Annotated in this window: 53 protein-coding genes (1 of these 53 cut by a window edge); 37 read left to right on the forward strand and 16 right to left on the reverse strand. The window is 49.3% G+C overall.

Translation table 11 applies throughout. From position 1 onward, the window contains the following. Nucleotides 1-70: the beginning of an SDR family NAD(P)-dependent oxidoreductase gene (locus RGU75_RS18780; protein WP_322240659.1), read on the reverse strand. 626 nt of this gene lie to the left of the window's left edge; only the first 70 of its 696 coding nucleotides appear in the window; it begins with the start codon at nucleotides 68-70; its stop codon lies off the left edge, out of view. A 577-nt stretch (nucleotides 71-647) separates the two neighbouring features. Continuing rightward, entirely contained in the window at nucleotides 648-1,319 is a 672-nt protein-coding gene (locus RGU75_RS18785) for a DotU family type IV/VI secretion system protein (protein WP_322238580.1), read from the reverse strand. 581 nt (nucleotides 1,320-1,900) lie between these two features. On the opposite strand from RGU75_RS18785, the gene RGU75_RS18790 reads away from it, so the two are divergent. From RGU75_RS18790 to RGU75_RS18805, 4 genes are all read left to right on the forward strand, one after another. Continuing rightward, nucleotides 1,901-2,632, forward strand: coding sequence for a FadR/GntR family transcriptional regulator (locus tag RGU75_RS18790; RefSeq protein WP_322238581.1), 732 nt, complete (start codon nucleotides 1,901-1,903; stop codon nucleotides 2,630-2,632). 137 nt (nucleotides 2,633-2,769) lie between these two features. Next, nucleotides 2,770-3,525, forward strand: a complete 756-nt coding sequence (locus RGU75_RS18795) for an SDR family oxidoreductase (RefSeq protein WP_322238582.1) — start codon at nucleotides 2,770-2,772, stop codon at nucleotides 3,523-3,525. A gap of 78 nt (nucleotides 3,526-3,603) precedes the next feature. After that, nucleotides 3,604-4,464, forward strand: a complete 861-nt coding sequence (locus RGU75_RS18800; RefSeq protein WP_322238583.1) for a fumarylacetoacetate hydrolase family protein — start codon at nucleotides 3,604-3,606, stop codon at nucleotides 4,462-4,464. 318 nt (nucleotides 4,465-4,782) lie between these two features. Continuing rightward, complete coding sequence (locus tag RGU75_RS18805; protein WP_322238584.1) at nucleotides 4,783-6,102, forward strand: MFS transporter; 1,320 nt, start codon at nucleotides 4,783-4,785, stop codon at nucleotides 6,100-6,102. Between the two features lie 34 nt (nucleotides 6,103-6,136). On the opposite strand, the gene RGU75_RS18810 is transcribed toward RGU75_RS18805, so the two are convergent. The 4 genes from RGU75_RS18810 to RGU75_RS18825 all read right to left on the reverse strand — a co-directional run bounded on the left by RGU75_RS18810 (nucleotide 6,137) and on the right by RGU75_RS18825 (nucleotide 10,442). After that, nucleotides 6,137-6,439, reverse strand: a complete 303-nt coding sequence (locus RGU75_RS18810; protein WP_322238585.1) for a hypothetical protein — start codon at nucleotides 6,437-6,439, stop codon at nucleotides 6,137-6,139. A 215-nt stretch (nucleotides 6,440-6,654) separates the two neighbouring features. Continuing rightward, complete coding sequence (locus RGU75_RS18815; protein ID WP_322238586.1) at nucleotides 6,655-8,154, reverse strand: DegQ family serine endoprotease; 1,500 nt, start codon at nucleotides 8,152-8,154, stop codon at nucleotides 6,655-6,657. A gap of 282 nt (nucleotides 8,155-8,436) precedes the next feature. After that, nucleotides 8,437-9,741 carry an ATP-binding protein gene (locus RGU75_RS18820; protein WP_322238587.1) on the reverse strand — a complete coding sequence of 435 codons (1,305 nt, stop codon included), beginning with the start codon at nucleotides 9,739-9,741 and terminating at the stop codon, nucleotides 8,437-8,439. Further along, a complete protein-coding gene (locus tag RGU75_RS18825; protein ID WP_322238588.1) occupies nucleotides 9,738-10,442 on the reverse strand; it encodes a response regulator transcription factor in 705 nt (234 codons plus the stop codon). The genes RGU75_RS18820 and RGU75_RS18825 overlap by 4 nt, the downstream gene beginning before the upstream one ends. Nucleotides 10,443-10,800: 358 nt before the next feature. On the opposite strand from RGU75_RS18825, the gene RGU75_RS18830 reads away from it, so the two are divergent. Continuing rightward, on the forward strand, nucleotides 10,801-13,035 hold the full coding sequence (locus RGU75_RS18830) for an NADP-dependent isocitrate dehydrogenase (protein ID WP_322238589.1): 2,235 nt from the start codon (nucleotides 10,801-10,803) through the stop codon (nucleotides 13,033-13,035). A gap of 279 nt (nucleotides 13,036-13,314) precedes the next feature. Here RGU75_RS18830 and RGU75_RS18835 read toward each other — a convergent pair whose 3' ends face one another. Continuing rightward, nucleotides 13,315-13,836 carry a cytochrome b gene (locus RGU75_RS18835; RefSeq protein ID WP_322238590.1) on the reverse strand — a complete coding sequence of 174 codons (522 nt, stop codon included), beginning with the start codon at nucleotides 13,834-13,836 and terminating at the stop codon, nucleotides 13,315-13,317. 327 nt (nucleotides 13,837-14,163) lie between these two features. Further along, nucleotides 14,164-15,057: a helix-turn-helix domain-containing protein gene (locus RGU75_RS18840; RefSeq protein WP_322238591.1), complete on the reverse strand. Its 894-nt coding sequence runs from the start codon at nucleotides 15,055-15,057 to the stop codon at nucleotides 14,164-14,166. Between the two features lie 128 nt (nucleotides 15,058-15,185). On the opposite strand from RGU75_RS18840, the gene RGU75_RS18845 reads away from it, so the two are divergent. Then, nucleotides 15,186-16,358 (forward strand): 4-hydroxybenzoate 3-monooxygenase, encoded by a 1,173-nt coding sequence (locus RGU75_RS18845; protein ID WP_322238592.1) that lies wholly within the window; start codon nucleotides 15,186-15,188, stop codon nucleotides 16,356-16,358. Nucleotides 16,359-16,574: 216 nt separating this feature from the next. Then, complete coding sequence (locus tag RGU75_RS18850) at nucleotides 16,575-18,005, forward strand: MFS transporter (protein WP_322238593.1); 1,431 nt, start codon at nucleotides 16,575-16,577, stop codon at nucleotides 18,003-18,005. A gap of 246 nt (nucleotides 18,006-18,251) precedes the next feature. On the opposite strand, the gene RGU75_RS18855 is transcribed toward RGU75_RS18850, so the two are convergent. Beyond that, on the reverse strand, nucleotides 18,252-19,043 hold the full coding sequence (locus RGU75_RS18855) for an IclR family transcriptional regulator (protein WP_322238594.1): 792 nt from the start codon (nucleotides 19,041-19,043) through the stop codon (nucleotides 18,252-18,254). A 391-nt stretch (nucleotides 19,044-19,434) separates the two neighbouring features. Between RGU75_RS18855 and RGU75_RS18860 the strand changes: the two genes are divergently transcribed. The 4 genes from RGU75_RS18860 (at nucleotide 19,435) to RGU75_RS18875 (ending at nucleotide 23,911) form a co-directional block, all read left to right on the forward strand. Next, nucleotides 19,435-21,123, forward strand: a complete 1,689-nt coding sequence (locus tag RGU75_RS18860; RefSeq protein WP_322238595.1) for a choline dehydrogenase — start codon at nucleotides 19,435-19,437, stop codon at nucleotides 21,121-21,123. A 115-nt stretch (nucleotides 21,124-21,238) separates the two neighbouring features. Continuing rightward, nucleotides 21,239-22,633: an MFS transporter gene (locus RGU75_RS18865; protein WP_322238596.1), complete on the forward strand. Its 1,395-nt coding sequence runs from the start codon at nucleotides 21,239-21,241 to the stop codon at nucleotides 22,631-22,633. A 35-nt stretch (nucleotides 22,634-22,668) separates the two neighbouring features. Continuing rightward, nucleotides 22,669-23,199, forward strand: coding sequence for a thiamine pyrophosphate-binding protein (locus RGU75_RS18870; protein ID WP_322238597.1), 531 nt, complete (start codon nucleotides 22,669-22,671; stop codon nucleotides 23,197-23,199). 106 nt (nucleotides 23,200-23,305) lie between these two features. Further along, on the forward strand, nucleotides 23,306-23,911 hold the full coding sequence (locus RGU75_RS18875; RefSeq protein WP_322238598.1) for a thiamine pyrophosphate-dependent enzyme: 606 nt from the start codon (nucleotides 23,306-23,308) through the stop codon (nucleotides 23,909-23,911). A 110-nt stretch (nucleotides 23,912-24,021) separates the two neighbouring features. Here the strand turns inward: RGU75_RS18875 and RGU75_RS18880 are convergent, their stop codons facing one another. The 3 genes from RGU75_RS18880 to RGU75_RS18890 all read right to left on the reverse strand — a co-directional run bounded on the left by RGU75_RS18880 (nucleotide 24,022) and on the right by RGU75_RS18890 (nucleotide 27,286). Further along, nucleotides 24,022-25,305: an MFS transporter gene (locus RGU75_RS18880; RefSeq protein ID WP_322240661.1), complete on the reverse strand. Its 1,284-nt coding sequence runs from the start codon at nucleotides 25,303-25,305 to the stop codon at nucleotides 24,022-24,024. A gap of 161 nt (nucleotides 25,306-25,466) precedes the next feature. After that, on the reverse strand, nucleotides 25,467-26,399 hold the full coding sequence (locus RGU75_RS18885; RefSeq protein ID WP_322238599.1) for a 3-keto-5-aminohexanoate cleavage protein: 933 nt from the start codon (nucleotides 26,397-26,399) through the stop codon (nucleotides 25,467-25,469). Nucleotides 26,400-26,491: 92 nt separating this feature from the next. Next, nucleotides 26,492-27,286 carry an SDR family oxidoreductase gene (locus tag RGU75_RS18890; protein ID WP_322238600.1) on the reverse strand — a complete coding sequence of 265 codons (795 nt, stop codon included), beginning with the start codon at nucleotides 27,284-27,286 and terminating at the stop codon, nucleotides 26,492-26,494. Between the two features lie 230 nt (nucleotides 27,287-27,516). On the opposite strand from RGU75_RS18890, the gene RGU75_RS18895 reads away from it, so the two are divergent. The 5 genes from RGU75_RS18895 to RGU75_RS18915 all read left to right on the forward strand — a co-directional run bounded on the left by RGU75_RS18895 (nucleotide 27,517) and on the right by RGU75_RS18915 (nucleotide 32,478). Beyond that, on the forward strand, nucleotides 27,517-28,221 hold the full coding sequence (locus RGU75_RS18895) for a GntR family transcriptional regulator (protein ID WP_322238601.1): 705 nt from the start codon (nucleotides 27,517-27,519) through the stop codon (nucleotides 28,219-28,221). Nucleotides 28,222-28,806: 585 nt separating this feature from the next. Beyond that, nucleotides 28,807-29,790, forward strand: a complete 984-nt coding sequence (locus RGU75_RS18900; protein ID WP_322238602.1) for a cache domain-containing protein — start codon at nucleotides 28,807-28,809, stop codon at nucleotides 29,788-29,790. Beyond that, nucleotides 29,763-30,233, forward strand: a complete 471-nt coding sequence (locus RGU75_RS18905; RefSeq protein WP_322238603.1) for a GGDEF domain-containing protein — start codon at nucleotides 29,763-29,765, stop codon at nucleotides 30,231-30,233. Before RGU75_RS18900 ends, RGU75_RS18905 begins: the two co-directional genes overlap by 28 nt. Before the next feature lie 68 nt (nucleotides 30,234-30,301). Further along, nucleotides 30,302-31,888 carry a sensor domain-containing diguanylate cyclase gene (locus RGU75_RS18910; protein WP_322238604.1) on the forward strand — a complete coding sequence of 529 codons (1,587 nt, stop codon included), beginning with the start codon at nucleotides 30,302-30,304 and terminating at the stop codon, nucleotides 31,886-31,888. Between the two features lie 263 nt (nucleotides 31,889-32,151). Further along, nucleotides 32,152-32,478 carry a hypothetical protein gene (locus tag RGU75_RS18915; RefSeq protein ID WP_322238605.1) on the forward strand — a complete coding sequence of 109 codons (327 nt, stop codon included), beginning with the start codon at nucleotides 32,152-32,154 and terminating at the stop codon, nucleotides 32,476-32,478. Nucleotides 32,479-32,634: 156 nt separating this feature from the next. Here the strand turns inward: RGU75_RS18915 and RGU75_RS18920 are convergent, their stop codons facing one another. Next, entirely contained in the window at nucleotides 32,635-33,117 is a 483-nt protein-coding gene (locus tag RGU75_RS18920; protein ID WP_322238606.1) for an Lrp/AsnC family transcriptional regulator, read from the reverse strand. A 75-nt stretch (nucleotides 33,118-33,192) separates the two neighbouring features. Between RGU75_RS18920 and ilvB the strand changes: the two genes are divergently transcribed. From ilvB to RGU75_RS18940, 4 genes are all read left to right on the forward strand, one after another. After that, a complete protein-coding gene (gene ilvB / locus RGU75_RS18925) occupies nucleotides 33,193-35,025 on the forward strand; it encodes a biosynthetic-type acetolactate synthase large subunit (RefSeq protein WP_322238607.1) in 1,833 nt (610 codons plus the stop codon). 1,107 nt (nucleotides 35,026-36,132) lie between these two features. After that, the gene (locus tag RGU75_RS18930) at nucleotides 36,133-36,687 is read left to right on the forward strand and encodes a YbhB/YbcL family Raf kinase inhibitor-like protein (RefSeq protein WP_322238608.1); all 555 of its coding nucleotides are present in this window, start codon (nucleotides 36,133-36,135) and stop codon (nucleotides 36,685-36,687) included. Between the two features lie 168 nt (nucleotides 36,688-36,855). After that, nucleotides 36,856-37,551, forward strand: coding sequence for a hypothetical protein (locus RGU75_RS18935; RefSeq protein ID WP_322238609.1), 696 nt, complete (start codon nucleotides 36,856-36,858; stop codon nucleotides 37,549-37,551). After that, on the forward strand, nucleotides 37,548-38,195 hold the full coding sequence (locus RGU75_RS18940; RefSeq protein ID WP_322238610.1) for an RES family NAD+ phosphorylase: 648 nt from the start codon (nucleotides 37,548-37,550) through the stop codon (nucleotides 38,193-38,195). The genes RGU75_RS18935 and RGU75_RS18940 overlap by 4 nt, the downstream gene beginning before the upstream one ends. Here RGU75_RS18940 and RGU75_RS18945 read toward each other — a convergent pair. Next, nucleotides 38,169-39,212: a diguanylate cyclase gene (locus RGU75_RS18945; RefSeq protein WP_322238611.1), complete on the reverse strand. Its 1,044-nt coding sequence runs from the start codon at nucleotides 39,210-39,212 to the stop codon at nucleotides 38,169-38,171. The two genes, RGU75_RS18940 and RGU75_RS18945, sit on opposite strands and share 27 nt — an antisense overlap. Before the next feature lie 285 nt (nucleotides 39,213-39,497). Between RGU75_RS18945 and RGU75_RS18950 the strand changes: the two genes are divergently transcribed. Then, nucleotides 39,498-40,292 (forward strand): enoyl-CoA hydratase, encoded by a 795-nt coding sequence (locus RGU75_RS18950; RefSeq protein ID WP_322238612.1) that lies wholly within the window; start codon nucleotides 39,498-39,500, stop codon nucleotides 40,290-40,292. 271 nt (nucleotides 40,293-40,563) lie between these two features. Then, a complete protein-coding gene (locus RGU75_RS18955) occupies nucleotides 40,564-41,292 on the forward strand; it encodes a Bro-N domain-containing protein (RefSeq protein ID WP_322238613.1) in 729 nt (242 codons plus the stop codon). Between the two features lie 114 nt (nucleotides 41,293-41,406). On the opposite strand, the gene RGU75_RS18960 is transcribed toward RGU75_RS18955, so the two are convergent. Then, on the reverse strand, nucleotides 41,407-41,727 hold the full coding sequence (locus RGU75_RS18960; RefSeq protein WP_322238615.1) for a hypothetical protein: 321 nt from the start codon (nucleotides 41,725-41,727) through the stop codon (nucleotides 41,407-41,409). 32 nt (nucleotides 41,728-41,759) lie between these two features. On the opposite strand from RGU75_RS18960, the gene RGU75_RS18965 reads away from it, so the two are divergent. The 3 genes from RGU75_RS18965 (at nucleotide 41,760) to RGU75_RS18975 (ending at nucleotide 44,524) form a co-directional block, all read left to right on the forward strand. Then, entirely contained in the window at nucleotides 41,760-42,047 is a 288-nt protein-coding gene (locus RGU75_RS18965; RefSeq protein WP_322238617.1) for a LysR substrate-binding domain-containing protein, read from the forward strand. Between the two features lie 193 nt (nucleotides 42,048-42,240). Beyond that, on the forward strand, nucleotides 42,241-42,414 hold the full coding sequence (locus RGU75_RS18970) for a hypothetical protein (RefSeq protein ID WP_322238618.1): 174 nt from the start codon (nucleotides 42,241-42,243) through the stop codon (nucleotides 42,412-42,414). A gap of 70 nt (nucleotides 42,415-42,484) precedes the next feature. Further along, nucleotides 42,485-44,524: a TonB-dependent receptor family protein gene (locus tag RGU75_RS18975; protein ID WP_322240663.1), complete on the forward strand. Its 2,040-nt coding sequence runs from the start codon at nucleotides 42,485-42,487 to the stop codon at nucleotides 44,522-44,524. 193 nt (nucleotides 44,525-44,717) lie between these two features. Here RGU75_RS18975 and ovoA read toward each other — a convergent pair whose 3' ends face one another. Next, nucleotides 44,718-46,853 (reverse strand): 5-histidylcysteine sulfoxide synthase, encoded by a 2,136-nt coding sequence (gene ovoA / locus RGU75_RS18980; protein WP_322238619.1) that lies wholly within the window; start codon nucleotides 46,851-46,853, stop codon nucleotides 44,718-44,720. A gap of 674 nt (nucleotides 46,854-47,527) precedes the next feature. Between ovoA and RGU75_RS18985 the strand changes: the two genes are divergently transcribed. From RGU75_RS18985 to gspM, 12 genes are all read left to right on the forward strand, one after another. After that, nucleotides 47,528-47,857: a hypothetical protein gene (locus RGU75_RS18985; RefSeq protein WP_322238620.1), complete on the forward strand. Its 330-nt coding sequence runs from the start codon at nucleotides 47,528-47,530 to the stop codon at nucleotides 47,855-47,857. A 632-nt stretch (nucleotides 47,858-48,489) separates the two neighbouring features. Then, nucleotides 48,490-49,980, forward strand: coding sequence for a DUF4331 domain-containing protein (locus RGU75_RS18990; RefSeq protein WP_322238622.1), 1,491 nt, complete (start codon nucleotides 48,490-48,492; stop codon nucleotides 49,978-49,980). A 9-nt stretch (nucleotides 49,981-49,989) separates the two neighbouring features. Then, nucleotides 49,990-50,256, forward strand: a complete 267-nt coding sequence (locus tag RGU75_RS18995; protein WP_322238623.1) for a hypothetical protein — start codon at nucleotides 49,990-49,992, stop codon at nucleotides 50,254-50,256. 159 nt (nucleotides 50,257-50,415) lie between these two features. Continuing rightward, entirely contained in the window at nucleotides 50,416-51,594 is a 1,179-nt protein-coding gene (locus tag RGU75_RS19000) for a hypothetical protein (protein ID WP_322238625.1), read from the forward strand. 1 nt (nucleotide 51,595) lies between these two features. Next, nucleotides 51,596-52,735, forward strand: a complete 1,140-nt coding sequence (locus RGU75_RS19005; protein WP_322238626.1) for a HupE/UreJ family protein — start codon at nucleotides 51,596-51,598, stop codon at nucleotides 52,733-52,735. A gap of 21 nt (nucleotides 52,736-52,756) precedes the next feature. Further along, the gene (gspG, locus tag RGU75_RS19010) at nucleotides 52,757-53,224 is read left to right on the forward strand and encodes a type II secretion system major pseudopilin GspG (RefSeq protein WP_322238627.1); all 468 of its coding nucleotides are present in this window, start codon (nucleotides 52,757-52,759) and stop codon (nucleotides 53,222-53,224) included. After that, on the forward strand, nucleotides 53,196-53,702 hold the full coding sequence (locus tag RGU75_RS19015) for a GspH/FimT family protein (protein WP_322238628.1): 507 nt from the start codon (nucleotides 53,196-53,198) through the stop codon (nucleotides 53,700-53,702). Before gspG ends, RGU75_RS19015 begins: the two co-directional genes overlap by 29 nt. Next, nucleotides 53,703-54,089, forward strand: a complete 387-nt coding sequence (gene gspI, locus RGU75_RS19020) for a type II secretion system minor pseudopilin GspI (protein ID WP_322238629.1) — start codon at nucleotides 53,703-53,705, stop codon at nucleotides 54,087-54,089. After that, nucleotides 54,079-54,780: a PulJ/GspJ family protein gene (locus RGU75_RS19025; RefSeq protein ID WP_322238630.1), complete on the forward strand. Its 702-nt coding sequence runs from the start codon at nucleotides 54,079-54,081 to the stop codon at nucleotides 54,778-54,780. The genes gspI and RGU75_RS19025 overlap by 11 nt, the downstream gene beginning before the upstream one ends. Then, nucleotides 54,777-55,772 carry a type II secretion system minor pseudopilin GspK gene (gene gspK / locus RGU75_RS19030; protein ID WP_322238631.1) on the forward strand — a complete coding sequence of 332 codons (996 nt, stop codon included), beginning with the start codon at nucleotides 54,777-54,779 and terminating at the stop codon, nucleotides 55,770-55,772. Before RGU75_RS19025 ends, gspK begins: the two co-directional genes overlap by 4 nt. Nucleotides 55,773-55,785: 13 nt before the next feature. Continuing rightward, complete coding sequence (gene gspL, locus RGU75_RS19035; RefSeq protein ID WP_322238632.1) at nucleotides 55,786-57,060, forward strand: type II secretion system protein GspL; 1,275 nt, start codon at nucleotides 55,786-55,788, stop codon at nucleotides 57,058-57,060. After that, on the forward strand, nucleotides 57,057-57,611 hold the full coding sequence (gspM, locus tag RGU75_RS19040; RefSeq protein ID WP_322238633.1) for a type II secretion system protein GspM: 555 nt from the start codon (nucleotides 57,057-57,059) through the stop codon (nucleotides 57,609-57,611). Before gspL ends, gspM begins: the two co-directional genes overlap by 4 nt. Nucleotides 57,612-57,671 lie beyond the last annotated feature (60 nt).

The raw sequence follows: 57,671 nt of genomic DNA on the forward strand, positions 1-57,671 counted from the left end.
CAAAAGCAGAACCAAGTGCGCCTGACGCGCCGATTACCAACGCTTTGAAATGATGGGGAAATGATTGCATTTTCATCCTGACTCCTGGTTTGAACGAGACGTATTTTTAAAATACCTGAAACGATACATCGAAAAATACCGATGAAAATACAGGTTGCGATCCGTGTGTGATAGTGCCACGGTGCCACGATGACAAAGTCAGTTTATGGCTGGACCCATAGCCTGATAAATATTCTTATTTACCAAAATAAACAGCGATATCCCTACAACTTAGGAGTCTGTCGCAATTTATTGCTATGTATTTAAAGCTATGTATGAGACTGCTTATATTAATGCCATAAGTCTAAGAGCATAAGTCGCATTCGTGATCACATTGCGCTCAAACTAAAAATAGTTGAATCAAAATGGTGTTATCTGTCGCTGTTGCAACATGTAGCACAACAGCATGGGTATAGATATTTGTAAGAGGAGTGATCAGGATCTTCCAAAAGAGCCCAATTCAAAATGCGCTGCGCAAGTAGAGCCGAGAAGTGTGGATTATTGTTTGCTGATTGTTCGTTAGCTGTTCTATTGCAAGTTTGCTGACTGAGCGAACACTGCTCGGTAGTCAGGTCTCATGCCGAATGTTGAGTCCCAGACATATCGGACTATTTTTGTTCTAACCAATGAGTCAATAGATGGTCTAGCGTCGCCCCCATCAGAAGGTAGAGTAGCAACGTCGCCACAATGGTGAGCCCAGCCAATACCCATGGAGAAACCTGATAGAAGCATTCGAAGCGCCTTCGGCCTGATGGATCGAGGATCAGCGGATGGTTCTGCGTGGAACGAAGTGTGTCAATTTGCTTATTTAGCGCCGTTATCAAGGCGATGCGTTCTTTATCGTTGATATTCATGTAGCGTCCTTTGAACCCCAAGTTGAGGATAATGCTATAGCATTCGAGCATATCGAGATCGGGAGGCGTTTCACTCATGCGTGCCTTCAGGGATTCGACGATGCGCTCACCTGCATCACGATACTGAAATAGTGCGAAATGCAAAGGCGAGTCAAACCATTTTAATTTTGTATTTTCGGATAGATGACACGTCACCGTTTCATCAATCAACGCGCATTGTGCATAAACAGCCTCGTGCCTGATGTCGTCCGCAACCCCGCGATGCTCTAAGGCGCGATCAAATTCGGCGACCAATTTCAAACATTCCGCACCTAGAAGTTCGATAGAATCGGGCATGGCATGCTGCGCGAGCAAAGAAACTTTCAATGTAGTTGCACGTAGCAACGCACGCATTGATAAGGTTAGATGGGACGAAACTAGTGTCATGCGCTCTTTCTTCTGGAAATGCTGAGGCGCTCGTATACTGTTCTTTTGTTGGATTGTTTTCTCTTTGCTTTCAACTAGACAGGGCTGCATTTTTTTCTAAATTTAATCAATCAACCTTTTCCAATATCAACTGAGGATGAATTCTTTCAGTGAATTATTTTCAGTAATTCAATCCATTAACCGGCAGAACCTCGTTTGACGTTTGATTATGGCTATTTTTTGTCTATGTAGAAGTCGGACAGGCCATAACGAAACCCACAGTAAGATCGACGACGATATTGCAAATAGTCCAAATCGCAGGCATTACCAAATCTATTACTAATTTTATACAAAAGATTAATTTTGGGTTGAAAAAAATTTGCTATTTTGCAATGGTTCACATTTGAGCATTGACGCTACGTAAGGACCAATCACGGCCTTTTCCATCATTTTTTTGTCTGAGCGTCCATTTTTTAGTACTTTCGTCTCCTTTCGAATTTCTCTCAAAAATACGCATCGGAGTTGACAGGCTGAAATTTCAGGCATAGTCTTCGTTTATTGGTCTTACCATTGAATTGGTAAGCGGAACCTTATTTATAAATATGTCATTCGATCCTATTATTCAGACCTCCGTTTCCGAGCAGGTAGCGCAGCGACTTTTGCAGATGATACGTACCGGTCAGCTCAAGCCAACGCAGCAATTGCCACCAGAGCGTGAGTTGGCGACTATGTTGGGAGTTGGTCGTCCAGCTGTGCGAGAGGCAATCCGCGGTTTGTCATTATTAGGCTTATTGCGCATTAGGCAGGGCGAAGGGACCTTCGTTGGTTCTCTGCATCCGCGTGAATTGCTTGAACCGTTAGAAATGATTATCGACCTTAACGCTGGCAGTCTCGATGCACTATTCGATTCGCGCATCATTATTGAAAGCGGCGTAGCCGCTTTGGCAGCAACGCATATTAGTGAAGAGCAATTGGCTTTCCTGGCAGCTACGGTAGAGGATGAAGTCGCCTTGTTGAGTGATGCGGCCACTTTTGCGGCCGCCGACGTCGCATTCCATGAGGTCATTATTGAAGCCTGCAATAATCCTTTCCTGCAAAGTATTGCCGGAAGTTTGTATGTATTGGGCAAAAAAAGTCGCTCTATTACATCCCGTATTCCAGCCGTTTTGGAGCGCAGTCTTCAAGATCACCGCGATATTCTGGCAGCGCTGCAAGCGCGCGATCCAGAGCGCGCCGCACTGTCTATGCGCAATCATTTATTGCGCGTACGTGAGGGCTACCAAAATGCCACCCACAGCGCCGATGCCGCGGCATCACATCTGCCACTCACCTAAACACTCCTTTATCGCCGCCTTCAAATCGTTAGCACGGGCTGTTGGTAACTTTATAACGACCATCGCCCGGGCGACTTGCCTCAGCATTTACGTCAAAAATACGTCTTTGTATTTATCTCATTTTTAAGGAGTCCTTCATGACCAATCGTTTAGCGGGTAAAACCGCATTGATTACCGCCGCTGCACAAGGTATAGGCCGCGCTACCGTTGAGGCATTCCTGCGCGAAGGCGCGCACGTGATCGCCACTGACATCAATGAAACACTATTAGCCGAACTGTCAACGCTGCCAAATTGTGTCGTGCGTAAACTTGACGTGACCAATAACGAAGAAGTCAAAGCCATAGCAGCAGAATTTGGCACCATCGACGTCCTGTTTAATTGCGCCGGATTTGTTCACCACGGCACTATTTTGGAATGCGATGAAGATGTGTGGAATTTCTCCTACAATCTCAACGTCGGGTCCATGTATCGGACTATTCGCGCCTTCCTGCCCGGCATGCTGGCTAACGGTGGTGGCTCGATTATCAATATGTCATCTGCCGCTTCCAGCATCAAGGGTGTGCCGGTCAGGTTTGCTTACGGCGCAACCAAAGCCGCGGTGATCGGATTGACGAAATCCGTTGCTGCCGATTTCGTTTCAAAGGGCATTCGTTGTAACGCCATCTGTCCCGGCACCGTAGAATCGCCGTCGTTGCGCGGACGTATCGCTGAACAGTCTCACACCAGCGGTCAAAGTGATGAGCAAGTGCGTCAAGGCTTTGTCGCACGCCAGCCAATCGGACGTCTGGGCAAAGCCGAAGAAATCGCCGCGCTGGCCTTGTATCTGGCCTCGGATGAATCTTCCTTCACGACCGGGACCAGCCAAATTATTGACGGTGGCTGGTCAAACTAATCGTCATTCAGGTAACCGTAATAGTGGCCGGTCAAATCGATTGAGCATCCATAAACGCATTAGAAACAGGAGCATATTTTGAAATTATTACGTCACGGCCCCAAAGGTCAGGAAAAACCAGCAGCGATGGACACTAACGGGAAAATTCGCGATCTGTCATCGATCATTAGCGATATCAGTCCAGAAGTATTATCCCCGGCTGGCCTGAAAAAATTGCAGGCAATCGATTTGTCAACGCTGCCGGAAGTGCCTGCACCGCAGCGCTTTGGTGCGCCATTTACAGGCCTGGGTAAATTCATCTGTGTAGGACTGAATTACAGTGACCATGCGGCCGAATCTGGCTTGCCGGTACCATCTGAACCAGTATTGTTCAATAAATGGTCGAGCTGCTTTGGCGGCCCTAACGATCCGATCGTCATGCCGAAAAATTCGGTCAAGACCGACTGGGAAGTGGAGTTGGGCGTGATTATCGGCAGCAAAGCGCGCTATGTCACGGTGGAAAATGCACTTAGCTATGTCGCTGGATACGCGGTGATAAATGACGTATCCGAGCGTGAATACCAGATTGAGCGCAGCGGCACCTGGGATAAGGGCAAAGGCTGCGACACGTTTGGGCCGGTGGGTCCTTGGCTGGTTACCGCCGACGAAGTTGGCGATCCACAAAACCTTTCCATGTGGTTGGACGTCAATGGCACACGCTACCAGAACGGTAATACCAAAACGATGGTTTTTAATGTCGCATTCCTAGTGCATTACATCAGCCAGTTCACAACACTTTATCCTGGCGACATTATCTCAACGGGCACGCCACCAGGCGTTGGCATGGGACAGAAACCGCAGGTTTTCTTAAAAAATGGTGACGTCGTCAAACTCGGAATCGAGAAACTGGGCGAGCAACAGCAAACTGTGCATACATGGAACGAAGCCTTGCTTGACTAAGAAGATTGCCAACTTCAAAGAGGGGTGTGCGGCAACGTAAAGCATGGCCTGATTTGTAGCGCACAGGTTTGTCCAAACAGGCAATTTAATCCTTCGTACATTTACGTTGGAGCGCGGTCAATTGACTCCTGCTCCGGCCTCGTTGCGTCTATTTAATCAAAAATAGCCGCAACACTTATAAAAATAAAAGGCCAGTCAACACTGCATCGCTTTCAACAGAAGCGCAAGCGGGTTGCACGGCAGATTCCAGTTCAGCGCGAGCATAGACGAATGCGAACTGGTCCATCAATGGATCTCGTATCCTAACAGGAGCAAAGCATGTCCGTAGCCAGTAGTTTTGTCACGTCCAGTACCACAGCATTTGAAGAGGCAGCCTATCGCAAGATAACCTGGCGCATTATTCCATTTTTGATAGTGTGTTTTATCTTCGCCTATTTTGATCGCGTCAACATCAGCTTTGCCAAGTTGCAAATGCAAAGCGATCTCGGATTAAGCGACGCCGCTTACGGTTTTGGTGCAAGTATTTTTTTTGTAGGTTATTTTATTTTTGAAATCCCCAGCAATATCATCATGCATCGCGTCGGCGCCAAGCTCTGGATTGCACGCATTATGATTTCTTGGGGTATCGCTTCGTCCTTACTGATGCTGGTACATAACGAGACCTGGTTCTATGTATTGCGCTTTATTATTGGCGCGACTGAAGCTGGTTTTCTTCCTGGAATTATTCTGTATTTCACGTATTGGTTTCCAGCTAAAAGACGGGCCCGTATCAACGCCATTTTCATGACATCTATCGCCGCCGCAGGCGTCATTGGTGGGCCAGTCGCGGGTTTTATCATGACTCGCTTCGCGGGTGTCTATGGCTTGGCGGGCTGGCAATGGCTGTTTCTGCTCGAAGGATTGCCAACCATCGGTCTCGGTTTTCTGGTGTTGCTCTGGTTGGACGATAACATCGGCAACGCAAAGTGGTTATCCAATGCGGAAAAGAAGGTATTACAAGACAACATTGATAATGAAAACACAGACATCGTGGTGCACAGTTTTCTTGATGCGATCCGCCAGCCAGCGACCATTTTTTTGTCTATTGTTTACCTCTTCATGCTGATGGGATTATATGGCCTCACTTTTTGGCTACCGCAATTAATCAAGAACACCGGCATCGCCAGTCCGATGACAATCGGTTTGCTAAGCACAATACCGTACGCTGCGGCTGGTGTCGTGATGGTGCTGATTGCACGTAGTTCTGACCGCCATGGTGAGCGGCGCTGGCATCTTGGTCTTTGCATATTCGCCGGTGGGATAGGTTATGTATTAAGCGGATTGTTTGGAGATAACACGGCGATTGCATTGGCGGCACTCACTTTAGCGGCGGTTGGGGTGATTGGCTGTCTACCGGTTTTTTGGACCTTGCCACCGAAATTTTTGACCGGCACCGCGGCCGCTGGCGGGATCGCTTTGATTAACTCAATCGGCAATCTGGGCGGCATTATTAGTCCTTACATGGTGGGTAAGGTAAAAGACGTCACGGGCAGTACAGCGGGAGGGTTATACGCCATTGCGGCTGTCACCATTATTGCCGCGCTATTGGTAATGTTTGCTTTGCCACGGAGTATTTCCGGCAAAGATGGCGTCAATTGAAGTTTGGCTCGGCTCGGCCTGTATCGGCGAGTCGTCATGCAATCACGACCGCCATGAATACGGTGGATAGACTTAACAAAGTCAATCCAATGATGAACGCACCGTCAGCATAGTTTTCGAGTCGGGTACTTCCGGCCGAACGCATGGCAGCATAAGAAAGCACGCCGCTGGTCAAAAATACGAGGCTGTTCACTGCAAGCAAATGGCCTAGCCAAAAAGCCAGGCCATTAAATCGGGCAAGTTTGATAATGGAAAGGGCGGTGATGCACACACCAATCATTGTGGCCGATGATGGCAAGATGTGTTGCGACAGGTTATTTGAGTCGTTTGAGCGCATTTTTGACACCGAAATTCCTTCATAACCACTAATTAATTGATCGTGCAGCCGGTACTATCTGTTCTGATTTAGGCATGCATTTTGCTAGACAGTATTTTGTATTAAGGTTCGGTGAAGCGCAAAAATACGAACTGACCGCTTGAAAAAAATCAAGCGGTCAGTAATGTAATGTCTCATTTACTCCCTTATTTAAAGCATAAATAGACAGACTCAGCTTAACCTAACGCCAGTGGGACAAAGATTTTCTGTCCATCACGCTGCACTAACAAGGCAATATTCTTACCCGCCTTGTTCGACAGCTGCCGTAGTTGCTCTACACTATTAACCGGCGTGCCGTTAATAGACAGGATCACATCGCCAGCCTGAATACCCGCTAAAGCCGAAGGGCCGGTTACTTCCCCAACGATGAGTCCACCTGTAACACCGGCTTGTTGTCGTTCGTCCTGATTAAGTGGCCGCACAGCCAAACCAAGTCGACCTTGCGCGCCGCCAGCGTTATCATTAGACGCGAGCTTGCCCGCATCCATTTCGCCTACTTTGATGGACAGCGATTTAGCCTTACCATGGCGAACGACGTCAATATTTGCGGTACTTCCCGGCTTTGAATCAGCGACAAACTCTGGCAAATCTGCAGAGCGGTCAATTTGCTGTCCGTTAAAACGCAAAATTACGTCGCCAGTTTCCAAACCACCTTTTTCAGCCGGACTACCTTTGTCGACCGATCCGACTAATGCGCCTTCGGCTTTAGGTAATCCAAACGAGCTTGCTAATGCCTGATTAACCTCTTGAACGCTGACGCCGAGATGACCACGGGTTACCTTTCCGTGTTGTACAAGTTGCTGCTCAACATTCATCGCGACATTGATCGGAATGGCAAACGAAAGCCCTTGATAGCCACCCGTCTGACTATAAATCTGTGAGTTAATACCGATAACCTGGCCCTTTATATTAAACAATGGGCCGCCCGAGTTACCGGGATTAACCGCAACGTCTGTTTGAATAAATGGAACGTAATTGTCATCCGGTAAGGATCGTGATTTTGCACTGACAATACCCGCGGTAGCGGTATTTTCAAAGCCGTAAGGGGATCCGATGGCTAATACCGGTTCGCCTACTCTGGTTAGTGCCGGATTACCAATCTGTACGGTCGGCAGGTCTTTTGCCGCAATGCGGATCACTGCAATATCGCTCTGCTTGTCGGAGCCCAATACTTTGGCCTTGAACTCCCTGCGATCCGTTAATTTAACCGTCACCTCTTGCGCGCCATCAACCACATGCGCGTTGGTCAAAATTAAACCGTCGGAACTAATGATGAAGCCAGAACCCAGTCCCCGCATGATTTGCGGCGCATGTGGTACCTGTAATTGAGGGCCAAAGCGCTTGAAAAACTGTGAGAGCGGATCATTGGGGTCAAGTTGTCCTGAACTGCCCTCAGTAGCTGAAACATCGCTGGCCTTGGCGCTGCCGGTAACACTAATATTCACCACCGCAGGACCAGAGCGCTCAACAATCGTTGAAAAATCGGTTGCCACCGCTATCGGACCACCAGAGCTCGGCGGCGAAGCCGCAGTGGAGGGCAGCGGCGCAGTGATAACGTTTGCCGCATTAGCATTGGTAATGCCGGTACCAATCCCGTTGGAGTGGATGTAAAAACCCGCAACGACAACCAACACAGCGCTGGCAATAGCACTACGAGCAAATGTCTGACGATTCATGTGGTACTCCCTTGAAGTGGATGGGCCATGTCGTTTCGGCTTCTTTCATCACCATTTACACTGAGCACTAAATTGCACAGTGCCACGTCTAATATTTGATGACTTAAGCGGAAACGACCACCCTTGGGATACAGCATAAATTCGAAGAATTAAGCCAGACTTAAAAAGCAGTGTTAAAAAGAAAAATATGTATTTTATTTAAATACTTGTAACGACAACTTTGGTTATTTCAACGTTTGTCTTTCAAAGATTTTTGCAAAGGCTCCTTCAAAATTTATTACCTCATACAGCAAACCGTACGCTCGCAGACAAGCCATTTTTGTCATTGCGAAGGCTAACTGTCGCGTGATGCGCATCAGCAATTTGCTTGACGATTGCCAAGCCCAAGCCGCTGCCGTGAAATTGTCTCTGAGCGCTGGACGCCCGATAGAAACGATCGAATACACGAGGAAGATCCGCTTCAGGTATTCCCGGCCCGCTGTCACGCACCGTTACGATTACCTCACCAACGCCAGTGGTGATAGATACGTCGATAACGCCATGTTCCGGCGTGTGACATAACGCGTTATCGATCAGATTGTTGAAAAGTACGCGCAAGGCATCGACGTTGCCGACAATATTCGCCTGTGTCGCAGTGGTAATTCCCAGATCAATATTGCGGGCAACTGCCGAGGTAGAGAAGTCACCCACCACCGACTGCATCAATGCCGTCAGATCACTTTCGATCACCGCTTGCTGAAAAGCGCCCGGTTCCTGACGTGCCAGGGTCAGCAACTGATTCAATAAATGCGTAGCCCGTTCCAAACCGCGTTTGAGGTCAGAAAAAGACGCTTGCCGATCATCATCGGTGGTCGCACGCTCGGCAAGTTGCACCTGTAATCGTAATGCGGTAAGTGGCGTACGCAATTCATGCGCCGCGTCAGCCACAAACGCACGTTGCGCGTTGATTGCTCCGCCCAATCGTGCCAGCAAATCATTGAGCGCCTGCGTCAATGGTTGAATCTCTTGTGGCAAGCCACCATCCTCAATCGCCGCCAGCGAATGAAAATCTCGTGTCTGGACTTCAGCTGCGGCGCGCTTAATCGGTGCCAGACCACGCCCAATCACCAACCAGATCAATAGTCCCATCAATGGAATAAGTAGCAGCAAAGGAGACACGGTCTTGATTGCCATTTGCGCTGCGATTATCTGTCGCGCCCTCTGCGGCTGCGCCACTTGCACGACGGTATTGCCAATTTGGGCGCTATAAACACGCCAGATAGCATTATTTTGCAGAATATCGGCAAAGCCAAGTTCTGCTTGTAACGGCAATCTGGAGCGCGTATGCGAGTGATAGATGACAACGCCCGTGTTGTCCCAAATCTGAATCATGATATCGTCGCTCAGATCCGGCACGGTGTCATGGTCGGAGTCAATCGGCGAAAAAGCCTGGCGCGGCAACGACGCCACGATCTGCTTCATTTGATAGTCGAATAACTCATTGGCTTCGCTACGCGCCTGGAAATACAACCCAACTCCGGCCAGCAAAATAGCTGCCGTCAATCCGACCGCTAACCATAAAAGCAGATTACTGCGAATGGACCTCATTTGGGCACCCCATCGGGCACCGCATCGGGTACCACTTTTGCCACCGTTTTGGCCACCATATAGCCGACGCCACGCACGTTCTTGATAAAATCACTGCCTAACTTTTTACGCAAGGCGTGGATATACACTTCTACCGCGTTGCTTTCGATGCTGTCATCCCAGCCATACAGCTTTTCCTCTAGTTGCGCGCGTGACAGCACTGCGCCGGGTCGATCCAAAAACGCCCGTAACAGTGCAAATTCACGCGCGGACAAATTGATTTCGCAACCTTCTAGTCGTACTTCATGGGTGGCCGGATTTAACGTTAATTGCCCAACCTCAATCACCGGGTCGGCACGTCCCGATTGTCTTCGTAACAAGGCGCGTATGCGTGCCGCCAGTTCTTCAAGGTCGAATGGCTTAATTAAATAATCGTCTGCACCAGCATCCAGGCCAGCAACCCGATCAGCTATCGCATCGCGGGCAGTGAGGATGAGCACGGGAATCTGGCTCCCGCGCGCGCGTAACGATTTCAGTACGTCCAGACCATTTTTTTTCGGCAAGCCAAGATCAAGGAGTAATAATTCATAGTCTTCCTGGGCGACCGCGACTTCGGCTGCTTTGCCGTCCTGCACCCAGTCCACAGCAAAACCGTCCAGCCGTAACCCCTTGCGCACGGCCTCGCCGACCATTAGATCATCTTCGACCAATAACAGACGCATGGGATATATCCTTTTCTATATTAAGCGGTACTCATCAACGTAACAAGTAGACCTAAAAATCAATGTTTCCGACAGTTTAACGGCAAATAATTAAGTCCCCCTTAAGGTATTTTTTTGCCTTAAGTGTAAAAAAATACTGCAAAGTAGCTATTTGGGGCTTTTTTGTTAAGCGCTAAAACCGAAGTGCGAGTAAACTTCGTCTATTGCGATGATATGGGATTTCACTATATGAAACGCTGCTTCCAATAAATTAAACTCCACATTAGTTTAGCGCCCTAAGGATCGGTAACAGGAAGCACCAATCCGAAAAGGCAGCACACCAATACATCAACAAACATACAACGACAAGAGGATCACCGTGACTGCAGGTAAATCGACCATCATCTACACGCTAACTGACGAAGCGCCGCGCCTGGCAACTTGTTCCTTCCTGCCAATCATCAGAACGTTTACTGCACCAGCCGATATCACCATCGTCAAGAGCGATGTGTCGGTTTCAGCGCGGATTCTTGCTGAGTTCTCTGACTGCCTGGCTGAAGGCCAACAAGTACCCGACAATCTGGCTGAATTAGGCCGCCTGACCCAAGAACCCGATACTAATATCATCAAGCTACCAAATATCAGTGCTTCGGTTCCCCAGCTTATTGCTGCTATTCGTGAATTGCAGACACGTGGATTTGCCATTCCGGATTTCCCTGAAGACCCGAAGACCGATGTAGAGAAAGCAATTTTGAAGCGTTATTCCAAGGCCTTGGGCAGCGCGGTCAATCCAGTATTGCGCGAAGGGAACTCTGACCGTCGTGCTCCTGCAGCGGTCAAGCGCTATGCACGTAAGAACCCGCATTCCATGTCTAAATGGAGTCCGGCATCGCGCACGCATGTTTCCCACATGCATGGTGGCGATTTCTACGCTAGCGAAAAATGTCTGACGCTGGACAAAGCTTGCGACGTCAAGATGGAACTAGTCACGAAAGATGGCAAAGTCATTGTATTGAAGAATAAGGTGTCGCTACTCAACGGCGAGATTATCGACAGTATGTTCATGAGCAAGAAGGCGCTTTGCAAGTTTTACGAAGAACAAATGGAAGACGCCCGCGTAACTGGCGTGATGCTCTCGTTGCACGTCAAGGCAACGATGATGAAAGTGTCGCATCCGATTGTTTTTGGCCATGCAGTAAAGATCTTCTACAAAGACGCTTTTGCCAAGCACGGTAAGTTATTTGAAGAACTCGGCGTCAATGCCAACAATGGTCTGAGCAGCGTCTATGACAAGATCGCGACCTTGCCAGAATCCAAGCGCGATGAAGTTATTCATGATTTGCACGCTTGTCATGAACACCGTCCAGAACTGGCGATGGTCGATTCAGCCAAGGGTATCTCCAATCTGCATGCACCGAACGACGTGATCGTAGATGCCTCAATGCCTGCCATGATCCGTCTCGGCGGCAAAATGTGGGGCGCGGATGGCCGCCCTAAAGATACCAAAGCAGTGATTCCGGAAAGTACGTTCGCCCGTATCTATCAGGAAATGATTAACTTCTGCAAAACCAACGGTGCCTTCGATCCAACTACGATGGGAACTGTGCCAAACGTCGGCCTGATGGCGCAAAAGGCCGAAGAGTACGGGTCGCATGACAAAACTTTTGAAGTGCCCGGCGATGGCGTGGCGCGTATTGTCGACTTTGACGGTAACGTATTGTTAGAGCAAAACGTGGAAGAGGGCGATATCTGGCGTATGTGTCAGGTCAAGGATGAGCCGATCCGCGACTGGGTAAAGCTGGCCGTCAATCGTGCTCGTTTATCCGGCATGCCAGCGGTTTTCTGGCTTGATGAATACCGTCCGCACGAAGCAGAATTGATCAAAAAGGTCAAAACTTACCTCAAAGAATACAATCTGTCGGGTCTCGATATCCAGATCATGTCGCAAGTTCGGGCAATGCGTTACACCTTGGAGCGCGTGATCCGCGGCAAAGATACCATCTCGGTGACCGGTAATATTTTGCGTGATTATCTGACTGATTTGTTTCCTATTATGGAACTGGGGACCAGTGCCAAAATGCTATCGATCGTGCCATTGATGGCCGGCGGCGGCATGTTTGAAACCGGTGCGGGCGGCTCGGCTCCAAAGCACGTCAAGCAATTGGTCGAAGAAAACCATCTGCGTTGGGACTCATTAGGCGAGTTCCTGGCGTTGGCTGTGTCATTGGAAGATGTCGGCATCAAAACGGGCAACAACAAGGCAAAGATTCTGGCTAAAACGCTCGATGACGCCACCGGCAAACTTCTCGACAACAACAAATCACCATCACCACGTACCGGTGAACTGGACAACCGCGGCAGTCAATTCTATTTGGCCATGTACTGGGCACAAGCATTGGCTGAGCAGACCGAAGATGCGCAGTTGCAAGCGCACTTTGCGCCTTTGGCTAAAACTCTGGCCGATAACCAAGAAAAGATCTCCGCAGAGTTCAAGGCGGTACAAGGTAAACCGGTCGATATCGGCGGTTACTTTCTGGTTGATCTGGAGAAGGTCAAGGCGATCATGCGGCCTAGTGCGACTTTCAATGCCGCTTTGAAGAACGCGCAAATCTGAAAGTAAAGTGAAGTAAATTAAAATAAAGGCAGATCTGCACCTTGACGGGTGTGGATCTGCCTTTATTTACGTACGGTGACGTAACAGCAAAAAAGTGGACTATGTCGATCCATAACTGATTACGACCACGTTTACTCTTCAATTTGAAGAGCGTCTGAAATTTTTATGTGCAGCAAAGCAGACACAGAATTATTTACACCCGCACATCTTGCGCTCCGTCCTGGCAAAATCTCCCAATCGTCAAGGCCTGGAAAGTATGGCGTTAATAGTCACTCATTTTCACTTCAACATTCTACTCATCACGTCATCTTTCAATACAAAGCGATGAAACAATGCTGCCGAAACGTGAAGAATAATCAGCGCAAAAAGAACCCACGCCATCACGCCATGGACATCGCCCATATCATGTCCGAAAGATGATCCTTTGGCGGTTAGTGCAGGTAATGGAATAATATTGAAAACCCGCACAACCCAACCACGGGATGATGCATTTGCCCAGCCCAAAAGCGGTGTGACGATCAACGCGGCGTACAAAAGAAAATGCGTTGCGCTTGCTACGCGGCGGAGCCAGAGCGACGATCTATCTGGTGGTGGTGAATGTGTTACCCGCCATACAACCCGAATAAAAATAGTTAATATCAGAGCGCCACCAACAAAGAGATGCCACCAGATACCGCCTTCAACCTTAGTATCTCGACCTACATCGTCCATCAACCATCCAATGACAAATTGTACCGAGATCAAAAATACCGTTAGCCAATGCAACGTGCGGGCAACGCCATCATATGATGACCTCTTCATTAATGGTTTTTGAATCACAATGACCTCCTAAATGGTGTTACGTCGATTTTATTAAATGTGCGTCAATAAATTCAGCAATGTATATGCGGAAAATATCTACAAAATATTCGCGGATTTTTCTTTGCCTGGCCGGTCGCAGATTGTCAGATTTTTACTATCCAAAAGCAATAGAGACTTTTACATTTTTTATATTAGATACACCGTACACGCATTGTAGAGCCTATTCCGGTAGCTTTTGGTTTGGTTGCGCGGTCACCAAGACACATCTACTAAGTATGAGTAGCAAAACTTAGGACAAGCATAGTGCACCCGTCGGAGTTGATCAGATCACTGCGCTGGCGGCGCGCTTTCTTGCCTGAATTGTTTGGGCGTCATTCCTGTTTCTCGCTTAAACGCACGACTAAAATAGGCGGGATCCTGAAAACCAAGCTCATAAGCGATACTGGATATACTGGCGGGGACGTAGGTTAACTTGCGTCGGGCTTCCAGCATCAGACGCTGCTGCGTCATGTCGAAGGCTGATTTTCCGCCTAACTTAAGGCATAAACGGTTCAGGCGAATTTCAGCAATATGCAGCTGATTTGCATACTGGGCCACGCTCCATTGTTCATAATAATGCGCTTCGACCAGTGCCCGAAAGCGACTAAACGTCTCGAAGCTGGCACGTCCGGTCAGATTGGCGCTGCGATGATCGGTGTGTTGGCGCAGTAACAGCAATAAAACGCTCCGTGCCAGCCAATCCAGCATCAACGCATGACCATCTAACGGGCTTGAAAATTCCGTCATTAAATATCCGAGTAACGACTCAATGCGTTGTCGCACTTCTGGCGCGCTGGCCAGGTCAATTGCCAACGGTTCCAAAAACAGCACGGAAAAAATGTCATCCTGCATCCCAGCCTGCGCGCCAAACAGGACGCTTTGGTCAATCGTTAGGACAAAGCCGTGCGCCTCTTGCGAAAATTCAAAACCGTGGACCACGGAGGGATGAATGGTGATTGCCGTCGGGCCCACGCAATTCCACGTAGCGCTGTCGATCTGAGCCCGAACCTGACCACCTAACAAAAACAGCACCTGAAACAGTCCACTATGCGTGTGACTGGCAATGTGCCAATCGTATAGGCGGCTCCGCGTCTCGATTAATTCGATATGTAGGAACTCAGCGGGATTGATCGGTGTGACTTCGCCATATAGGGTGAACTGGGGGATTTCGGGCGTTCTCATGACGCTTTCCGTGTGATGTGTTTGTCAAAATAGTACAAGAAATTGATGGTTTGATCCATTTTTTATTGGCGATCCATCGACTACGATCAAAGTAATCAAAAGAATAGTACAAAAATTGGAGATCACAGATGAACACACAGGTAGCGATTATCGGTGCCGGTCCTGCCGGACTATTGCTGTCACATTTATTGCATTTGAGGGGCATTGAATCGGTGGTGCTGGAATCCCGTACGCGTGCCGATATCGAATCAACCATTCGTGCAGGGGTGTTGGAGCAAGGCACAATGGACATACTAAATGAGGCTGGCGTCGGTGTACGGATGCGTAGCGAAGGTGCGCTGCATCACGGCATTGAACTTGCTTTTGGCGGAAAGCGTCACCGCATCGACTTGAGTGAACTCACCGGTCGTGCCATTACCGTCTATGCCCAGCACGAGGTCATCAAGGATCTGGTTGCAGTCCGTGTTGCCGCAGATGCTCAACTGCTGTTCGAAGTGAGTGATGTTAGCCTCCATGCTATTGACAGCGAGCAACCCTCGGTTCGGTTCAAGCATGGTGGCGAGCCACAGCAATTAAAAGCCGATTTCGTGATCGGTTGTGATGGTTTTCACGGTATCGCCCGTGCAACTATTCCAGACATTTCACGTCGCGACTATCAACGCATCTATCCATTCGGTTGGTTCGGCATTCTGGTGGAGTCGGCTCAGTCTTCGGATGAGCTAATTTATGCACAGCATGACCGCGGGTTTGCGCTGGTCAGCACGCGTTCGCCGATGGTACAGCGACATTATTTTCAATGTGATCCAAAAGATGAGGTAGCCAATTGGTCTGACGACCGCATTTGGTCCGAACTTCATACACGGTTAGAAAATCGTGACGGCTGGAAATTAAAAGAAGGCAAAATTTTTCAGAAAAATATCATTGGCATGCGTAGCTTCGTATCGACGCCGATGCAACATGGCCGGCTTTTCCTCGCAGGTGACGCCGCGCACATCGTCCCGCCCACTGGCGCTAAAGGTATGAATCTGGCGGTGGCCGACGTTCGTCTGCTGTCGATTGCGCTGGATGAGTTTTATAAAAAGGGGCAGCAAGACCAGTTGGACACTTACACTGAAACAGCACTCAAGCGGATCTGGCGCGCAGAACATTTTTCCTGGTGGATGACCAGCTTGTTGCATCGATTTGAGGACGCATCGCCATTTCAGAAAGAGTTACAGCGCGCAGAGCTGGAGTACGTCATTAGTTCACGCGCTGCATCGACGGTTTTAGCTGAAAATTATGTTGGATTGCCGTTCGTCTGAACGCCAACTACGATGACGGCGGCTTAGTCAGCAAAGGTTAAAAAGGATAAGCACGAGAATAGCAAAAGATGCGCATAAATCACCATCATCCCGATGGGAGATTTTAATTATTTTTACAAAAAACATAGGTAAGTGGTTGTGGCATTATTTGTACTGAATTTGTACTGACAATAGGCATTTTAATGCCAATATTTAATAATAATAGGAGACATTTCAATGAACCAAAGCAACAATCTCGACGATAAGGGTGCTGCGTCAAACACGCAGTCGAGCACTGTAGTGCGCCCAGCATCTGGTCCGGCATCTAGCCCAGAATCTAGCAATCCCGCGCAGACCGTCAATGTCCAGGACTTTCTTAATAATCACCCATTTTCGCCATTTCAGTGGTTAATTTTTGCATTGTGTTTTGTCGTCGTTTTATTGGATGGCTTTGACACAGCTGCGATTGGTTTCATCGCACCATCGCTTCTTAAGGAGTGGGGCATGACGAGACCCGAGCTTGCACCGGTACTCAGTGCAGCGTTATTCGGCTTAGCGGCTGGTGCATTGATTGCCGGTCCGATGGCAGATCGAATGGGACGCAAACTGGTGCTGAGTATCTCAGTACTATTGTTCGGCGTGGCGTGTACATGGTCTTCGTTCGCCCCAAATCTGGCACAACTAACGGCCTTGCGCTTCGTAACCGGCCTTGGTCTTGGTGCGGCGATGCCAAGTGCCGTCACATTGATGAGTGAATACTGCCCTGATCAACGACGCTCGACGCTTACCAACGCTATGTTTTGCGGTTTTCCTTTGGGTGCTGCATGTGGCGGTTTCCTGGCGGCGTGGATGATTCCTCAATGGGGCTGGCGTAGTGTGTTGTTGACCGGTGGTATAGCGCCATTACTGTTGGCGGTATTGATGCTGCGGTTTCTGCCAGAATCAGTACGCTACATGGTGGCGAAGGGGCAGCCAGCGCAGCGTATACGCGCCGCGCTTAGCCGTATATCGGCCACAGTGGCTGATGCCCGATCATTCGTAATGACCGAAAAAACGACGACAGACAAGGCGAAAAGTGGAGTCAGTGTGGTGCTTTCACGCACATACATTACAGGTTCGGTCATGCTGTGGTTGACCTACTTCATGGGCCTAGTGATCTTCTATGCACTGATTAACTGGATGCCGTTATTGCTGAAGGATGCCGGTTTGACACCTAAGACCGCGGCGCTCGTATCTGCCTTGTTTCCCTTGGGCGGTGTAGGTGCAATACTGTGCGGTTGGTTGATGGACCGTTTTAATGCCAATCGCGTCATCGCCGTGTGCTATACGCTCACTGCGGTGTGCATCTATGCAATCGGGCAGGTTGCCGGCAATGTCGGCGCTTTGATGCTCGTCGTATTTGTAGGAGGAACATTAATGAACACCGCACAATCGTCGATGCCCGCATTGGCGGCTGCTTTCTATCCTACGCAAGGGCGTGCCACTGGCGTCGCCTGGATGCTAGGCTTAGGTCGTTTTGGCGGAATTGCAGGCTCGTTTTTGGTCGCCGAATTAACCCGTCGCCAGTTTGGCTTCAGTGGGATATTCACGGTTCTGGCATTTGCCGGATTGATCGCAGCGGCGGCTTTGCTGGTCAAGCAAACCGCGCAAGGGAAAAGCGTTCGATGATATTAAATTAAGGTGATCCGTTCATTGCACCTTATTTTTATAATATTGAAGCCGGCGTCTGTCATGCTTTTATCTCAGCGCTCTCCCGTGTATTTCCACATCACGGGAAGCGCGCTGACTAAGCTGCGAATCTCATTTCAGCAGCTTTAAAACGAATTTTTTTCTTATATGTGTTCAGCAACAGTTGAGGTACATGTCTGAGCGTTCCCAATAAGGCTAATTCTTAATCCTTATTTCTAACGCGCCTTAGACGGTTTCAAAAAGTCCGCGTAACTTTCGTGCGGCATCCTTCATTTGCGGCAAGAACGCCATCAAATCAGTCAAACTGGCACGCGCGGTTGCAGAGTGACAAACCAGTGCGGCGGCGACTTTCCCTGTTTCGGATAACACCGGCACAGCAATGCCGACCATGCCGCGTACAAATTCCTCGTTATCTAAACCAATCCCTTGCTGGGCCAATCTGTCGAGTTCTTCTTCGAGCGCTTTCCTATCTGTCAAAGTCCGCGGTGTCATGCGCGGCAAAGGCAGTTGGTTAAGTATCTCTTTCCTTTCTAGTCGACTCATATGGGCCAACAGCAGTTTTCCACCCGCAGTGCAATGTAGCGGAAGCCGTGCACCTGGCTCGATATGCAATCTCAGCGGTTCCTGGGTTTCGACCCGATCAATATAAACAACCCGGTCCCCCTCCAGCACGGTCAGATTGCAGGTTTCTCCGATTGATTGGACCAGCGAACGCAATATTGCGCGACACGTACGTCTAAAACCGTTGTTGCCCAACGTTGCTAAAGCCAACTGGGTGGCGCGAGGTCCCAGCACATAGCCGTGTTCACCCGGAAGAATTAGTAGGTAATTGTTGGCGATCAAGGTTTCCAACAGACGTGCCAACGTAGCCTTTGGGATATTTAGCCGGGTTGCCAGTTGCGACGCAGTGATCGGTTGGGTTGCGGCAGCTACCCTTTCCAGCACAGTGATTACCCGCATCACGCGGGCTTCAAGATGCTGTATCTCCAAAGCATTTTTTGTTTTTATATCGTCCATGGTCCACGGTTTTGAGTCAAAAAAGCGATTTATCGTCTCATTAAGCCCGACTTGATAAAAAATAAGTTGAGAGCATCAGATCTTGCTTGTATTGATGGTGACAGGACGTAATTACATGACTGCTGCATACAACACACTTTAAAGTTTATACCTCGGAATTTAAGTTTATTCAATCGTCCACTATATCGGGTAATTGACGATGCTAAGCGCTTAAGAAGTATTGAGGATAGCCGAAAATAGGGCGTTTGATCAGAAGAACAATAGGGTGCATTAATCAGCCAAGTGCAATGACTAAAGGCGCATGGAGCAATGCTCTCAACGGTTACTCACCGCCGCTCATCCATTGTTGTAGTTCGAGGGATTGGCCGGTTCAAGGAAAAGGACACGTAGTATGCAAACATATGATTATGTGATTGTTGGTGCAGGTTCGGCCGGGTGCGTTTTAGCAAATCGCTTGAGTGCTAACGGCAAATATACCGTTTGCTTATTAGAGGCGGGTCCTCGTGACCGGTATGGCTGGATACACCTTCCTATCGGTTATGCCAAGACAATGTTCCACAAAACCTATAACTGGGGGTTCTACACCGAACCAGAACCAAACCTCAATGATCGTAAGATTTATTGGCCGCGCGGTCGTACCTTAGGCGGCTCAAGCTCTATTAATGGATTGGTCTATGTGCGCGGTCAAAAACGCGATTACGACCATTGGGCCGCGTTGGGCAACACCGGCTGGAGTTGGGACGACTGTCTGCCATACTTTAAGCGGCTCGAACACAACGATCAGGGCGAATCAGCGACCCGCGGCGGTGATGGCCCAATATGGGCAACCACTATTCCGGGCAATAATAAACTGGTTGATGCTTTTATTGCTGCATCAAAACAGAACGGCGTGCCAGTGGTGGCCGATTTCAATACCGGCGAACAGGAAGGTGTGGGGTATTTTCAGTTGACCACCCGTAATGGCTTACGCTGTTCGACCGCGGTTGCTTACCTGAATCCCGCACGCAAAAATAACAATCTGCATATTGAAACCGATGCGCAGGCCACACTGATTCAGTTTCAAGGTACACGGGCGATCGGCGTGGCCTACCGAAAAGGTGGGCAAGCGCAGGAAGTCCGTGCCGCGCGCGAGGTGCTTTTGTGCGCCGGCGCGTTGCAATCTCCTCAACTGCTCCAATTATCGGGCGTCGGACCGGCAGCCTTGCTACAAAAATTTGATATTCCTGTCGTGCGTGACTCACCAGGGGTTGGTGCAAACCTGCAAGACCATCTTCAGGTGCGACTGATGTACGAGGTGAGTGAAAAAATTACCACCAACGACGCGCTCAATTCAATATGGGGAAAAGCCAGGATGGGTTTGCAGTGGTTGACCGCACGGACTGGCCCTTTGGCGCTAGGTATCAATATGGCCGGCATGTTTTGTCGTGCATTACCGGACGAAAACGCAACACCAGATACGCAGTTTCACTTTGCGACCGTGTCGGCTGAACATGCGGCAGGGAATGTTCACGCTTTTTCCGGCTGTACGTATTCCGTTTGTCAGCTACGTCCGGAGTCGCGCGGACATGTCAATATCCAGTCGCGTGATCCATTTACTGCACCGTCGATCCAACCCAACTATCTGGCGACCGAGTTGGATCGTCGCACTACGATTGCAGGGGTCAAGTTTGCGCAACGCGTGGCGAATACCGCGCCGATGAAGCAATACATGAAACGCTCGTATCGACCAACCCCCGATATACAAAGCGACGAAGAAATTCTGGCTTTTTGTCGACAACACGCAACCACCATTTTTCACCCGTCAGGAACCGCCAGGATGGGGCCATCTTCCGACCCGATGGCGGTGGTCGATGCGCGACTTCGGGTTCATGGTATGTCAGGACTTCGGGTTGTCGATTGTGCAATCATGCCGACGCTCATTTCTGGCAATACCAACATACCGACTGTGATGATCGCTGAAAAAGCCGCTGACATGATTCTGGAGGACGCTGCCTCGCGAAGCTACGAGGCAACGCTGAAGATAGACACTGCAAGCGAACAAGGAGCACCCGCAACCATATCTGCGACAGCACTGGTTTAACGTTTTTGAGTTTTTCAGTTTTACAAAACATCCGAATTAATCGGAGAAAAAAGCAGGCGGGGAAAAAATATTCTCCGCATCACCATAAGAACTAACGTTTTTGGAGTGAGACATCATGGCAGCAGACCGCAATATAACAAACGTTACCAATCCAGGTAATAAGGTAACAGATAAAAAAACCCTTCGGCGGGTTGCAATGGCCAGCATCATTGGGGCAACGATAGAGTGGTATGATTTTTTCCTGTACGGCGTCGTCGCCAGTATTGTGTTGAACAAGTTGTATTTTCCGACTGGCGACCCGGCAACTTCCACGATGCTGGCGTATGCCACTTTTGCGGTAGGCTTTATGGCGCGCCCCTTGGGTGGCGTTATCTTTGGCCACTTCGGCGATAAAGTGGGGCGCAAGAGTATGCTGGTGATCACACTCATGATTATGGGCGTCTCCACGGTTGCTATCGGGCTTATTCCGACTTACAACCAAATCGGTTATTGGGCACCTGCATTACTCTTGTTTTTTCGTATTATTCAAGGAATCGGGCTGGGTGGAGAATGGGGTGGTGCCGTCTTGATGGCATATGAATATGCGCCGTCGAATCGCCGCGGTTTTTATACCAGTCTGCCTCAGATCGGATTGTCGCTGGGTGTACTGATTTCTGCCGGTTTCGTGGCGGGACTATCGGCCCTCCTGACTGAAGAACAGTTCATGGCATGGGGTTGGCGTCTTGGATTCGTGTTGTCGTTTGGCTTGGTTTTGTTTGGATTATGGATACGCCTGAAGGTCATGGAAACGCCTGAGTTTGCGCAATTAAAGCAAAATCGTGGTGAAGCCAAGATACCCTTCACCGATATGATCAAGCGCTTCCCAGGCAATATTTTGTTAGGGTTGGGTGCGCGCCATATTGACGGTGTTTTCTTTAATATTTTCAGCGTTTTCTCCATCAGCTACCTCACTAAAACCATCGGGATGACACGTACCGATGCGTTGATAGGTGTGATGATTGGCGCAGCGGTGCTGACCGTTTTTATCCCTATTTTTGGGCGTTTATCCGACAAAGTCGGTCGTCCCGCCTTATACACCTGGGCCTCGATTCTTACTGGCCTGAGTTGCTTCCCTGCATTTTGGATTATGTCGCATGCCGGTGGTAATACCACGTTGATATGGGCCGCGATCGCGGTACCGTTTGGCATTATCTATGCTGCGGTCTACGGCACTGTTGCCGTCTTTCTGTGCGAGCTTTTCGATGCACGTGTGCGCTATACCGGCATTTCATTCGTGTATCAATTCTCTAGCGTGATTGCTGGTGGTGTTACTCCAATTGTGGCGACCATATTATTGACCATGAACGGGGGCAAACCGTGGCTCATTTGCAGCTACGTCTTGGGTACCAGCGTTGTGTCTTCTATTTGTGCTTATGCTATTCGGCGTCGTGCTGTTGCTGCGCGTGCAGCAGGCGTCGAACACTACGGCGAAATTCAGAAGACTTCCCAAGCAGTAACTTCCACCGCTTAATAAGTAGGTCTGACAACCTCAATGAGGAAAATAAAATGACAGAGCATTCACAATATTCAGTCCCCGCATCTACCTTCATTAGCGCGTTCAAACGATGCGGTATTGATTTCATTACGACCGTACCTGATATGTTGCAAATCGCATTGCACCAATCCCTGGACAATCCAGTACATGGTATCAAAGTGGTGAATTGCACCACCGAAGATCAGGCCATTGAAACTGCGGCTGGATTGTATGCCGGTGGGGCGAATTCTGCCGTGCTGATACAAAACCAGGGGTTCTATGCTGGGATTAATAGTGTGCGCGCGTTGGGACTGGACTCTGGAGTGCCACTTTTTTTCGTTATCGGGCAATTTGGACGAGAGTTTTCTAATTTGGGTCAAGATCCGTTGCAGTCCAAACGTCGCATGGTGCGCATGATGGAGCCGCTACTCGACACGCTCGACATTCCCCACTGGCGTTTGGAAGGACCGCAAGACAGCGACAACATCGAGAAAGCATGGTGTGCTTCGCGCGAGCGTAAAGGACCTGCCGCTTTGTTGGTCGGTCACTTTGTAGGCTGGTAGCGGACCGGTAACAGGCAATAAAGGATCTAATGGTCCTTTGTCTCGTTAGTTCCGAAACCCGCGCAACAAGAAAAAACTGTTAACGATGTACCAAGAGGGAATGCATATGATGATGACATTAGAAGCTTGCGAAGTTCTCGCCGAAGTGCGTGGTGACGCAATTGTGGTGTGTACGATGGGCGCGATGAATGCGCTCGATAAATTACCGATATCGCCGCTGACGATGGCCTGCGTACCGTTGATGGGTGGCGCGGCTTCGATTGGACTAGGATTGGCGTTGGCGCGTCCGGAGAAAAAGGTATTCGTGCTAGACGGCGATGCCAGTCTGTTGATGGAGCTTGGCAGTCTGGTATCGGTCGCTCAGGCGGCACCGCCTAATTATTTTCATTTTTTGGTGAATAACGGTGTCCAATTTGCAGGATTAGGCAATTTGGTAACACCAGGACACGGCAGCGCCGATTTTACCGGTCTAGCAAAGTCAGCCGGTTATCGTTCAACGTATCGCTTTACCTCAGTGACAGCGTTAAAAGAAGGAATCAATGCGGTCCTGAACGGTGTCGCGCCCGCGTTTGTTGAACTTGTAGTGGGTTACGATAAACCGGCCCTTGGTATCGACAATCCGTCGATCGAGATGACTGATGCGCGCTTTACCCGCATGGGCGACGAGATCAGGCGAATCAGGGCGCATCTCGGTGTAGAAGCCGAGGTATAACGTTTGATACCTCGCAATACGTCAACATAGGGACATGTAATTCACCGCTAATCCACCCGTTGCCTGTTTTCATTATGTTTTAACCGAACGGGTGGATTTTTCCTTTTCTCTTAGTTACTCTTCTCCTGCCCCTGTCGTAGCCGCGTACTGAACAGCGCAGCCAGCACTAGAATTCCGGCCATGATTAGCAAACCGTTGGTCACTTTGCCGGTAGTCTGCTCAATGATTCCCATCACCGACGGACCGATAAAGCCGCCGATCAACCCGCACGTATTGACCAAAGCCAGACCGCCAGCTAATGCCGGTCCGGCAAGACGGGACGATGGATAAATAAAGATAATCGACTGCACTACAAAAAACATAGACGCTGTCAGGCAGAAACCGATCATTCCAACAAGCGGCCCAGACAAGGCGGCCAGTAGCAAACCGACCGACATGATGATCAAGCCGTTAAACAGTATTTTGCGGCAGCGTTGGGGCGTGTTTGCGTAGCGTGGCAAGATGGCTGCGCCAGCCGCGGCGGCAAGCCACGGTACCGAGTTTAACAAGCCAATTTGCAAAGGCGTCAATTTGGCGTACGTTGCGATAATACTTGGCAGGAAAAAGATCACGGTATATATAGTAATCTGATGGCAAAAATAAACCAAAATCGCAAGCCAGATTTGTTTATCGGCAAGGCATTGTTTGAACGAATGCCCGACTTGTCCGGATTGCATTTGCTCGGCGCGCTCAGCAGCCAGACGTGACTCAATCGTCTGCGCCTCTTGCGGCGTTAGCCAACTCGCGGATGAAGGGCCATCCGGCAATTTCTTCCATACGACAAATGCCAGGACGACCGCAGGCAATCCTTCCAGCATAAACAGCCATTGCCAGCCGTGCCAGCCAAACAGCGTGTCCAACTGGAGTAATGCGCCGCCAACCGGACCGCTAAGAATATTGGCGATACAGACACCGAGTAAAAAATAGCCGGTAGCGCGTACCCGCTCTTCACGGCGAAACCAATACGTCAGATACAACATCACACCGGGGAAAAGTCCTGCTTCCGCAGCGCCAAGCAGCAATCGCATGACATAGAACGACGTTTCTCCCTGTATGAAGGCCATGCTACAGGACAGGATTCCCCAGGTAATCATAATCCGCGTGATCCAGAACCGCGCGCCAACCTTATGCATCATCAGATTGCTAGGAATTTCAAACAAGGCATACGTCAGAAAAAATAACCCGGCACCCAGGCCATACGCCGCCGCCGAGATACCCAGATCAATCCCGATTGCGTGCTTGGCAAGAGCAATGTTGGTTCGATCCAGAAAACTGATCACGTACGCTATCACCAACAACGGCATCAGCTTACGAAACACCGTTCGGTCCAGCGTACTTTGTGTTGAATGCAACATAGTCTGCAATTCTGCATTTGCATTAATTGCCATGAAATGGGTCTCCTCTTAACTCTCAAAATAGTTTAAAACGGTCGCGAGCTTTGTTGCTTCTTATCGACCGCATACAATTACATCCCATCACAAAAAATAGCGGGATGAAGGCTGGCGTAAATAAACGTTTAAAATGCCACGTTATCTTGTCCTTTTAATGCCAGCATAGCGCGAGCTTCTTGTGGTGTTGCCACTTCTAGCGACAGGCCTTCAATCACCTGCCGTATCTTGCGCACCTGCGCGGCGCTTGATTCGGCTAATTGTCCCGGACCGATCCATAGCGAATCCTCAAGCCCGACGCGGACGTTTGATCCTTGCGCCAAGCCGATGGTGGCTAATGGGATCTGGTTACGACCCGCACCAAGAATCGACCATACGTAGTCGTTTCCAAACAACCGATCTGCTGTACGTTTCATGTGGGCGAGATCTTCAGGATGCGCGCCAATGCCACCGAGTAAACCGAATACGCTTTGTACAAAGAAGGGCGCTTTAGCCAAACCGCGATCGGCGAAATGCGCCAGGTTATACAGATGAGAAATGTCGTAGCACTCGTGTTCAAATCGTGTTCCGTTTGCACCGCACGAGGTCAGCACATATTCGATATCGGCGAAGGTGTTCTTGAATACCAGATCACGACTTTTTTCTAAATGTTCACGTTCCCATGGATGCTTGAATTCCTTAAACCGATCAAGCATCGGATACAAGCCGAAATTCATTGATCCCATATTCAGCGACGCCACTTCGGGTTGGAAGCGCAAAGCCGGTTGCAAGCGTTCCTCCACCGTCATGTGCGGACTGCCGCCGGTAGTCAGATTGATCACGGCATCGGTTTCTGCTTTGATCTGTGGCAAAAACTTTTCAAAGACTGCCGGATCTTGGGTCGGCTTACCGTTTTCCGGATCGCGTGCATGTAAATGTATTATTGCGGCACCTTCCCGTGCGGCAGCCAGCGCTGCATCCGCAATTTGTTGCGGTGTGACTGGCAAAAATGGTGACATCGTTGGTGTATGTATCGCGCCGGTTGGGGCGCAAGTGATGATGACTTTACGTGTTGCGGACATGTTGTCTCCCAATAAAATGTAGATTAATTATTTTCACGAATGACTGCGATGATGCGTAATGGCTATTTGTAATGACGATCGTGATGTGCCGATTAAAGCGTCTCGACGTTTCGGCACACCGAAATAGCTTGGCCGGATAGGGCGCTACCTGCGGGAGAACATAAAAACAGCACACTCGCTGCAATTTCTTCCTGCGTGACCATCCTCTTAAGCGATATTTTGTCCAGATAACTCGCCTCCATCGATTCGTAACTAACGCCGACTTGTTCGGCCCTGGCCCTGATCACGCGCTCCATACGCGGCCCTTTTACGATGCCCGGTTGTATCGCGTTAACGCGAATGTTGTCCGGCCCCAGTTCAATCGCAAGGCTCTTCGCCAGCCCCACCAAAGCCCATTTGGTCGATGAGTAGGGAGTACGATAGGCATAGCCAAGGCGACCCGCAACGGATGAAATAAATACAATGGAGCCGCCGTCTGGTGCGCTACGCAGCATTGGCACCGCGTGCCGCATGAAGTAGAAATGGCTGTTCAAATTGACCGCAACGGTCTTTTCCCAATCGGCAATCGGGATCTCATCGATACCACCCGTTGGCCCTGCGATTCCGGCATTGTTGATCAGCACGTCAAGTCCCCCAAGCTTGCTACGCACATCATCGAATACGCGTTCAACCGCGGCCGCATCGGAGACGTCGGCGCAACTGCCTGTGATAACTAATGTCTTTAACGTTTTTAATGCTGCAATGGCATTGGCATCGACATCACAAACATGCACCCGCGCACCAGCTTCAACAAAGGCTTTTGCAATCTCTAGTCCAATGCCAGAAGCCCCACCTGTGATAAGAACCCGCAATCCTGGTCGCGGTGTTAATAATTGCAATACACCCATTATTGGTCTCCTAATTACGTTGTTTTCAATTTCAACTGTTACCGTTTTTGCCTGTAACGCGTGTTCTTCAAAGGCGCTAAGGCGATTGCTTTATTTGTATTGTGATCTGTGATCACACATGGCAAAATGTAGCCATTGGCCGATCCTCTGTCAACATTTTTTTCAAACCAGTCAATTTATTGTGCCAAGGCTCAACAATTTGACTGGGTTGTGCGGTGTATACTTTTGCCATGACAATATCTGAACTTGTAATTCCACTGAAACGCCAGACCATGAGTGTGGAGGTCTACAACCAGCTCAAAGAACTTCTAATGAGTGGGCGAATGATGCCTGGAGAGCAACTCTCGTTACGCACTGTTGCCGCAGCGCTAGGCGTCAGTGTCATGCCGGTACGCGAAGCTATGCAGCGTCTGGTTGCTGAACAAGCGTTGGTGCTGACGTTAAATCGGACACTTCGTGTGCCGACTATGACCGTTAGTCAGTTCCGTGAAATCACACAGATTCGAATCAATCTGGAAGGTTTAGCAACAGAACAGGCTACTTATGCGCTTCAGTCCTCTGCCGTGCGAAAAATCTCGGAGTTACACCAGCGCTTTGCCAACGAAATGGCACTTACGGAGCCAGACAGCTCCGTGCTGGTCCGCCTGAACAAGGAATTACACTTCGCGATTTACCAAGGCGCATGTATGCCTATGTTGATGCAACTCATTGAGACGTTGTGGGTACGCGTTGGTCCCATTTTGAACTACGATTTGCATTCCGGCTCACGCCGTGTGGTAGAGCAAGTGGCGGTCAGCCATCATCTTGGTCTGATCGATGCTCTGGAACGCCGCGACGGCATCGCGGCAAGAGCCGCACTGCAAGGGGATATAGAAAGCGCAGCTGAATTTATCGTTTCTGCCGGTGTGCTGGTGATCGCGGACGCCCCTACTTAATAGGCTGAAACCCCGAAAAATCGGATGACTCCATCTACAGGCGATAAGGTCAAACATCAATTATAAAATCGGTAAATAAGCTATCAGGTCGTTTCCGGTTTGCGTTCGTAAATCTGGCGGAGAATAGCTTCGCACAACGGACATTCCTCCTTACCACCTGGATAGAAATTTGGCCGCGGTGCGCCCAGCCTAACCCTAATTTCATGTTAAAACTTTACATGCAAAACTTTTGAAAGAGGGTGTTTATAGAAAGTTCGATAAAGAGGGCTAAGTACGGTTCAGAAAAATTCATATCAAATATTCATATTATGCAAGAAAGAAATGTTTCTTTATAAAAATTTCTTGTTATTAGGCAATATTAAAGAGCGATTGAAGGGTAGACTATAGCTACAAAGAAAACTACAAGGCTATACAAAAGCGATGATCGGCAATGGGAAAAAAGTAAGAAAAAGTCATTTTTTTAAATACTTCAAGGTTTCCGGTATACACATTAATCAAACGGCGCTGGTTCTCGGTTGCATTTTACCAATTGCAGCCGTAGCCTTTTTTTTGATTGTCAATTTTTACACGCATGAACGAGAAAATTTGACGCGTCACGCTGCCAGCAACGCTGATGCGATCATTGCTGCTGTAGATAGAGAATTCGCCAGTACGCAGTCGGCTCTTCAACTTCTTAACAGTTCCCCGCGTCTGGCGGATGGCGACTTTAAGACTTTTTATGCCAGAGCGTTGGAAGAGTTACCGATGCTTCCCGTTGAAAGTATCGCAGTGTTAGCATCCGACGGCCAGCTGCTCCTCTCCACTAATCTTCCATTTGGACCGATTCTTCCCAAATTAACGGATGTGCCTTTACTTAAAAATATATTTGAAACAGGTAAACCAAGCGTTTCTGGCCTTTTCGTGGGGCCGCTCTCAGGGCGACTTGTTTTTTCTATCGCAGTCCCGGTCAAGCGTAATGGATCAATTCTTTATTCACTGAATGCCTCAGTAGCGCCCTCACAACTCTTAAATTTAATGGCAGATCAAAAGCTGCCCGGTAGTTGGATCGCTGCGATCATCGACAGCAATGGAAATGTCGTAGGGCGCACCCAAAACCTGCAAAAATTTATCGGCAATATGGTGACGCCAGAGTTGTGGCAACGTCTCATCAGCGCGAATAAAGGCCGTTTCGTTACCACTACCCTCGAAGGCGTTCCTGCTATGACGGTATACAGTCGTTCCTCTACAAGCCAATGGGCAGTCGCCTTGTCGATACCGTTAGTCGAGCTCACTGAAGGCCTTCACCATGCACTACTCTTACTGATTATTACGACGGTCATCGTCCTGTCATTAGGACTTGTGCTAGCGTGGTTTTTGGGGGAACGGGTTGCCAATTCTGTCAATGCACTCATACAGCCCGTTATTGCATTAAGCGCGAATAAACCGTTTACCATTCCAACACTGCATTTGCGGAGGCAAATAAACTGCGCAAAGCGTTGCTTGATGCCTCAACCAAGCTCTTCCAGGTCGGATACGACGCGCATCATGACGGCAGTACGGGTATGCCTAATCGCGCACTATTTGATATAGCATTGAATCAGCAATTAGCACTCTGCCGACGTTATAAGACGACACTCGCCGTCTTATATATTGACATAGAGGTTGCCGACGCAGAACCGGATACGGTTAGCGAGGAAAGTGAGGATGCGGATGTTCTTTTACGTCATATATCCATGCGGATCAAAAACTCTCTCCGGGCTCCTGATATGGCTGCCCGACTTGATCGCGATCACTTTGCCATCGTTTTAATTCACTCCGATGTGCCAAGCGCCACTATTTTTGCTAATCAATTGTTCGATATCCTTTCCGAACCATATCAATTAGGACGCATCACAGCCACGATATCGGCTAGCATCGGTATTGCCGGATATCCTGTTACGGGAAGGGACGGGCCGACACTGTTGAAATATGCCGATGATGCAATGCACAAGGCCAAGACTTTAGGCGAGCGTAGGGTTTGTATCGCATGGTGAACATAACCCAATAACTATCTAGCCGGACCCTGCGTATTTCATCTTTATTATTTTGTAACAAAGAACTAATGGTCAATCCAATCGATAAACCTACGCTGCAACGCGTATTCATCAATCGTCTGCCGATTACGTGGTTAGCGGCGGTTTTTGTGGTGTTTGTTTGCCTTTCTCTGGTAGCAATCGATGGCTGGCAAAGTTGGAGCGCCCGCCGTGTGCAATTGCAGGAAGCAAAAGTTGCCACCACCAATATGGCAACGGCCATAGCGCAGCATGCAGACGACACGATCAAAGAGGCGGACACTGCGCTAGTCGGGCTGGTAGAACGCGTTCAGACCGACGGTACAAGTCCTGCTGCGCTCGAACGTTTGCACCGCCTGTTGGTGCAGCGAGTGGGCGAATTGGATCAGTTAAATGGCTTATTTGTGTATGACGAAAAGGGAAATTGGCTCGTCAACTCTATGGCTTCGATGCCCGCAAACGTCAACAATGCAGATAGAAACTATTTTATTTATCACCGCAAACATTTGGATTCGGCGCCGTTCATCGGTCTGCCGATTCAAAGCCGGTCCAATGGTGCCTGGATATTGACGGTATCTCGCCGAATCAATCACCCGGACGGCAGCTTTGCCGGAGTTGCATTGGCCACCATCAATATGGATTATTTTAATAAATTCTACGATCACTTCGAAATCGGCAAACGCGGCGCGATTGTGCTGGCGTTAGACGCAGGCATGATGCTCACTCGTCGGCCGCTATTGTATGATTCTATTGGAAAAAATATAGCGAATAGCACTGTATTTGTTAACTATGTATCCAGGAGCAAATTTGGGACCATTTCGATTGTATCCTCCCAAGACGGCGTTAAACGCATACATAGCTTCCGGCACGTCGAGCATTACCCATTATTTGTGGTTGCAGCGTTGTCGGAAGAGGAAATTCTTGCCGTTTGGCTCTCAGACACTTATCTGCATTCCGCTGGCGTGGCGCTGCTGCTGCTCGTGCTTGTAGTATTTGGGTTTCATCTGGTGAGGCAAATCCAACGACGTGTGCATGCGGAGGCAGAAATTGTGCAAGCCAGAGATGCGTTACTGACACTGAACAAAACGCTTGAACAACTATCTTTACAAGATAGTCTGACCGGTCTTTCGAATCGGCGTCACTTCGACATAGCGCTAGAGAAGGAATTTAAACGTGCCATGCGCAATGGTCGTTCATTGGCTTTGATTATGATCGATGCCGATTATTTCAAGCAATATAATGATATGTACGGGCATACCGAAGGCGATGAATGCCTGCGGACAATCAGTCAAATTGTGAAGTCTAATCAAAATCGGCCGGGAGATCTTGCGGTACGCTACGGCGGAGAAGAGCTGGCGATTTTACTGCCTGATACCGACTTACGCGGCGCGATGACGATTGCTGAAAATATTCGCTACCACGTTCACCGTCTGGCCATCGAACATTCTGGCAGCCCGTTTGGCGTGGTGACGATTAGTGCTGGCGTAGAGGCTTACGTTCCTTTCAGGAATGAGCAACTGCCTTTGGAATTGGTGCAAGCTGCGGATAAGGCGCTGTATAACGCCAAGGCCGACGGACGCAATCGTGTTTGCTTCAATACAAACATCGACAAAGCAACATTAGTCGACGAAGTGTAAAGCTTCTGCACAACTTGCACGTTACAGCCTGATAACGTCAACTCAGTTAATGGGCGGCGGTGGCGAGGAAGCCTTAGGGCTTGCTGGGTTTTACTTTTTTTGACCAGTCTGCTAACCCTGCTATTTGCCGCCCACCCTACTTAGCAGTGGGACGCGGCGTAACCAAAAAAGGCTTGACCTATGCTAAAAACCATCTTACCTGTCCGGTATCGTCTTACCATCATCAAACGCCGCACCATCCTGATCGAACCGGTAGCGCAATCATGAGCAAACGAACAGCACCAAAATCTCTCCATCAGGGATTTTCATGGTCGCCCGACCACCACCAAAATCAAGAAGCCGCAGAATTTTATGCCCTGACCAAAGATGTCTGCCACGGCATTCAACTATCCATCGATTTGGCGCATTTTAGTACGATGGACAGAGACAGCGATACGACGCCGGTATTGAATATTGCAGACACCGAAACTTTATTGCGGTTTACTTTAACGTCGTCGCAGATGTTGGGGAGCATAGCTGAATTGCGAATTGACCAGCTTGATCGTAGCGCCATCAATTGGACTGAGCCTGATGCAAAGGCAGCGTCTTAAGCGCCAATTCAGTTCCGTAATAAGCCAAATCGCCTGAATCCCATAGCGATTGTTTTTTCTAGCTAAGCACGCATTGCGAGGCCGGAAAACGCGGTATGGCGATGAGGGGAATCGCACATTCTTGCTAGGCAAGGATGATCGTTTATTCCCCTCACATCAAGCAAAAGGCGTGTCCGATTTCTTCAAAGTACGCAATACAAAGCTCGATTTGCTATGCCGTATGCCGGGTATTTTATACAGCTTTTCTCTTAATAAACGCTCGTAATCTCGCGTGTCTTTAACGGCGATGCGAATGTAATAGTCGTAGTCGCCGGAGACCAGATAGGCCTCCATGACCTCTGGAATCGTTTCAAGAATACGACCGAATTCGTACAACGTTTCATCGCTGTGACTCTCCAGATTGACCTGAATGATGACAGTATCTTGATACCCAAGTTGGGCAAGATCGACTTTGACCGTATAGCCTTGGATTGCGCCAGCCGATTCCATGCGTTTGATGCGGTTCCAGCATGATGTTGTGGACAGCCCGACTTCTTGACCAATATCTTGCAGGCTTTTGCGCGAGTCTTGCAAAAGTGCCCGCAAAATCGCGAAATCCTGAATGTCGAATATTTTTCCGTCTTTCTTTGAAATAGTCATTTTATTTTCCGAAGTGTAAGCAATTCAACTGAAATTATGAATCCTTTTCAGGCTGAAATAGAATATCATTTTAGTATGAAAATAAGCCAAAATACTTTATCTTCCAACAATGCGTTGTTGGATTCTGAGCCGCACCTGCAATTGACCGGCGCACAGGTTCTATTGCGTACGTTGATTGATTGCGGCGTAGATACCATTTTTGGCTATCCGGGCGGCGCAGTATTGCCACTCTACGATGCACTACATTCGGAGCCGCGCCTTCGGCATATTCTCGTTCGTCATGAGCAGGCTGCCGTCCATGCAGCGCAAGGTTACGCCCGATCAACCGGTCGCCTTGGGGTGGTTTTTGTGACGTCGGGGCCAGGGATCGCCAATACAACGTCTGGCTTACTTGATGCCTTGAGTGATTCTATTCCGTTATTGTGCGTGAGCGGACAAGTCGCGACGACTGCGATTGGTACGAACGCGTTTCAAGAGTGTGATGCGCTTGGCATTTCTCGTACGGTCACCAAGTGGAACGTTCAGATTGGTGACGTTGCCGATATTCCGGATACGGTTCGGTATGCAGTAGCGCAGGCGACGACCGGACGGCCAGGGCCGGTATTAATCGATATACCGAAAGATATTCAGGGACGGTTGTTTGTCGCCCGTCCCCAAACCGCGTCATCTGCCGCATTGCCTGCGTCGACCGATTTAACGCTGGCGGACTTGCCGCCGGTTGCGCTTTTACGTGAAGCGGCACAGATGATCGCAGCATCACGCAGGCCTATACTTTATGGCGGAGGAGGGTTGATCAACTCCGGCAGTGAGGCATGCGCGCAATTTGTTGATCTGGTACATATGACCAACGCGCCATGTACGCTCACGTTGATGGGGCTCGGCGCGTTTCCCGCATCCGATCCGCAATGGCTTGGTATGTTGGGAATGCACGGCACGCTGGAAGCCAATCTGGCTATGCATGAAGCGGATCTTGTCGTCTGTGTCGGCGCACGTTTTGATGATCGTGTCACGGGCCGGTTAAAAGACTTTTGCCCTGAAGCACGCATCGTTCATATCGATATCGATCCAGCATCAGTCGGCAAGGTTGTCAAAACAAATGTTGGACTGGTCGGCGATTGCGCCAAAGTACTTGCCGCTTTAGGTGAGCAGCTTGCATCGTTGCCGCTAGATGCCACTCGCACCGCTGACTGGTGGGCCAAAATTGCACTATGGCGCGCTGAAGAATCTCTTGGTTATACGCATTCACTCCCAACCATCGTGCCGCAACACCTGATGCAAACATTGGCTGAACATCTTGACGGTACTGACGCGATTGTGTCAACTGATGTTGGTCAACATCAAATGTGGGCGGCGCAATATCTTCAGTTTGAAGCACCGCATCGCTGGCTTACCTCGGGCGGCGCAGGCACGATGGGCTACGGTTTGCCCGCGGCGATTGGCGCACAGATTGCGCATCCGGATAAGTTGGTGGTGTGTGTCAGCGGCGATGCATCCATTTTGATGAATATTCAGGAGATGGCGACGGCTGCCCAACATCGATGTCCGGTGAAAGTCATTATTTCAAACAATGGCTGCATGGGAATGGTCAGGCAATGGCAAGAACTGCATCATGGCGCGCGATATAGCCATAGTTATAACGAGGCGTTGCCAGACTTTGTTGCTTTGGCCAAGGCATTCGGGTGGGGATCACGCCGTGTTGAACTGGCTTCTGAAGTGAGTGAGGCGATTGACGCCTGCCTTTCTTCACCCGGTCCTTTTCTGCTGGATGTTGCAGTCGAGCAGCTCGAAAACTGTTTTCCCATGATACCGGGCGGAAGCGGACACCACGAGATCATGCTGTCAGAGAACCGCTGGTATGACAGTCGCACCGGGTCGGTCGTTACAAGACCACCAGATTCTGCGACTTAAAGAGATTTCAAAAAAATAAGTCAGGTCGCGTTATCCACGTGATCTGGTCGACAGGTCAGCAACGGTGATCCCCGTGCCTGACCTGTTTTATTTTATTCACACTATTCACAAAAAAATGGTCGAATCGAAAGGTGCGATTTGCTCGAAGTGTGGGTTGAATTGCGGCTTCAAATATGTCCGTAAATACATCCGCAACTGCATCCAATACTTTATCGGGCAAATCGAGATCGCAAGATTGCAGGCAATGCGCCTGACAACCTGGCTACAACTAGAACTATTAAGTTAAGGTTTGCGCCGTTATGCTAGTTAAAGCAATGTGAAGTATTGATGTAGGTATAATTCTTAACTATATGATTTACATAGTATTTATTACGATTAAGTTGCTTGATACCTATTGATGCCGCGGAGGCAATCAAGCCGATATTTGCGTACTTTTGGTTGTAAGACTTAAAGTTAAAGTACTGATGTAGATATTTTTATAACTAATTGATTTAAAAGATATTTATTGGTCACTGCAATGCAATATATTAAATCTGGGCTAGATTCACGATGACTGATAATTATAAGTAAGGTATGAGTAGAGGTATTTGATGTAAGTATATGAATTTTAAAGTTTATATGATTCATAAATAACGCTCGTTGAAACCGATTATATTCACTCCCCATTTGTTTCAGCTTCTAAAATGTGCATGTATTGATGTATTTTATTGATATAAATATATGATTTAAATAGTCTTTTTTACAGTTAGTTCGCAAGCCATGATTCGATCTGTGCTCTGCAGTGCCTATTGAAGATCGTACATCGCGCAGTAGGTGTCATCATGCGCTGCTTCAAATCCGGGGCATTTTTTTGCAATAAAACAACATCAAGTAGAACTTGACTAACACCGTTTTCGCTTCTAAAGATGTGTTTGGCGTTATGATTATTGATTGGTATTTTGCAAATAGTCGTAAAGCCATTCAAAATGCATTAAGTAATAATTACATTGCATCAATCGTATCGATTCCAATATATGTTATGAATTCGCTTTTTTCCGTGCCGAAGTAACTTTTTAAGTCAGTCGTTATCAACGCCAACCAACAACCAACAACCATTCGAGGGCTCATATGACATCTTTAAGGATTTTCACAGCCGCAGTATTAGCTGCAATGTTGTCGCTGTCGGTCGGATTTGCTTATGCAGAAGGGATGAAAGTCACTTCCACTGCGTTTTCTGACGGCGGCGTCATGCCCGCAATGTATGCTGGTGACGCCGCTGGTTGTGGTGGAAAAGGCGTGTCGCCGCAGGTTTCATGGTCAAATCTTCCGGCAGGCACTAAAACTGTGGCTATTTTATTATTCGATCCTGATGGAAATAAGGGCCTTGGGGTGTCCCATTGGGTTGCCTACAATATTGCCAGCGAAGCAGGGCAATTAAAGCAGGGTGACGGACAGGTTGATGGCCCCGATGTAACCGTTGGCAAAAACATATCTGGCGCGCAAGCCTATCGTGGCGCTTGCCCTCCAGCGGGCGATATCCCTCACCATTATGTGTTGACAGTGATTGCGTCCGATCTCGCACCGATGAGTTTGCCGAAAGGACTTAATCGGGATGAACTGCTCGCAGCACTCAAAGGCCATACGTTTGTAGGGCAGAGTGTGGTTGGACGGTACGGTCAATAATGAATACGCGAACAATTCAATAATAGGGCAATGTTTGCAGTCTTAGCCCGTATGTAATGGTATGCCGAATAGCGATAGTGTGGCCCGTATGCGTCGACTCAGTACCTCATATTTGATGATTTTGATTGGGTATAGTAAAATACAATCAAAATCATCAATGGGTGCTTTATGACCAAAATACGCCACCAGGAAGTCACACCAGGCAACGTTCTGACGTTCCAGTCCTGGCCGCCGAATCAGAAAGAGGCACGCCACGCCGTGCCGGATAGCCAATCGACACACGCGTATTTAATCGGCGTCAACAGTGACCAAGCGTCACGCGTATTGGAAACCTTACTCCCTTTTCTTGATCAACTGCTGGTCGAAAAAACAGGGAAAGTGCGCGAAAAAAAGCTGGAGGATCTGGTGGAGTTCATGACCGGCCAACTGGTATCGCCGTCTGCTGTCGATACCCAGATGGCGCTTCGACTGGCGACCCGTCGTGCGCGTATTCTCAATGAATTTGGCTATATGACTGCGGAAGATCTGGCTGAAAAAAATAACTCCCGTTCTGCAAATCGCAGTGCCTTAGCAGATAACTGGAAGAAACGTCACCAGGTATTTTCTGTCAGTCATCGCGACGATACAGGAAAAACGCGTGAAGTTTTCCCGCTCTTTCAGTTTGAAGATTACAAGCCGATCAAAGCGATTCAACCGGTTTTAGAAGTATTTGATGACAAAAAATCTCCTTGGAAGGTGGCATTCTGGTTCGCGTCAAATAATGGTTGGCTGCCCAATCAAGCCCGGCCGGTTGATTTGCTAGAGGCTAATCCAGACGCGATATTGGATGCTGCCAAACGGGAAACCGCCGGGAACGCCGCTTGACGTGCCGTGCGCCCGGGGTATCGCTCGATCCATTGATCGAAATCTGGCCCGCAGGACAGATAATCCACGTAGTGCACGACGTTGCTTTTACGCCAGAGAGTTTCAATCCGGGAATAGATGCCAAAGGTGTCTTGCGCAATCCAACCCGATTTGCACCCATCAAAGGGCTTGCTGGAAATGTTGTGCCTTATTTGTACGGCGGCTCGTCGCTGGAATGCGCTATTTTCGAGACGGTCTTCCACAATATCTCCATCGATGCGGAAGATAAATTTGTGGATCTGGATGGTTTTGCCATGCGCGGATACGGCGAGATCACACCGCAACGTGATCTGCAACTAGTCGATTTAACAACCGATGGATTGCACCGGCTCAAAGTACCTAAGGCTGAGTTGATCAACAGCGCACCATTCGACTACTTGAGAACTGCGAGATGGGCAGAAGCGATCCACCAGCAATTCCCGCACGTTGACGGTATGCGCTGGATGTCTCGTCAACGCGATCGTGATCAGGCGGTTGTGCTGTTTGGAGATCGGGTTGCTTCTGCGTTGGCCGGAAAGCGCATCGGCGGCGCACTCAAAGGCAACGATTTCTTTCGTCAGCAAATATTGACTTTAGCGTTAAGAGTTGGGATCGACGCTGACTAGAATCTGCTGACATGTCGCCGCATCCACCTGGACTGCAATAACCCGATTGCGCCCTGCATGCTTGGCTTGATACAGGGCGGCATCAGCAGCAGCAACAAGTTGTGAAGACTTGTTGCTGCCGGTCTCAGCGCTGACAGCGTTGACTGTTGCAGCACCAATGCTGATCGTCACTACACCGCCGGTAGAGGCCGAATCAAGAATCCCGAGTTGTGCGATCACTGCCCGAATACGCTCTGCGACGGCTTGCGCCCCCTCAAAAGTTACTTCTGGCAGGATCACCGCGAATTCTTCGCCGCCATAGCGTGCAACCAGATCATAGGCGCGTAGCGGAGTGTTGGCCATGGCAGCGGCGATGCGCTTAAGACATGCATCACCAGCCTGATGTCCATAGCGGTCGTTGTAGTCTTTAAAGTGATCTACATCAACCATCAATAACGTCAGCGGGTGAGATTTTCGGATGGCACGATGCCATTCGGCTTCTAACGTTTCGTCGAAACAACGCCGGTTGGCAATGCCAGTCAGACCGTCTTTGGATGCCAAATCTTGCAAAGCACTTTGCGCTTCCTTTTGAAGCGTTATGTCACGTAACGTTTCAACGACAGAAATCAGGTGTCCAGTTTCATCATAGATCGGTCCGGCATCGATAGCGAGATAACGTCTGGTGCCGAGTTGCGGCATCACGCACCAGTTCTCTGCATAAAGCCCGTTAGGTACTTTTTCAATATTTTTATTCCATACGTAAAGGTCATTTACATCTCTTGTCCGCTCATGAATGATGAGATCGGCAAGACAAGGGCGCGGTGTGGAATAGAATCCGCGCCAATGGTCTGATGTGCCAATCATTTCAGAAGCGGGGATGCCGGTGAGGCGCTCACAAGCCATATTCCAAATGACCACTTTGCATTGCGGATCTAGAACAAAGGTAGGTACAACCAGATGCTGCATAAGACGGACCGCAAAATTGTGCTCTTCTTTACTTTTCCTGGAAATCATTGCATTGCTCTTTATAATTTTCATTATTTGATCGTGTTCCGAAGAAATAAGTTAATCAATGTGAATCATTAACTTTTTTGTCCGACTATTGATTCAGACATTATTCACTAAAATCAGGTGTAGTGAAAGAGATGTAAAGTAAGATTTTAAGACGCATAAATGCAGCAACGATTAAGGATCATATTCTGGTTTTGGCGACAACAAAGCCAAGCCTCTTCAATAAATTGTAGGTAGGATCAGCTTAACGACAGCATCGTCAACTTTATTGCTGCTGAGTAAAAATATAATTAGCACTTCAGGAGCGCTTAAATGTATCAATACAGCCAACCGTCCGACGCAACACTAATCAGAGAAGACCGCGATGGTGTCGCGACACTTCGCATGAACCGGCCCCTGCAAATGAACGCGTTGTCCGAGAACGCGCTTGATGCATTGCAAACGGCATTTGATGCCATTGCCATCGATTCCAGCGTGCGTTGTGTCGTCTTGTGCGCTGCTGGAAAAGCCTTCTGTGCAGGGCATGACTTACGCGAAATGAGAAGTAATTATCACCTCACTTATTACCAGGCGCTGTTTGCACGTTGTAGCCGCCTGATGATGAGCATTCAGGCGCTGCCGATACCGGTTATCGCGCGGGTGCAAGGCATTGCCACGGCGGCGGGATGTCAATTAGTTGCCAGCTGCGATTTGGCGATCGCCTCAGAGTCAGCGCGGTTTGCGGTATCCGGCATCAATGTCGGCTTATTCTGCGCAACACCGGCCGTCGCCTTGTCGCGCAATATATCGACCAAACGCGCATTCGACATGCTGTTCACAGGACGCTTTATCGACGCCGCCACCGCCGCGGATTGGGGACTAATCAACGAAGCCGTTCCAGAGGATGCCTTGGACGAGGCAGTAGCGCGCAAGGTAGCCGTGATCGTCAGCAAAAGCCCGACAGCGGTGCGCTACGGCAAAATGATGTTCTACAAGCAAAGGCAAATGGCGCTCGGCGATGCCTACGATTGCGCCAGCGAAGTCATGGCGCGTAACATCATGGAGCCTGATGCGGCAGAAGGGATCGACGCCTTTTTGGATAAGCGTCAGGCGGTATGGCATTCTTGATGGAGCACGAACGGGGCAGGATTACGCAGGTACGAATATATGGACCCCCGAATCTCTCTGAGATTTGCGTGTGAGCATGTTTGGCTCAGATTCATTAGCTCTGCGGTGATTTTCATACAAACTACCTATGGACGTATTCCGCCTTTGAGATTGACTTATTGCTTGACGGAAATTGTTTCAACGCTTATTCTTTAGCAATGGTGTTAAACCCACCTTAAGAGCCGGCGTGCCACCCCGTTAATCGTGGCGTTGTGCAATTAAGGAGAATATAGTGTCTACCGTTTACCAATCATCCGTCCTGCCTGCCACCTTTACCTTCGGCTACCATACCGTGCGGACTATCGAAAAGAACGATCAATTCTGGTTCTTCGCCAGCGATGTCTGTGCGGTGTTGCACGTTACTGACGCGCCCCAAGCCTTGTCCCGTCTCGATTTGTACGAAGTTGATAACATCATCGCCAATGATGCCATGGGCCGCCCTCAAGAAACCACACTCATCACCGAGTCAGGTCTTTACAGCTTGATCATGCGCAGTCGTCACAATCTGGCCAAGGCGTTCAAGCGATGGGTAACGCACGATGTCTTGCCCATCCTGCGTAAGCAAGGTCAATCCCAAAAGGGGCAAAAACGTCCAGACACTATCGATGTAAATGCGCTTTTGCTAACTGGAATGGCTACACCAAGTATCGCTAGGCCAACCTTGGTCGATAAGGCGATTGATCAGCGCGCCCGGCAACTTTCTCGTGAGGCTTTCCACTTAATTCGCGCGCATCTTCAGCGGCATGTCGCCTACCAATGTGAGGTCAGCCAGCCTAACCCCCGACTAATCGTTGATAAAGCACTCGATGTTATCGCTCAAGGCACATTGGGTGCGGCGCTGGCGCACACCTACCGCACCGAACTTAACGCCTGCGAACGCTGGTTGAAAATCGCACAAGGCGATATCAACGAATCGCTCGCCAGACTCCAGGCGCAGAAGGCGCTGAAACAAATTCTATAATGGTTGTTAGAGTTATTTTCTAGCGCCGACAGGTCCACCATGTCCGCAACTTTTGCTTGTAGCGATGACGGAGCCAAATTGCCTCCGTGCCACCGCATAGGTCCCAATTGTTAATCAACCCAGTTTGATCAAATTTTTAAGCATGAGTGGTCCGGTCAACCGAAGAAGAAGGACACCTTCTGCGATCTTGCCGAGCAAAATAGGTGCAAAACCAAACTGCTCGGCTAAACCTGCGACAGTGATGCTAGCGTCGTCGTCGTTGCTCGCGACGAACACAACGCGACGGCCTTCATGTTGAGACGGGTTGCTTGTCAGGACTGCAGCGGGTAGTTGGTTGAAGGCTTTAACTACCTTTGCGCCGGGTAGTGAAAGGTCCACGATGTCGGTGGCCTCTACACCGCCTAATTCTTCCGACGTGACATCGCGTGCGTTCATTTCAACTCGTTCTCACGGACCGATCGGTTTTAATGACGGGGCAAGACTACGGTGTGATGTCTCCGCAGACTTGGCGTCTGGCCGACCTGTCAGCGAAGCATGCCTTTCTTCTAAACGGTATCGGTTGGGGAAGCATGCCGTTGCACATGATTGAACGCGACCTTGCTACTGGTGCCCTTGTTATGTTGCAAGTTGAGGGCATACCTGAAGGCGGGATGAAGCTGGCTATGTCGGCTGACCATCCCGCTGCGTCACCTCCAGGACCTGGCGGAGAATGGTTTATTGAACGCTTGAAAATTTTTCTTGATGAAACAGCTTAGGTGCAAAATAGCGTAGGTATCGAGCCCGGCGAAGTTAAAAGTAAGGTAGGTGGCGTATTGACTCAACAGCCTGAAAGCGTTGATTGTGATTCGGCAAACGGATACACAATATGCCGATTACATCGAATAATTAAAAAACTTTATGCGGAAATTGATCGTTCCGTGGCAAAATCCGAAGTTACGAAATATGTTCATGATTATCCAAAAAGTGATGGTGTTCATTTTTTTGATTCTGATTGTTGTACATGTGTTGGCAGCGCTGAAGCATCCTCTGACGATTGCGATGGCATTTCCGGCAGATGCTTCCCTAAAGAGTATGCAAAATGTTTTTGCTTTTCCCTGCCTCTGCCGCATTCCCCAATTTTAAAAAAAGATCGAAAACTTCCCCATATGTGTTGGCTGCGCTTGGCGTGCTCAGCACATTGAGCTCCGTGAGTATGGCTGCCGACGATACATCTCAACCACTTAAGGAAGTCGTAGTGTCAGCTAGTCGGACTGAACAGCGCGTCATGGACACAGCTGCGTCAATTGATGTGGTGAATTCTCGTCAGATTCACGATGGTACTGCTGAACAAAATATGTCAGAACCGCTGGCGCGCGCGCCCGGCATTTTTGCGCTGAATCGCCAAAACTATGCGCAGGATCTATTGATTTCTTCAAGAGGTTTTGGTGCTAATTCAGCTTTCGGTGCGCGTGGCATCAAAATATTTGTCGATGGTATTCCTGGAACGGCGGCTGACGGGCAGGGCCAGATTTCACATATTGATCTGGCTTCTGCCGATCATATTGAAGTCATGCGTGGTCCGTTTTCTGTTTTGTACGGCAATTCCGCAGGCGGCGTTATCAACGTCTTCTCAGAAAATGGAAAGCCGGGAGCGGAAGTGATGCCCTATTTTTCGATGGGATCGTTCGGACAGCGCAAGTACGGCGTCAAAATCGATGGCGATGAAAACGGTCTTAATTATCTTGTGGATGCTGGTGCGCTTCATACAGACGGTTATCGCGATCATAGCGCTGCCGATAGGAATAATGAAAATGCGAAGCTGCGCTTTACACTGACGCCGGATACGACGGTGACGGTAGTGGCTAACAGGGTGCATTTGACTGCGCTTGATCCATTAGGATTAACTGCCGCCCAATTACAAGCAAATCCGCGCGGAGCAGGAACCGGAGCGGCAGCATTTAACACCCGCAAAAGTGTTGATCAGACCCAAGTCGGCGTGACGGTGGATCAGCGCATCAGTGCAACCGACTCGCTCACTTTTACACCTTATGGCGGCGAGCGCAAAACCACCCAATATCTTGCCTCAACGGTAAATGGCGTCATCAATCTAAAGCGCGATTTTTTTGGTATGGACAGCAAGTGGTTGCATTCGGAAAATATTGGCGGCATGCCTCTTAAAATAGTCGTTGGCGTGGATGGTAACGAAAACAGGGATCACCGTTTAACGTTTTCCAATATCGCAGGTCAGGAGAAAATTGCGGCGACAGATCAGGATTATTCAATGGAGGCGCGTAATCTTGACTTCTATTTGCAAGGTGAATTACGTCCTACCGATCGCTTGGCATTTACCGCTGGTTTACGGCAATCGCAAATTACCTTAAGTGCAAACAGCAACAACAATTTGGCCTCATTGGGTTCGCATACCTATCAAGCAGTAACCGGTATGGTTTCGGCGCAATATTACGTTCAGGAAAATGCAAACGTGTATGTGTCTTATGGCTCCGGCTTTGATACACCGACACTCAATCAGATCATCTATAGTCCGGGCTATGTCAATTCTGGTGGCACGAATACCGGCAATATTGGTATCAACGCCGCCAAGACCAAGCAGATCGAAATTGGATACAAGAGCCAAATTTCTAACAGCGCACAGGTAACAATCGCTCTGTTTCACGCTGATACCACCGACGACATCGTGATTGCGGCAAGCAACGGCGGCAAAACATCCTATATGAATGCGCCAAAAACAACGCGTGATGGACTAGAGCTGAGTACAGAGTTTCAACTGCCGTATCACTTGCAAGCAAATGTCGCCTACACGTTGCTGGACGCCAAGGTTGCGCAGTCGTACACAGAAAACATTACCAATGCCAGCAATAATGTGACGACTTCTTATAACGTCGCACGGGGCAATCGTATTCCGGGCGTACCGAATCAAGGGTTATTTGCCGAGCTGGTTTGGCGTAAACCCGACAATTCGCTTGAGTTTGCGGTGGAGGGAAGGGCGGCAGGTAGCATGGCCGCAAACGATCTAAATAAGGCCTACGCAGGTGGATATAGTTTGATGAACCTGCGCGCGGTTGTACGACAGACACTGGGAAAATGGGCATTCACCGAATTTGCGCGTGTCGACAATGTGTTCGACCACGCATACGTTGGATCTGTGATTGTTAATCAAGCCAATAGTCAGTTTTATGAAAGCGCTCCTGGACGCAATTGGTTAGCGGGCGTCAATGCGAGCTATCGATTCTGAGTTTCTTGCAGTTTTAGAACTCTGATTGGTACCGAGTTGACACTGATTGCCAACTCGGTGCCATGCGGTTTAAACCGCATGGCTGGTATCCATGACTAGTCGCCGCCGCAAAAGCTAATCTTTGTGACGATGGTCAGTCCGCCATGGGTACGGCTTGGTAACGTATATTTATTCCGGATTAACTGAATGTCTTTTACTTCGGCATCATCTTGCGGCGCCAGATAGTAAGCTGAGCCTGCGTATGTTGATATTTTCTGGATGTTTCCCTGATTACAAAATCAATGTCCTGAGGCGCTTGCACCTCGTCAAACATAGTAGCCAGGATACGTTTAAGCGCTTGATAGGTGGTCACGGCTTCCCCATTTTCTCGAAATCCGCCCAACCAGTTCGATTTTGGCGTGTGTTCCTCCAGCCAAGTGTAAGGCGAGGTCAACAGTAGTAGCCCTCCGGGACGTATGCGCGTTCCTATATCCTCAAGAAATACTGCAGGCTCTACTAAACGGTCAATCAAATTAGCTGCTAACACGAGGTCATAGTCACGATATTTTTTGCTCAGGTTACAGGCATCACCCTGACTGAAATTGACCTTGATGGCCTGTTCTGCATTTAACTCCAGCTCGCTCAGGCAAACTTCTCGATACTCAAACAACTCTCCTTCTATCGGCACTTCATACCGCACACGATCATGTTTGATGAGCGCTATGGCAACGTCGATGAAACGGGCCGAATAATCGACACCGTCCACATGAGAAAAATGCCTTGCAAGCTCCAGAGCGGAACGCCCAACGGCGCAACCAATATCTAAGGCGCGATGTTTTTTCTCACAAAGCATTGCAGAAATATCAGCGAGTTTTTTTGAAAAATTGGCAACCCCGAAATATTCGGGGCCATAGTGAAAATCCAGGTATTGCGCAACTGCTGAATCTGTTTCATAAGGATTCATCGGTAACTTTTCCTGATAGTGAGAGGTGACATAACGAAATCCTGCATGTTGAAAAAAATGACGCCGAAAGGCATATCGCGCAGAGCGCAATCCAAGATTGCCGGTCGAAATCCAGCTTCCGCCTTTTATTAGAATATGTTTCCCATCAAATGTGGGCACTGAAAAATCATCATATAAAGGATATATTTTAAATCCCTGCAGGCCATCAGTCGCAGTACTGGTCCACTGCCACAGATTGCCAATTACATCGTAAAACTCATCTTGCGGAAACTGATCAACAGGACATGGCGATGCCCAGTGTTCCAAGTTTACATTTCCCGGAGCCGAGACCCAATCAGGCTGGTCGCAGGCAATGCGCTCACGTAAAACTTTCCATTCCATTTCGCTTGGAAGTTGAATAGGTAACCCGGTGAATGCTGCCTTCCATGCGCAAAAAGCTGCAGCTTCATATTGATTAACTTCGACAGGCCAGTTCCATGGCATTGGAACTTCCTCCAACATAAGCCTTAATTTGAGACGTGTGGTTTGCTTAATGTCGCCGACCCAAAATGTCGGCATGCTGACGCCGCTATAACGACACCAATTCCAGCCCTCATCACTCCAGTAAGATTTTTCTTGATAGGCGCCATTCAGCACAAAAGCTAAAAATTCTTCGTTACTCACCAGGAACTGACTAACCTGAAAATCGGCAACGGCTATGTTGCGTTGCCCGTATTCATTATCCCAGCCATAAGTAGCATCGCTGCTTAATTTTCCTATAGATATGGATTGTGCCGGTATGTCGATCAGGCTGTTAATAGGTGCCTGGCCTAAGATATGGCTTGCGTGAGGACAGATGGGCCAACTGAAATCGGTAGACACATACGCCAGTGACAATTGGCGTATCAATACAGAAGAGGTTTCCAGGTGAATTCTCTCATGTTCTATGCCCATCAATAGAACCCAGACTGCACTATCCCTGTCTATCGGTGAGGCAATCTTTATGTGCGTAATAAGTTGTATGACTTTAGCGCGTACTTTGATGCGATATGCCCGCATCTGCATAATTGACGGCCAGTCATAATGCTGCTCATTCAAATCATCCCAACTCATTTCATCCACGCCAATAGCAACCATCGCCTCAATTTTTGGGTCAATACGCTCATTGATCAGATGGGCTGCCAATAACTTATTAATGAAAAATGCAGCGGTATGACCAAAATAAAAAATTAACGGGTGTCGTAAATTAATTGCCTTGTTGTACCAAGCCCGCTCGTCCGATAAACAGTTGAATAACGATTCGTAAAGATCAAATGTCTGAGTGAAATAGGCGAGGATTTCAGCGCGTTTTTGTTCAGAATTTGAGTGGTTTAAAAGGACGGTACGCGTGGGCTGCGGAAGAGTCATTATGTCGGAAAGTTTAGTTGAGTTGAATACGACATGGAGGAACCCCTTTCAAACAAGGAGCCATGGAAACCAGCATCCAAACAAAAATATTTCCTTAAGGAAATTACATATTGGAATTAAAAGTAGTGGTTGTCAAGAGCAAATAAAGAAAAAAATGGCACGAAAGGAATAGATGCAGCCGTCAAAAACACGACTACTTTTTAGAGAATTAGTTGATCACTTAAGCATTAAATACCTCCCTTGATAAAGCCAAAAAACTATTTACATTTTCCTTCAAACGGCTAGATACGGGTGTCCTATGTGATTCTTCCTTCAAATGAATATCGGTAAATCAAAGCCACTTTTTTTTGTGCTTTTAACCTCGCTTCAACAGACCTGTTCGTGCCTGGCGTGAAAAGCCAGACAACTGTCGCGATCTGCATTCGTCATCGGTTTTAGGCGCTTATCAGAAACACTTTAAAAGTTTGTACGACTTGACGGCAGCGATCGCGATTTATAATCCTTGCCTCCTAATTTGGCAATCTACGGTCGATGTGGGGACGGGCGGTGAACAAATTAACTTCAACGCCTATGATTGACGTTGGCGCGGTTACAATTTTTGCTGACAAGGCAATATTGTTAGCCTTAGCACTGTTTATTTTGCACTGGTGACGGTTGTACTTTAAGGAGTAGGTATGCCGTTTGAAAACCACGATGGTCCGATCGATGTTCAAATTGATGAACCAGCAGCCTCCGTTGAAGGCCAGGTAATGCTTCAGAAAGCCATTCCAGACGGAGGCTGCGGAGGATCAACCATTCATCCATCTTCGGTCATTAGGTATGAGCCGGAGCGCGTTATCGTTGTCAATTTCTACGTCAAGAAGCGCGCTCGATCCATCTGCGTGGATAACGATACGCACATTTCCGGTCGCAATGGACGCGGCAAAACCTCTCTCCTTCGCCTCATTCCACTTTTCCCGGTGAGTATTCTTCACGCATGGTTAAGCCGTCGGGCGAAGGTATGAAGCCAATTTGCGAGTACGTCTTTGATTCGCTGTCGTAATATCTGGTCTTCGAATAACGCAACTTCGACGGGTTGAAGCTGGCCATCATGCTCTACAATCAGAAGGACGCGCCATCGTATATTTTTTGTGATGGTGGATATGATTGTGAATTATTTTCTGAAAATGGCCGGTATGTTGAAAGTCGAATTCTTAATGGTCGGCTCAACTCCGCTCTCATACCGTTCTGCGATCCCATGCAACCCTTCCCGCTGGCTTACCATTGTTAACACAACTTTACAGTCCTGCTTTTTATTTCTCGTCGCCATGAACAAAGACCAGACAGTCACTATGACGTCGGCAGCCACATTGACAGGTCAATTGCCCAAACAGGTTTGGGTTTAAACACGTACCCATGGGCAATGGAATAACCGGCAAGAAAGAGTGCATAGAAATAAATGCCCTTTGCACCAAAATAAAGGGAATTAAAGTTGAAGTAAAAATGACAACATTTATCTTGACCGCGCTTAGTCTGCCGCCTATATTAGAAACGTAACCTGCGTTCGGCTTTCACTTTTCTGTGACTGCGAACCACTTCAAAGCCCCCAATACGAGCCTCATGTCCCCATCACCATTACTAACGATTGGATCATGTCATGCAAGCATTCCTGAGCAGAAAAGCCGCGGCAGTCGTCTTCGGCTCAATTAGTGCAATCACCTGTTTCTCAGCTGCCGCTTCAAGTCACCGCGAGGCGCCATTTATCAGTGGTCAGCCGAAGGTCGACGGCACCGACTTCTATATGTTTCGAAGTTACGAGCCGGGCCGTCAGGACTATGTCACTCTGGTAGCCAATTACATTCCGTTTCAAGATCCACAGGGTGGGCCAAATTTCTACCAATTTGACGCCAATGCGCTATATGAAATCAGCGTTGTTAATGATGGTGGGAACAAGGAAAATATTACCTTCCGCTTTAAATTTACGAATACTTCAAAACGTACCGCATTGACTGTCGGGGGGCAACCCACTCTTATTCCGCTCATCAATTCGGGTGTCATCAGCGGTGTTAATCCACCTGCCTTAAATGTTCGTGAAACGTACACCGTTGACATAGTGCGTGGCGACCGTCGTGTTGGTACCGTGAGTTCAGTCACCAACACGGCTAACGGTTCCAACGTCTTTGATAAACCGGTCGACAATATAGGTGACAAATCATTCGGCAGCACGACAGGTTATGCAACTTATGCGAACCAGCATATTTATAACGTGGCGATCCCTGGATGTGGCAATGGACGGCTCTTCGTGGGGCAGCGTAAGGAATCTTTCTACATCGCCGTCGGTAAGATATTTGACTTATTCAACCTCAATCCTTTAGGGCCTGAAACCGGCAACACCAACAATCTTGCTGCCAAGAACATTAGCTCACTCAGTTTGGAAGTGCCGATTTCATGCTTAACTAATGGTACTGAGCCGGTCATCGGTGGCTTTACTACTGCAAGCGTCCGCCAAGGCCGGTTGATCAATCCTAAACCAGCATCTGGAAACAACAACGCTGTGAAGGAAGGCGGCCCATGGGCGCAAGTGTCGAGGCTGGGAATGCCATTGGTCAACGAAGTGGTGATTGGATTGGACGATAAGGATCGTTTTAATGCATCCAGACCTTCCGCTGATACACAGTTTGCTGCTTACGTCACAAATCCGTCGCTTCCTGCGCTCATACAGACGTTATTTCCGTCTGCTCCAGCGCCTACCAACTTTCCGCGAACCGATCTGGTGGCAGCGTTCTTGACCGGTATCAAAGGCGTTAACCAGCCGGCGAATGTCAAAGCCAGCGAAATGTTACGCTTAAACACTACTATTGCGCCAACACCTCAAGCCACTCAAAATGCGCTTGGTGTAGCTGGTGGAGACAACGCCGGGTTCCCAAATGGTCGTCGTCCTGGGGATGATGTCGTTGATCTATCCGTACGCGTGGCAATGGGCGCATTGTGTGTGCTCACCGGGGCGACCGATACCTTGGGTGTTGGATGTAAACCGAGTGACGCAGCGGCTGGCGGCCTGGCATTTACCGACGGCGTACGCAATGATGCGACAACTTTCCAAGCGGTGTTCCCGTATCTCAACACGCCCCTGCCGGGCAATAATTGAGGAGCCAACATGATCACCAAAAAGTGCATGATGGGTCTCGGGTCAGCGCTGGTTCTATCCGTGCTCTTGGGCGGTTGCGGTGGTGGTGGGGATAACCAAACGCCATTTGATCGCACCGGTTCGAATAATACCGCTGAACCTGTGGCTTCGCAGGACGCCTTCATCGATAGCGTCAACGGGATTATTGCAACAACGTCCGATGTCACCGAGCCGGTTTCCATCGATTCGATTACGGCTACAACGCCGAATAATACCGCTCCTCTGCCGCTTACGTAATGGCTTTCACCTAAAGCCCGCAGGCACTTTGGATGATTATTGCGTTAGGTCTTGATGACCTGCCGCAATGACCCTCCACGGCGTCTGCGGTTTCTAGTTTGCCGTCGCAACGACGCCAACGAACTGTGTCTGAAGGTCTTTTGTGCGACGTGAATATCCATGACATCATTCAACGCCCTGGTGGCGGCATTGTTATTTTCAGCCTTTTCGTTTCCGGCTTTTTGCGCGCCGCATATTCCCGTTAGCGACGCGGAAGTGATTGAATATTTGCCGCGACGTACTGACCCGTCGCAGATTGAATTTCGTGCCTTGCGTAGTCGTCTGGCAGCATCACCCGGTGATATGTCACTGGCGCTCACGCTTGCCCGCCGCTACATAAGTCAGTCGCGCGTAGAGGGAGATCCACGCTATCTCGGTTACGCCCAAGCGGCGCTGGCACCTTGGTATGACAAGGCCAGTCCACCGACTGAAGTGCGTGTCATGCGTGCCACATTACTACAAAGCACACATCAGTTCCCTGCGTCGCTGCTTGATCTTGACGCGGTAGTGAAGGCTGATCCGCGCAATGCACAGGCTTGGATCACGCGGGCCACTGTGCTGCAGGTGATGGGCGACTATGCGCGTGCCACCCAGAGTTGCAATGAGCTGCGTGAAATAGCGCCAGTGCTGATTACGATTACTTGCTTATCGAATGTTTCCAGTTTGAGTGGACAGGCTCGTCAAAGTTATGTGAGGTTGAAATCGGCGCTTGATCACGCGACAGAAGTGGACCCTGGTATTAGAATTTGGGTGGTTACTTTGCTTGCCGAAATGGCAGTGCGACTCGGAGAGTCTCGTGAGGCTGAGGAGTATTTTAAAACGGCGTTGACGTATGACGATGCTGATAGTTATTTGTTAGGCGCATACGCAGATTTTTTATTGGATCAGAAGCGTGCAGCCGACGTGATCCCTCTGCTCAAAGATAAAACGCGCGTCGACGCTTTGTTACTGCGCTACACACTGGCTTTACAGTCGACGGGCAATCACGCCGCAGCCGATCAGATTGCAGTGCTCGATTCCCGTTTTGCTGCAGCCATGTTGCGTATGGACACCGTCCATCAACGCGAACAGTCACGTTTTGAATTGCAGTTGAGGCATCGCGCTCCATCAGCATTACAACTGGCGCAGCGTAATTGGGCGATTCAAAAGGAGCCAGCCGACGTGCGCGTTTTTCTGGAGGCTGCGCTTGCTGCGAATAATAAGGCTGCCGCTGAACCAGTGCTGGATTGGCTAAAAAAGACCCGGCTTGAAGATCAAGTCATCAACGCGCTCGCAGCCCAAGTCATTGCGGGGTCATGAGATGAGGCGCCTCCTCACTATCTTCCTGCTGGCCGCGACGGGATTGCTTTCCGTTCCTGTCCACGCCCACAAGCCAAGTGACAGCTATCTCACCTTAAAGGTGAGTGATAAGTCCGTCGAAGGCCAGTGGGACATCGCGCTTCGTGATCTCGATTTTGCCATCGGTCTGGACCAGGACGGCAACGGTGAACTGACATGGGGTGAAATCCGTGCCCATCAACGCGACATTGCTGCCTATGCGTTGGGACATCTGACGCTTTCCAATGCTGGCACCAAATGCCCCATTACGAGCGGCCTGCAGTTAGTCGATAACCACAGCGATGGCGCTTATTCAGTGTTACGTTTTACCGCGAGTTGTAGCGCGCAGATTGAAAAACTTGATGTTGATTATCGCCTTCTGTTTGACATCGATCCACAGCACCGCGGCTTGCTGAACCTGCAATCTGGCGGTCAAAACTCAACCGCCATTTTTTCTCCGGGGACGCCGCATCAGACGTTGGTGTTGCGAGAGGCAAGCAAGCTCGCACAATTTGAAGACTATCTGATAACGGGCATCTGGCACATCTGGAAAGGATTCGATCACATCCTGTTTTTGTTATCGCTTTTGTTACCCGCGGTGCTTCAACTCGGCGACAAGGAGCGTCGCCCATCCGATAGCTTCAAAGCGTCGTTTATCGATGTACTTAAAATCGTTACCGCTTTTACACTGGCACATTCGATGACGCTTACATTGGCGACCTTGCAGGTGATATCACTGCCGTCACGGTGGGTCGAATCAGCGATTGCGGCATCGGTTGTTTTGGCCGCACTTAACAATCTGTTCCCGTTGTTTCAGGGGAAGCGATGGATGGTGGCGTTTGCGTTCGGATTGATTCACGGCTTTGGCTTCGCTAGTGTGCTGACCGATCTGGGGCTTCCTCAGTCATCCTTGTTGTTGGCATTAGTCGGGTTTAACCTTGGTGTTGAGATCGGGCAGCTTGCCATTGTCTCGGTATTTTTGCCGTTGGCCTATGCCATTCGCAGAACGATGTTTTATCGAAGCGCCGTTTTTTCTTTCGGCTCCAGTCTTATCGTGTTGATTGCTACGGTCTGGTTAGTAGAGCGCTTATTTGACCTGAGAATCTTTACAGTTTCTGCATAGGAAGCAATGGGAGCCTACAAAATGCATAATCCAAAAGCGCAGTTGCCATGTAAGGATTTCCCTCGCTCTGACACGCAGCGAGGTTTTACGTTGATTGAAATAATGGTAGTCGTCGTGATCATGGGCATTCTTGCTGCGTTGGTGGTACCCAAATTAATGGGCCGGACCGACGATGCGCGCGTGATGGCTGCGCGCTCCGATATCGCAACATTGATGTCATCGCTGAAACTGTACAAGCTCGACAACCAGCGTTATCCGACCACCGAACAAGGCTTGCAAGCCTTGATTACCAAACCAACTAGTGGCCCTGTTGCAAACGGTTGGAAAACCAACGGCTATATCGATAAGCTGCCCAAAGATCCTTGGGGTAATCCGTATCAATACTTGTCGCCCGGTATCAAAGGCGAAATTGACGTGTTCTCATATGGTGCTGATGGTCATCCCGGTGGGGAGGGTAACGATGCCGATATTGGCTCTTGGGATCTGTAATGCGGGGAGAACGAACCGCAATCTGCGCAAAGGATTCACGTTGCTGGAGTTGCTGGTTGTGGTGGTGATTGCCGGTATCACGTTGGGACTGGTATCGCCAAATGTTTTCCAAAGCGACTATCAGGTGATGGAGCACGATGCACAACGGATTGCGCTGCTTTTACAGTTAACACGGGAGGAGGCTATTTTGCGTAATCAACCCACAGCGTTCGAAGCTGATAGTAATAGCTATCGCTTTCTGATAAAGGAAGAAAGTGGGTGGCAATTGCTCACGCAGGATGATGTGCTGCGCGAACGTGCATTCAAACATACACCCATGCATCTATCAATGAAGCCACCGGCAACTGACGCTGGACCCTCGGTCCGTATTGCATTTGGGCGCGAGCCGGTAGACAAGCCTTTTACGTTGACTTTTGTTAGCGGTGAAATCAGCGTTGTGATTCGCGCTGACGGCATCGGTCATTTTTGGGTGGAATAAATGTCCACTCCACGCGTGCTTAGCTTTAAAGAGGGATTTACCCTTTTGGAAGTCTTGGTGGCATTGGTCATTGTCGCCACGGCGCTTGGCTCGAGTCTGCGTGCCGTCGGTAGCCTGACGCAAAATAGCAATGGCTTGCGGGCTGCCATGATGGCAACCTGGTCGGCGGAAAACAAAATGACACAACTGCGTCTGGGTCATGAATGGCCTTCGATCGGCGATAGTACCTTTAATTGTGCGCAAGGAGCATGGCAACTGCTATGCAAACAGCATGTATCAGGTACGCCGAACCCGTATTTCCGCCGGGTTGAGGTATCGGTATTTGATGCTGCCGATCAGGAGCGCCGCATCGTCAATTTGACGCAGGTGGTACCTAATGGGCAATAGGCGGGTTAATGGGGGCAATCTCGCTATCAAATCGTGCAATCCGCGATCCGTTGCGCGTGGCTTCACACTAGTGGAACTCATCATCGCGATTACCATTTTGGCGCTAGTTGCTGTTCTTGGCTGGCGAGGACTGGATGGTATTGTGCGCGCCCGCGTTGCGCTGACCGCCGAAATGGAACAAACGCGTGCCATGCAATTGACCTTTGCGCAGCTACAAAACGACTGTGCGCTGCTCGCACCCGGTAGTTTGCTATTGGCCCGGCCTACCTTGCTGGTAGCCCAAAATCGCTTCTTACTAGTGCGATTGGTATTTTCTGATCAGCAACCAAGCCATGTTCAAATCGTTGATTACCACTTACGCAATGGTGTACTCACGCGCCAGGAATCGGTCGCAACCCGCGATTTAAACGCGCTTGATGCGATGTGGCAGACCACGCTTAACGACTCAAGTAATGATACAGATAACTTATCACCGAACACGCAGATGGTGGTTTTGCAATCGAATGTCGCGACTATGCAGCTTCGATTATGGGGAAGCGACGGATTAGGATGGCGCCAACCCGACTCATCCGGAGGAGCTAGTCTGGACGTCAGGCCAGGTGCCAACCGATGGACTGGGCTTGAAGTCGCCTTACAGCCGCGCGGACGTGATAGCAACATGATCAAAATTTTCTTGTTAGGCGCGACATGAGAGTATCTGCCCCGCGCCCATTTTCCTCCCGTTTTTCGCAGCGCGGCATAGCGGTGGTAACAGCTTTGTTGTTGACAACCTTGGCAGTCACCATTGTAGCCAACCTGTTCTGGCAACAGCAAGTGCAGATACGCTCCCTTGACAACCAGCGCATGCAGCTTCAGAAAATGTGGGTAATGCGTGGCGCGATGGATTGGGCCAGTTTGGTTTTACGTACGGGCGGGCGGCAATCCCTTGTAGATCATTTAAACCAGCCATGGGCTACACCACTGGCGGATACGCGCCTTGAACAGTATCTCGATGACGGACGATCCGGTGTCGATTCTGCTGGCGATGCTGGAGATACCGTCCTTTCCGGTAACATTATCGACGCTCAATCACGCTACAACCTGAATAACCTCAGCGCCAATGGCGTCGTTAATCCCGATGAGCTGGCAGTTTTCAAACGCCTTCTGGAGAACCTGCATGTTCCTGTCAGTGTGGCCACGGTTGTGGCGCAGGCTATCGCCGCCGGGCAACCAATCCTCATACCCGTGGCAGCATCGGGGCAACAAACGCTCCACTCCAGGGACGCGACTCTTCCGATCATGCAAACTGACGATTTATTGTCTTTACCCAACTTTACGCTGGAAATGCTTCTTCAAATGAAGGAGTTTGTCGTAGTGCTACCGGTTCCGACTCCGGTAAATGTCAATACCGCTCCGGCAGAAGTACTGGCGGCGTGCTTAGGAAAACTAACCTTGGCGGACGCCCAAACGCTGGTTGCTAGCCGACGGAATGCACCGTTTGTAGACGTGCAACAAGTGTTGGAGCGAATGACACAACTGTTTTCCACGCAATCCTCTTTGACTGCCAACGTTGGCGTTTCCAGTAATTTTTTCTTCGTCAGTAGCAAGATTCGCATGGGCCGCGCTGTACTCAAAACGGTATCGCTGATACAGCGCACCAATAATCGTAGCGGCAGCAGCATTTTGTGGATCAGAGAACAATGAAGGGTTATCAGTTTTGAGTACTTTATATATTCGACTACCTCTGAGGACCACGATCAATTCCGCAGCGGCGTTACCCATGCCGGATTGTCGGTTCGCGCTAATATCCGAACAGGGCCGCATCGTTGATCAAGGAACGAACCAACTGTCCGGTCTGGCTGAACATATTGGCGCCGCCACGCGAGTGGTCTTGATAGTAGCGGCTGGCGACGTCAATCTGTTGCGACTGCCGATTCCGCCGTTGTCAGATACCAAATTGAGATTGGCATTGCCGAATCTTGTTGAAGAGCATTTGCTGACTGACCCGCACGATTGCGTGATTGTTGCGAGCCGGAAGAGTAATGGTTCCAACGGTAATCTCCGCCTCATTGCCGTGGTGCAACGGGATTGGCTGGCGTTGATAGTGAAGACCGTGCTATCGCTTGGCGCCAACAAACTCGTGGCGTTGCCAGCGCAGCTTTGCCTGCCGCTGCCCGAGGCCGGAACAGCCGTCGCTGCCGTTACCGATTACGGTGCTGATATGGATGTCACGTTGCGACTCGCTGAGAATGACGGCATGGGCTGGTTAATTAGTCCGCTTCCGGGGCAGTCGGCAGCACAAGCGGTGTTGTATGGACTGACTACCATTGTGCCGCATCAGTTGGTGACACTTTATGTAGATGAATCTAGCCGGTCGGCTTATGAGGAACTCGGCGACGAGCAGGTCACGGTAATCCCTGACGAATGGGAGCGCTGGGTTGGTGGCGCTCAAAAATTGACGAAGAGTGGCGGCCTTGATTTGATGGACGGACTGACGGTTAGAGGGGCACGCACCGATGTTAATTGGCGTCGATGGCGCTGGCCTCTGGGATTGGCAACAGCATTGCTGTTAGTAAATATTTTCAGCTTAAATGTGGAATGGTGGCGCATGCGCCGAGAAGCCAGCAGTATCCGGGCCGATATGGCGCAAAGCTACCTTGTCGCCTATCCAAACGAGAGCGTGATTATTGATCCCATTGCACAAATGAAACAGAAAATTGCCCTTATGGAACGGCGCAGTGGTCAACTTGGGGCTGACGACTTTTTGGTGCTCACGGCCGGTTTCGGCCAGGCTTGGGCCGCACTGCCACGCAGTGCCGGGAAGAATGCGATTATTGCGCTTGAATATCATGACCGCAGTTTGCTAGTGCGTTTAAAAAATGCCGCCGAAGCCAATGCCATTGAAGTACAAATGAGGAGCGCTTTGGAGGCTAATCAGTTAACGCTGATTAAGCCAACTTCCGGCATATGGCAGATCAGGAGTATCAAGTGAATTCTCCGTCCAATCCATTGCGGTCGACTTGGGGAAAAATGCGGAGGTCGGCAACCGATTTCTGGTTACAACGAAATCTTCGTGAACGCCGCTTGCTGAGCGCTTCTGCGATATTCATCGTGCTGGTCATCATGCATTTATTGTTGATTGGGCCAGCACTGTCAGGAAGGGCGCGCTTGCAAAAAGACTTGCCGACACTGCGTCAGCAATCGGTAGAAATGCAATCCTTGACGGCAATAGCTGCAACGCTATCGAGTCGCCAGGCAGCAGAGCGCATTTTGCCATTGAGCAAGGAAACGGTAGAAGCCACGCTTAAGAGCAAAGGTCTACATCCGCAAAATGTGAGCATGAGTGGTGACATTGCGAAGGTGCAATTGTCTCAGGTGGATTTTGTCAGCTTGCTTGACTGGCTTGACAATGCCCAAAAGTCCGCACATTGGGAAATTACGGAGGCCAATATTAACGCGCTTGATGATCCCGGTACGGGAAAAAGTGCGCAGCCCGGGATCGTGAATGCGAGTGTCACGCTCGTGGGGCAAAAGCATGAGTAGCGTCTTGGATATCAGCCAGTATTTCAGCGTAAACAGCAGATTTTATTTTGGTTCCAGGCT

The sequence above is a fragment of the Glaciimonas sp. CA11.2 genome (assembly GCF_034314045.1).
In the GTDB taxonomy this organism is placed as follows: Bacteria; Pseudomonadota; Gammaproteobacteria; order Burkholderiales; family Burkholderiaceae_D; genus Glaciimonas.

Coding starts and splice junctions, on each gene's coding strand:
- RGU75_RS18785 (WP_322238580.1), bottom strand. CDS start 1,319: ATGACACTAGTTTCGTCCCATCTAACCTTATCAATGCGTGCGTTGCTA.
- RGU75_RS18790 (WP_322238581.1), top strand. CDS start 1,901: ATGTCATTCGATCCTATTATTCAGACCTCCGTTTCCGAGCAGGTAGCG.
- RGU75_RS18795 (WP_322238582.1), top strand. CDS start 2,770: ATGACCAATCGTTTAGCGGGTAAAACCGCATTGATTACCGCCGCTGCA.
- RGU75_RS18805 (WP_322238584.1), top strand. CDS start 4,783: ATGTCCGTAGCCAGTAGTTTTGTCACGTCCAGTACCACAGCATTTGAA.
- RGU75_RS18810 (WP_322238585.1), bottom strand. CDS start 6,439: ATGCGCTCAAACGACTCAAATAACCTGTCGCAACACATCTTGCCATCA.
- RGU75_RS18815 (WP_322238586.1), bottom strand. CDS start 8,154: ATGAATCGTCAGACATTTGCTCGTAGTGCTATTGCCAGCGCTGTGTTG.
- RGU75_RS18820 (WP_322238587.1), bottom strand. CDS start 9,741: ATGAGGTCCATTCGCAGTAATCTGCTTTTATGGTTAGCGGTCGGATTG.
- RGU75_RS18825 (WP_322238588.1), bottom strand. CDS start 10,442: ATGCGTCTGTTATTGGTCGAAGATGATCTAATGGTCGGCGAGGCCGTG.
- RGU75_RS18835 (WP_322238590.1), bottom strand. CDS start 13,836: ATGAAGAGGTCATCATATGATGGCGTTGCCCGCACGTTGCATTGGCTA.
- RGU75_RS18840 (WP_322238591.1), bottom strand. CDS start 15,057: ATGAGAACGCCCGAAATCCCCCAGTTCACCCTATATGGCGAAGTCACA.
- RGU75_RS18845 (WP_322238592.1), top strand. CDS start 15,186: ATGAACACACAGGTAGCGATTATCGGTGCCGGTCCTGCCGGACTATTG.
- RGU75_RS18850 (WP_322238593.1), top strand. CDS start 16,575: ATGAACCAAAGCAACAATCTCGACGATAAGGGTGCTGCGTCAAACACG.
- RGU75_RS18855 (WP_322238594.1), bottom strand. CDS start 19,043: ATGGACGATATAAAAACAAAAAATGCTTTGGAGATACAGCATCTTGAA.
- RGU75_RS18860 (WP_322238595.1), top strand. CDS start 19,435: ATGCAAACATATGATTATGTGATTGTTGGTGCAGGTTCGGCCGGGTGC.
- RGU75_RS18865 (WP_322238596.1), top strand. CDS start 21,239: ATGGCAGCAGACCGCAATATAACAAACGTTACCAATCCAGGTAATAAG.
- RGU75_RS18870 (WP_322238597.1), top strand. CDS start 22,669: ATGACAGAGCATTCACAATATTCAGTCCCCGCATCTACCTTCATTAGC.
- RGU75_RS18875 (WP_322238598.1), top strand. CDS start 23,306: ATGATGATGACATTAGAAGCTTGCGAAGTTCTCGCCGAAGTGCGTGGT.
- RGU75_RS18880 (WP_322240661.1), bottom strand. CDS start 25,305: ATGTTGCATTCAACACAAAGTACGCTGGACCGAACGGTGTTTCGTAAG.
- RGU75_RS18885 (WP_322238599.1), bottom strand. CDS start 26,399: ATGTCCGCAACACGTAAAGTCATCATCACTTGCGCCCCAACCGGCGCG.
- RGU75_RS18890 (WP_322238600.1), bottom strand. CDS start 27,286: ATGGGTGTATTGCAATTATTAACACCGCGACCAGGATTGCGGGTTCTT.
- RGU75_RS18895 (WP_322238601.1), top strand. CDS start 27,517: ATGACAATATCTGAACTTGTAATTCCACTGAAACGCCAGACCATGAGT.
- RGU75_RS18905 (WP_322238603.1), top strand. CDS start 29,763: ATGCCTAATCGCGCACTATTTGATATAGCATTGAATCAGCAATTAGCA.
- RGU75_RS18910 (WP_322238604.1), top strand. CDS start 30,302: ATGGTCAATCCAATCGATAAACCTACGCTGCAACGCGTATTCATCAAT.
- RGU75_RS18915 (WP_322238605.1), top strand. CDS start 32,152: ATGAGCAAACGAACAGCACCAAAATCTCTCCATCAGGGATTTTCATGG.
- RGU75_RS18920 (WP_322238606.1), bottom strand. CDS start 33,117: ATGACTATTTCAAAGAAAGACGGAAAAATATTCGACATTCAGGATTTC.
- ilvB (WP_322238607.1), top strand. CDS start 33,193: ATGAAAATAAGCCAAAATACTTTATCTTCCAACAATGCGTTGTTGGAT.
- RGU75_RS18930 (WP_322238608.1), top strand. CDS start 36,133: ATGACATCTTTAAGGATTTTCACAGCCGCAGTATTAGCTGCAATGTTG.
- RGU75_RS18935 (WP_322238609.1), top strand. CDS start 36,856: ATGACCAAAATACGCCACCAGGAAGTCACACCAGGCAACGTTCTGACG.
- RGU75_RS18945 (WP_322238611.1), bottom strand. CDS start 39,212: ATGAAAATTATAAAGAGCAATGCAATGATTTCCAGGAAAAGTAAAGAA.
- RGU75_RS18950 (WP_322238612.1), top strand. CDS start 39,498: ATGTATCAATACAGCCAACCGTCCGACGCAACACTAATCAGAGAAGAC.
- RGU75_RS18960 (WP_322238615.1), bottom strand. CDS start 41,727: ATGAACGCACGCGATGTCACGTCGGAAGAATTAGGCGGTGTAGAGGCC.
- RGU75_RS18965 (WP_322238617.1), top strand. CDS start 41,760: ATGACGGGGCAAGACTACGGTGTGATGTCTCCGCAGACTTGGCGTCTG.
- RGU75_RS18970 (WP_322238618.1), top strand. CDS start 42,241: ATGATTATCCAAAAAGTGATGGTGTTCATTTTTTTGATTCTGATTGTT.
- RGU75_RS18975 (WP_322240663.1), top strand. CDS start 42,485: ATGGCTGCCGACGATACATCTCAACCACTTAAGGAAGTCGTAGTGTCA.
- ovoA (WP_322238619.1), bottom strand. CDS start 46,853: ATGACTCTTCCGCAGCCCACGCGTACCGTCCTTTTAAACCACTCAAAT.
- RGU75_RS18985 (WP_322238620.1), top strand. CDS start 47,528: ATGCCGTTTGAAAACCACGATGGTCCGATCGATGTTCAAATTGATGAA.
- RGU75_RS18990 (WP_322238622.1), top strand. CDS start 48,490: ATGCAAGCATTCCTGAGCAGAAAAGCCGCGGCAGTCGTCTTCGGCTCA.
- RGU75_RS18995 (WP_322238623.1), top strand. CDS start 49,990: ATGATCACCAAAAAGTGCATGATGGGTCTCGGGTCAGCGCTGGTTCTA.
- RGU75_RS19000 (WP_322238625.1), top strand. CDS start 50,416: ATGACATCATTCAACGCCCTGGTGGCGGCATTGTTATTTTCAGCCTTT.
- RGU75_RS19005 (WP_322238626.1), top strand. CDS start 51,596: ATGAGGCGCCTCCTCACTATCTTCCTGCTGGCCGCGACGGGATTGCTT.
- gspG (WP_322238627.1), top strand. CDS start 52,757: ATGCATAATCCAAAAGCGCAGTTGCCATGTAAGGATTTCCCTCGCTCT.
- RGU75_RS19015 (WP_322238628.1), top strand. CDS start 53,196: ATGCCGATATTGGCTCTTGGGATCTGTAATGCGGGGAGAACGAACCGC.
- gspI (WP_322238629.1), top strand. CDS start 53,703: ATGTCCACTCCACGCGTGCTTAGCTTTAAAGAGGGATTTACCCTTTTG.
- RGU75_RS19025 (WP_322238630.1), top strand. CDS start 54,079: ATGGGCAATAGGCGGGTTAATGGGGGCAATCTCGCTATCAAATCGTGC.
- gspK (WP_322238631.1), top strand. CDS start 54,777: ATGAGAGTATCTGCCCCGCGCCCATTTTCCTCCCGTTTTTCGCAGCGC.